This is a genomic window from Clostridium sp. DFI.1.208 (assembly GCF_024463855.1).
GTDB lineage: Bacteria > Bacillota_I > Bacilli_A > Erysipelotrichales > Erysipelotrichaceae > Clostridium_AQ.
The window spans coordinates 1-55,245 of record NZ_JANGCA010000031.1; the positions used below are offsets into that span (position 1 = coordinate 1).

A 55,245-nucleotide genomic window follows, 5' to 3' on the forward strand; every position below is an offset into this window, starting at 1 on the left:
CTTTTCTCGGCATATAAAAACAGATGACTCTAAGGATTTCTAGTCCCTTTATCATCTGTTTTCTTTTTTACCCACTCATTAGTTTAAAGCGCTATTTTACAAAACCACTCTCTAGTTTACATTACCCCTAAAAGGGCAATGTTTGGGAGCTATCCGATTACCGTACGTATACAGTCCGTTTATTTCGTGTTCACAAAGGGCTTCCATTTTCTGGCTTTCAACGCGGCAGTCTCGAAGGAACAGATATAGGAATTTTTCAAATGATCGGTAAATACAATCACCTGTTCGGCTTTCCTTGTATGCTCATCATACAGACAGACCCTGCTTGCATTTGCGGATAACAGGTCAATATCCGATTCCAGAAGGCTGTCCGCTATTCGTTCGCTATTGGCTTGCAGGTCATAACGATATGGTGTTGTTTCCTTCACACCCCAATTTGTGATTGCGGATTCTTTGTCAAGATATTCAAACAAACAATAGCCATAGCGACCGCTACCGTCTGAAAAGACACAGGAATACAGCTGCCTCTGTGCAGAGATATCCTTTGATTCTAAATCCTTTACCATAACAGGCGAAAAACTGGCATAGTCCCAGATGGGTGCTTCAATATCACCGGTTTCCTCCCTGACCCACATCGCAAGAAAACGCTGTATGCTTTTGCGCTTCATAAATGCAAGAACTTTATCATTCTCTGCGGCCTTCCCATAATAAGATGCTGTTGCATTTGCCAGCAGTGCACTTTTTAAGGAAATCGCCCTGTCCCCTGCACAGACTGGTTCCTTCCGTTCTTTATCTGCTGTGTCCCTACAGCCTGCAAGCAGCAGGCACAGAAGCAGAATCGACAGGAAATACCTTTGCTTGCTCATACAACCAGCTCCCTTCCAGTGATGATTCCATTATGATATGCGATACCTCCTGCACCCCACACGCTCTTTTTGCTTTTCATCCGATATAGAAGACAGTCGTCTACAAAGAACTGGGTGAACAGCACATTTTTACTGCTATTGTCGAAAATACGTAGCATGAGATCTGTCTTCCAGATTCCTGCAATCCTCGTTGCCTACACAAAAGATCCGAAAATACTGCAGCTGGGTTTTCTGCCTTCATCACAGAGCCTTCCATTACAGCCTTTGCGAATAACCATTTGATTCCAGAATACAGCCAGCAGGCTAACATGTGCCGCAATCCCTTTACGGGCAGGAATGGATGACATTTCCTTCCGGTTTGGACCTATATGCAATAAATCTGCGAACACCTAATAATCTTTAATTTTTTCTGCGAATGAACTCTACAAAGGCAAACATGATGGAAATCACACTAAGCACTGCTACGATAAGCTCTGACATATTGTTTGCATACTCTGCACGAGCAGGCTCCATGATGCCAAGGATGAGAAAATAGCTGCACCAGATCAGTCCCAGCAGCAATACCAGGCAGGTGATATATTTTAAAACAGCAGCTGCACCGGAAATCATTTTCAAATTTTTTGTAATCTGCTTTTGTGAATACCCCTTATGCCAGAATAGCTGCTTCAGACCACCGCCCAGTATACCGAATACCAATCCCACAGAAAGACTGACACAGATGGAATAATAAAAATTCATGCGTCCGCTTCCTTAGAGATTGCCAGATCAATCTTACGGATGCAGCCAGTTGCGCTGACCTCTGCAGGTATCATGTTGATAAACTCATAGCCCCTTGCGGCATACGCGGCGATGATGCTTCGATGCTTCGTCGTTGCGATCATGACCATATCCTTCATGTGATAGCTCCTGTTTACAAAATCATACTGCTTCATATCCTTCTCCTTCTGCGTTCATCGTACGCACGCACCTGTTTTCTGCCATACAATATGCGTCTATAAATTTCTTTGAGGGCGAATAGATATGCTTGGGCAGCTGATCAATAGGAAACCATTCCCATGCATCCTGCTTTGCAGGCTCATTCACCCTCAGCTCTCCGCTGCATGCTCTCGCAATCACCTGAATGGTGACAAAATGTCTGTCCGGCTGGATGTCGTCTGCTGCACTGAATACAAACAAATCTGCGATATCCAGATTGGTTTCCTCCTTGGTTTCCCGTATGGCACCCTGTAGCACGGTTTCTCCATACTCCTGCTTTCCGCCGGGAAGACACCAGGAATCCGGTTCATAAATCCCACCGGTATCCGCTGCGTTTTGTACACGGTGTCCCAACAGGATTCTGCCATTTTGTACAATCAGAACACCAATTCCCACACGTATGATCTCCTCCATATAGAAACTCCCTTCCACTTCACTATAAAGCACTTTCTCATTTTTTCTTTTGCTGTAGGCCGATAAGAAATCCAGCCAGCATGCCGAAGCTCATCGTATAGCTCAGCCAGCCACCTCCCAGCGCAGCACCCACAGCCGCACCAAGGCACAAGCCGATACTGAGTCCCTCTGCCATATACGTATCCGCAACGATTATTTCATGTCTTCTTTTTTGCTTCAATACCAGCAAAACTACCACAATGGCAGCTCCTGCTGTCATAACCGGCAGGATGATATGAAAGCTATTCAAATTTACCCACTCCCTGTTGTTCATTTTCATTGCATACAGCTGCCATAAGCAAACCGCTTTCTTATGGAATCAAATTTTTAGCCTTACAGTAATGATAGATTCCTTCCTCTTTTACACTGCCGCAAACCTCATCAGCTGCGGCCTTCACATCCTCGCCGGCATTTCCCATCGCTATCCCGGTGCCAACCGCCTGCAGCATTTCTATATCATTGGTGCCATCTCCAAAGGCAATTGCCTCCTCCTTAGACAGCTGGAAATATGCAAGTATCTTTTCCACGCCGCGTCCTTTTCCGCCATCTGCCGGTATGATATCCACAGCTCTGGGCCACCATGCTGTGATAGCAGCACCACGAACCCCCTTCAAAACAGCAGCATATTCCTCTTTTCTGCCACCCAGCATGATCTGATAGATGTCCTCATTTGCAAGCGCATCGAAGTCCTCGATCACATCGACTGTCTGCTTGCTGATAGCAAAATAATCCACAATGTCCCGATCGCGTCCATTCGCACCCTTGCGGTTTTCATTCGCAAGCACAACGGGACGATGAATCGCCTTCGCGTTACCAATGATTTTATGTACATCCTCAGTCGGTATCGGATTTTTGAAAATCACCTCCTGCTTTGTGTAGCAATAGGAGGCATTGAATGTAAGAAAGGCATCGAAGCTCACCTTCTGAAAATGCGGCACACTTTTTGGCGGTCTTCCGGTCGCTATGCAAATGATGATATGGTTTCGCTGCAGCTGCAGAAGTGTTTCCTCCATCTGCTCACTCATAATTTTTTTATCCATATCAATCAAAGTTCCATCAATATCAAAAAACGCTATTTTTATATTTCGCATACCTTCCTCCATACTATTGCCGCTAAAGCTGAACGCATTTCTGCTTTTTATATTGCAGTCCTCTTTGTCTGTCAGTCATATAAATTATAGTAAACAAAAACAGTAATGTACAGGGAATTCTGTAGATTACTGCAATGTATGGCATTTTTATGGTGCAGCTGCAGTACTGTCATTTCTTATCCGTTTCCGGTAATTTTATTTGAATGCACAGCTTTTGATTCAAATATTCTGCTTTGCACTACCCAAACTATTTGCAATCCTGCAGCCATCCTTATCATTTGCCAGAAAAGCAAAAGAAGTGCAGTCATGTCTGTGCACTCCTTCTAAACTCTGATATTTTCACTGTCTGTTTGAAACTTTATGATACTTTAGAGCTACCTCAATCATCATAAATCCCTGCGTTTATTTAAAGACTCTTCTTATTCAAAATACTATCACTTCAGTTTATATTACGGAATTGGTATGCTTGCTTTTTTTCTCAAGCCAGCGCTGCATCGGCAAAGCGCATAACGCCGTCGCAACTGCACCAGCACCACGAGCAAGCCATACATTTATATGCAGATCATATAATCGCTCCATGACAAATGTTCCAACCTTGATTGCTATAAGCAATACCAGAATCCATTTTACGGTTTGCTGCATTGATTCGCCTTTTTTCATCTTCCTATACCCTGTCAACTGGCGGAAATGAAGGCAAGTACCAGCAGAAGGATAATCACAGACAGCAGCACAGTCAGCTTCTTGGATTGCCGCTGTGTCGGGCGTGATTCCATATCCTGTATTTCCGGTGTCTGTACAGGCCGCTCCTCGTTATCCACAAGGGCATCCATACTGATGTTCAGTGCCTGTGATAAAGCCAGCAGCTGCCTCGCATCCGGAACCGTTTCATTTAGTTCCCAATTCGATATGGTCTGTCTGGTGACACCGACGGCTGCCCCAAGCTGTTCCTGCGAAAGTCGCAGCTGTTTTCTTGCTTTCAGAATATTATTTCCTAACTTCATGTTGACTCCTTTCATAGAAAATTATACGGTACTGCGATTTTCAATACCAGCAAAGATATTTGGAACCTTGTCAAAGATTTTTAACATTACCCCCATCACAGGAATTGAATGATGCGAACACTTTTTCCTGTACTATTTTATCACGATAGACAGAACAGATTACGGCTTCTGCAGGAAAGCATTGAACAGCAATTGTCTATATGCCGGTGTCTCTTGCCACAGCATGAAATATGAGAACTGCTTTGAAGCGCCTGCTTCTATAAAAAAGTGGCTTTTTTTCTAAGCCTTTCGTTTCTCCATAACATCATAGCAGAGAAAATCTCCATGCTCTGTGGGAATTACATGCGACTCTATTTCCCTGTAACCGCGCTTTCTATAAATCGCCTTTGCAGGCAGTGATGCATCCAATCTGCAGCTTGCAAAGACTGCGAATATCGTTTCCTCCGCAAATCTCATAAGACTGCTTCCATAGCCCCTTCCTTGATATTCGGGCAGGACAAACAGCCGACAGATTTCATTTTCCTTGCATGTGACAGTACCGACTGCATTGTGTTCATTATGAAACAGAAGATACACACTGCCGTTTTTTATATCCTGACGAATACGGTTTTCTTTGTGATGCGAAAGGAAAAAGGCCACTGCACCCATGGGATAATAATGCGGATAAATTTCCTGTATGGTGTCTCTGGTAATCGTGCTTACAAGCTGGATCGTTTTTTCGTCCATTGATGCCTGCATAATTGTATATTTTTTCATGTTCTTGCTGGTCATAGCTTCACCCCTCATATAGTATGTACTGTAAGCAAATAGTAGTTGCTGAAGAAACTCTTGATTGCAGCATTTAAGTTAATCGTATCGTTTTGAATCAAGATCAATTCTCCCCTTTGTGTATCGTGGCACACCTCTGCATGCTGCTAACAAAGCCAGTCACTATTGAGAAATCACGATACAGTCACTGCTTTTGCGGCTTCAAACGTGAATCCTCTGTAGGAACTGGTGTGCTCTGACATCATCATCCTTCACTATTTCAAGCGCTCCTTGAATTACATTTCCTGCGGGAATCCGGATTTATTGTTTTGGTATGGCTTCTTCCTCCGGCATCTCTTCGTTTTTCTCCAACCAGGCGCTCATGCATTTTCTTTGATCACACGACAGGGATTTCCATAGGCAATGACATGATCCGGTATGCTTTTTGTTACAACACTGCCGGCTCCAATCACAACATCGTTTCCAATGGTTACACCGGGCAGAATAATCACGCCACCGCCAATCCATACGTTGTCGCCAATGACAACCGGAGCAGTCTGGGTTTTACAAAATTCAAAGGATCCGTCTGCTTTTGGTTCTCCAAAGCGTTCCCTGGCACTGGTAGGATGAAATGCCGTATAGATTTGAACATTGGGAGCAATCAGTGCATTATCTCCGATGATAATGTTATTATCATCCAGAAATGTACAGTTCATGTTGACTTCACAATTATTTCCAAAATAAATATTATTTCCATAGTCTGCATAAAAAGGAGCAGTTATCCATAAATGCTCTCCCATGCCGCCAAGCAGCTCTTTTAAAATACGTTTCTTTTCCTGTGCTGCCGCAGAATCTGTACGATTGTAGTCACGTACCAAATCCTTTGCCTTATGCCATTGCTTCAATAGCTCTTCATCTCCGCAGTCATACAGCTCTCCTGCCAGCATTTTTTCTCTCTCTGTCATCGTTTGTCCTCCTTGCAGCAGCTACAGAAATAGCTGCATTCCTCACAGCTGAGGTTTTTCGCTCTCAATCGTTTGCACAAGAATGTCTTTCATATACCAGCATATCACGCAAGAGCAATCTCTGCCATTCATAAGAACTACCGCTATATAGATTATAACAAGAAACAAGACTATGTACAGAATAATCTGATAGATAGTCTTGTTTTCATATATAGGAAGCTTTCGACTTTATACATAACCAACTTACAGCGGCAAATCCTTCGGTGTGGGAATAGCGAAGGTTTCGGAACTGAAGTTAGAATAATATCTGCCCTTTGTCACCGTTATTTTTAAAACACAGTAATCCGGATCGGTTACCCCCTTTGCATAATACATTGTGTCTCCCTCTTTCCATATCATCTCTTTGCTTTGCGCATCCTCCAGCACCTCAACTGTTCCAAGCAGCATCACACCTCGAAAATAGCGCTTATCACAGAAATAAATACACGCATTCGGATTTTCCCGATACTGTGCCACACGCATGGAAGAGGTATTTGTGGTAAAGTAGAACGTCTGAATTCCAATTCTTTTTCTTGGAGGCAGCATCGCCTTCGTATTTGGAAACCCATCCGCATCCACAGAGCTGATAAACGCAACCCCTTGTTTATCAATTAGCTTTCCAATGGTTGCTTCGCAATCTCTCATCATAAAACTCACCCTCCTTTTCCCCCATTATAGCCTTACCGGATGACTTTGTACATTACCCACTTTTTTGTAACTATAAAGGCCCACGCTCCTTTACGTATCTGTGCAAGCATCCTCCTGCATGATTTCGATTCCTATCGATTGCATGATTTCAATCGCCTCCAGCATTTTCCGTCCACGCCTTGTAAGGCTGTAATCTACGTGCAGCGGATATCCATCATAGCTGTGCTTTTCCACCATACCGCATAGTGTCAATTCCTTCAGCTGCTCAATCAGCATTTTCTGTGAAATGCCCCGTATTTCTTTTTTCAAAACAGATAAAGAGTGTGTACCCTTCCCCAGCTGCCACAGGATCATAGGCTTCCATTTTCCCTTTGTAATATCATGTGTAAGCTCCAGTGGACAGGTATATTCCGTACGTATTTTCATGTTGATTGCCTCGCCTCTTATTCAATAATTATATTCCTCGCGCGTCCCTTTCCTATATACATATTGCTTATCGCTGATTGCAGGAGCTGGTCCTTATCATTCCTTGCCTTTCAAGACTATATGGTTATGATTGTTGCCAGTTGATATATTTGCAGCTTACTTCTTATGATCCTGCGTGCTGCTTTCATAGCTCTGATCCTGTCGGCATGTAAGCTTGTGAATATGCAAGTAGCCTACTTTATAACCCTGTACCTCAGGCGAATATAGGAATTTTCTAAAACATCACATGCACTAAGCTGCAGCGGCCCCAGCAAAGCAAGGTCATTCCTCGAAGTGATAGAAGCGCCGTCAATCAGGGTTGCGGTAGATTTCCCTCCGATCAATATGGGAGCGACTACGATATCCACATAATCAATCAGCTTATTCCTTAAAAACATCCCATTCAATGTGCCACCGGATTGAATGGTCAACTGCATACAGCCATACACTTCCTTTAAAATCCGCAATGCTTCTGTCAAATCCAGAGAATCCTGTCGGATGATGTGCAGATTTTCTTTTTTCACAGAATATGCTGGATGCATAGGATTTTGTGTAAGCAATACGAATTCCTTTGCCCACTCACATACATAACGCACGCCATGCTCCGTTACATGATGATTATCCAGTAGAACAAATGATACAGGTGATTTTGCTGGATAAGCCTTTTCATTAACGCCCATCTTTTTCTGAACTCGTCCGGTATTAAATGACCATAGGTCTGTTGTTTGTTCTATTTCATAATATTGATGCAGGCCTTCTTTTACACCGCTAATTTCTGGAAAATCCTTATCAACATCCAGCTCGTCCGATGCTCCGGTACTTATTTTTCCATCAACAGACATCAGCATAAATAAAGTGGTTATTGCTCTGTTCATTGCCATACCTCCATAATGCTTCCTTGTTATGACATGATGTTATCACAGCAGCGTGGTGTTGTCCTGATAAAAAAAGTACAAAGCTGTCCATATTAAATAGTTGCCATATACATAGGATTGTGGCACATAGCTTGAATTTCCGCAAAATCAAAATATCCTGATACAATATTATTTAAGACCTTTAACTCTTCATCATTGAGATAATTTTTTGCAATACTGATATCTTTCAATACAGAAAAATCACCAGAAAAACTTTTTAATCCCATAAAAAGCTGACTGGCATCCGCACGCTCATATATAACTTCTGCAGCTGTATGTCCTTGTGCTGCATAGTGTAATTTATTTTGTACCATTTTGAAAAATGCAATGGATTCACTATTCTTGGAATCATAATCAACACTTGTTGCATACAGATTTTACTCTATATCCAAGAGAAATAATCATATTAAGATCGTAATGTATTGTATTATAGTTTTTTCCATCTGCAGCAGTTGTTCGGAATTTCCGAACAACTGCATTTTCTTCTAACTCTCCTTCTTCAAAGATATGCTTAATATGCTTACTAATATTGGATTTACTCGTTTGGTAAAGTTCACATAATTGAGCTTGTGTAAGCCAAACAGTTTCGCCTTCCAGCTTCACATCAATTTTTGTATGTCCATCTTCCGTTTGATAAATAATAATTTCATTCTCAACAATATTTGAATTATCTTTATTATCCTCCACCTTGCAGCCCTCCTTTTACCGTTCCATTAATTTCCTACTAACTTCTCTTACTGACCCGAGTTGCCTTTCAAACATGATATCCCATAAGTCCAAACATTTACCAGCAATCTGTTTATCTGTTATTCTACTAGAATTAGCTGTTTCATCGTATAACGATATAATCAATTTTGAAATTTCATCTTCTATGCCCCATTGCTCTCTCAAGGTTTCTACCTCCATCTGTAATACATTCTCACATAGCTGTAAAATAATATCTGCATAGTCAACAATAGAATTTGCATTTTCCTCCAAATAATTAACAAATGCATATATTGTTCTTCTGCTTACCTGTGCTTTCATGAACTCACGCAAAAATTCTCTATCACGCTTTGCATCCACATACTTATCATAGAACATCCTAGATAATGGAAATTCTACATCAGTATCAATGTTTTTATAAGTCAGGATTATTTGCTTTGCCGTCTCCCGATAATCATCAATTTCTAAATAGATTACCGCCATATCCAATATAGCTTTTACCTGCTCTTCACTTTTGGCTTCGGCAGACAACATTATTCTTTCAAATTCAGCATGCCTTATATAAAATTCACAAACGGCATTTCCTCCCATTTTTACAAGTTGTTTATCTTCCGACTCAAAACATTTCTCGATGATATTAATAACCCTTTCCTTGTATTTAGGATATAGAAGAAAAAACATATTTTTCGAATCATGAAAACTTGCCATTCGAATATCTGACTCATACAAACATATAATTTTTTCTCCCGCCCACGCTCTATCGATATTATAAGATGGCCATAAAGCATATAATGACGCAAAACGCACCGCAGGATTTTCATCTCTTGTCAATCCATCAATAATATCTTTAAATCGTAAAAACAAATCCCTATCTTTCAATAGCAAATGTCCTATCGTCCTTGCTGCGTTTCCTCTAACACAATTTAATGCATTACTATGTAACATATCACAACTCTTCATTTCTTTGTCTTCTAAGTTTGTTACATTAGGTTTGTCTAATTCTGGATTACGATGTTTTAAAGCAATATTTATTAATTGTTCCATTACCTCTAAAGACCAATGAGCATCATTTACTTTTTCAACTATTCCACAAAAATATGAAGCTCTATGACTATTCATATCACACGAAAACTCACATAATAACTTCTCTAGAACTGAAAAATCAACCTCCGCCAATTTCTCCGATATTTCCACTCCTAAAAATAAAGAATCCACAAACACAGGTAATACCCGTTCCTTATTCTTTAAAACAAGGTTTATCATTTCCTGTGGATGCTGCTTTACTACTGATTGGAAATCACTCGCATATGCTTCATAAGAACTTTCGATAAATCCACCTTTTTCTTCAATCCATCCATGTTGCCCATGATTTTTCAACTTTCTGTTTGTGATGATTTGAAGCCACTGTCCCTCACTAATATTTTTATCTGAAACAGGTGACTTTACCCACCCTGAATGTACATTCTTATTACAATAGCGAGATGAAACTGTATGAAAGCGCCTATCCAGCACATGCAATAATTCCTTTGTTTTTATGCCAATTCGTTCTTCCGGTAAACACTGTAATAATTCATACTGTAAGTCTCCCCAAAAACTCCAGTACACAGGCGGATATACTTTCTGTTTGTTCTGCTCAATCCTACTTTTATACCATTCAGATGCATTGGGAGAAATATAACGACAAACTGCATCTTCTATTAATAATAATTCTTCTTTATCACAGTTGTTTCCATGAATTTTTAAAACCTCTTTTACAAGCCCCAATTCATCCTCTGCTCCACTGGTATAATCAAAAACATTTTTGTCTACATCATTGCTAAGATAACGCATTATCCGATTGCTATATAAGGGAGATAGAGCTGCCAATCCGCTTAGAATTATTTCATTAAATACATGATACCCTCGCCCCATATATGGTTCATAATATTCAAAAAACCGCTCTGGAGATATACAACATAATGCTATAGTCGCTTTTTTTACTAACCCCACGCAGGCTCTTTCAATATTTCTTTTATGCATATACCTTCCTGACCAGTCGCTATACTTTACTTCCAATCCACTCTCTTTTGGTATATATGGAAGAAATTCATTAAATACAATTTCCACATTATCTATAAAAAAAGAATCATCTGAATCTACTAATTCTTCTTCATAACGGTATACATATCTACCCTGACTTTTTATTTTATTTTGTAGCCAAAAAGAAATAAGTCGGATTGTTCTTGTTCCAAATTTTTTCATCATAGACTTAACATCTATATAAACTTCTTTTGCATACTCAGGATAGTGTTCATAAAACAACATTCTAAGTTCAAACATTTCCTCTCTTTCCTGTGTAATATCATGGAGAAAACATCTCATGAACTGTTCGTCCTCATTCTTATCATAAAAAGCATGTTTCTTAATGAAAGAAATATCATCATCATCTAAATCAGGAGTAATACTCTGCAATAAATTGAAAACTAAAACTTTTTTCTTTGGTTCGGAATACCATCGCTCCAAGACACCTTGATTTCTCAGGATGGTTATATATTGCTTTCTTGAAAAAATAACATTATCTAATAAATATTTACCATAAATCTCATTTTCACAATTATCTAAAATAAATTGAATGATATTATCATCTGGTTCTTGAATTTGCCCTAAAGTCTCATAAAAGACATATTTGACATAATATCTGATACCATCTGAACTCAGCATCTTTTCACCAATTAGAAGAAAATCACTACTATCATATTCCAAAAGATTTTGTAAAAACATCTGTACCTGATACCTTTTTCCAGGTGTTTGCTTACATTTTTCCCCTATAATATTTTCTATATCTTGTCCATTAAAATACTTTTCCATCATCCTTTGGGATATAAAATAATCTAAAATTGATTGATGGGCAAACCCAACACTATTATTTTGAATTGTAATAATTTCCGATGAAACTAAATAATCTAAGCTCGCTTCTTCGACATGCAAGATTTGTTTTGGAACATATAACCGCCCTGTTCTATCTAAAGCGTCAACTATATTCTCCTTAGTTTCACAAACAAATTTCTGCTGTAATCCTGCGGTTACACTTTTTCTGCATATTTGCTCATACCATTTATCTATCAGATGACTGGTCGTTAAACAATCTGCATAGACTTCTTCTATATCCAAATGTTGCCAAATATAAAGATTACTTGGTATTCTTAATAATTTGTTTAACCTGGATGACAACTGCTCATAATGTTTACCCACAATTTTTGTTATAACATCTTCACTAAAATCCGCCACTTTTACTATTCCCCAATCATCTTCAGCAGTTTCTTTCTTTTTAAACAATGAATTTATATTATTATCATTTTCTAAATCGTATGTCCTGCAGACAAATATTATAATTATTTTTTTCTTTCTTTCACAATTCAAGTACTCTACCTGTCTGATTAGTTCCATGCAAACTGCAAGTGCTTCACTGGAATTGGCCTGTGTCCATCTTAAAGCATCCAATTGATCTAAAATAATTACCGCATTTTCGTTTCTTGAAATACAATGCATAGAATAAACAATTGACCCGGGAAGTCCCAGTTCTTGTCCCCAAATTTCACAATTCTTATGAGGTATTCTTCGATCAAGTTTTACTGCAATATAAGGAAGTTTCCTTTCATCGCAATAATTTAAAATTGCCTCTGTACACCCACTTTTTCCATAACCAGCACTTCCAGAAATAATAGTCGATTTTTCATTTTCAATAGCTTTTATACAATCATCAAATTCTTCTCTATGAATTAGACCACCTTGTAATGCTCTAAAACTCTCTCTATACTCTCGATTAATTTCATTGATTTTTGGTGCAATTCTTTTATCACCATCTTTTAAACGAAGAACAATTCCCTGTTTTACAAAATAATCACATAATACAGATTGTGTAATTTGTTTTCCTAATATATCTTCTACAACAACAAACGAAAGTAATGCATTGTAAACTACTTTTTGTTCACTACTAAACAAAACTTTTATATTTTGATTTACGCGTTCCTCCAATTCATATTCTGACATCTGCTTATAAAAGATTCTCTTTAAATAGTCAATACTTTTTAAAACCTCAACCTCTTTATCGCAATCCAAGTCCATTTCAGCGCAAAAACTTTTATAAAATTTTTGAAATCCCTTACTGCTTTTCATTATTTGCATGGAGTAAAAATCTTCTGCTTTGCCACTCGTATTACATGCCCGATTATGTAAATCATATAAAAAAGTGCAAGCCATAGGGCTGACTAATGATACTCTTCTACTGTTATCCCTATTCAGTTGGATTTTCCATGTAGATAATATATCTTTTGCTTTTAAATCGGAAATATTCCAATATTCTTTACTTGTATTTCGCGCTTTACATTGCTGGTGTTCTTTCAGTCCATCAAAAGTCGTAACTAATATATCTGTACCAATCTCATCTGTACCAAGTGCCTCAATAATAACACTATAATTCGTTTCATCTAAAACCTTGAGCATCTCATAGATTATACAGTTTATCTCATATTTATTCCCTTGTTTATCTGCTCTTCCACCTATTTCTAATGGCATGATTTCATCCCTCTCACAAATCCCCAAAAACATTCAAGAATACCCTAACATTTAAATTCATTTTAATAATCTGTTATTCTGCCAAGACTATATCATTCTAAAATATTTCAGCGCTGCCATGATAGCCTTTTCTTTCTCTGGCGGACACTTCGGCTGTCTGGAGTTTTCCGATTTCGGCAGGTTATAATTCACCCTCTCAATAATACCGCATTTCTGCTTTACCTGTGCAATATACAAGTTGCTGACTTTCAATCCGCTTTGCTTCAGAACATACTCCTTAATTTCCTCATAAGCTGCTTTACTCTCCGCCGCCGTCAAATCAACTTCATCCATCTCTAATTCCACATTAATATGCTTCAACTTATTTGATTTAAGTTTGGAAAGCAACACGATACTTTCAACGTGCACGGTATGCGGAAACATATCCACAGGAACCAGTTTCCCCTGCACACGATACCCCATACGCTCAAACACCTGTAAATCACGCATCTGCGTCTGCGGATTACATGAGATATACAGTACCTGACTTGGCTTCATCCGCACCAAACTTTTTATGAACTCCTCACTGCTCCCACTCCGCGGGGGATCCATAATCACCACATCCAGCCGCTTCTTCTCAGCCGCAAGCCTTGACATAAAACGCCCTGCATCGTCACATACAAAACGGATATTGTTAATCTGATTGATCTTTGCATTGATTCTGGCATCCTTTACAGCATCGCCGTTAATCTCCACACCGATCACCTGTTTCACAAAGCGTGACACATACATCCCGATTGTCCCGATTCCGCAATAAGCATCCAGCACCGTTTCCCTTCCATTCAGCTTCAGCAGCTCCACCGAACGCTGATACAGCACCTCGGTCTGTTCATGATTGATCTGATAGAAGGACTTTGCAGAAATTCGGAAGGTCATACCACACAAAACATCCTCGATATATCCGGGACCGTACAGCACACGCTCCTCATCCCCTAAAACCACACTTGTTTTTCTGGTATTCACATTCTGCACAATCGTTGTAATCTGAGGATATCGACTTCTTAATTCCTGTATGAAATTCTTTCTTGCTGGAAACACATTGGAATTCAATACAAGAACGATCATAATCTGCCTGCTCACCGCACCATAACGCACGACTACATGCCGCATAAGCCCTCTTCGCTTATCCTCATCATATGGTTCAATCCGCAGCTTTCCCATCAGCTCTACAATGCCCGCAATGATATCATCACAAATCTCAGGATGCAATGGACAACGCTTATAGGGAATAATGCGATGGGAGAATTCTTCATAAAAGCCGGCCTGAATACGGCGCTGCTTATCCCTTTGAAAGCCGATAATCATTTTATTACGATAATGCCACGGCTCCTCCATCGCTACGATTTCCTCTGCTTTAAGCCTTCCGATTTTCGCCTTTGCACATAGCGTCTGGATGCTGCGGTTTTTAAACTCCCGCTGTCCCTGCGCATTCATATGCAGCAGCTGACAGCTTCCACAGCGCTCATAGATCGGACACTTTACCGCAATGCGGTACGGAGATGCTTTTTTTATTTCCATAACCTCTCCGATATATCCCTTCGCTATGCGTCTGACGATTCGGACGCGTACCTCCTCCTGCTGCATGACCTGGCGTACAAGTACGACATCCTTTCCAGAGCGCAGCAAACCATTATGCGCTTCATCCATACCGGATATAACCCCGGTTACCATCTGATTAATCTTTAACATGACATTCCTCTTTCAACAGCCCTTTCGCTTCTTTGATACATGACACATCATGAAACACTATTCCATGAATTCCCAACCTCTCTGCCTGTCTGATGTTTTCCGCATTATCATCCAGATAAAGAAGCTCTCCGGCGTTCAGCTTATAGCGCTGTAGCAGCACCTCAAAAATATGGGGATCCGGCTTGTTGGTTTTCTCCTCATAGGATAATACCGCCCCATCTGCCAGCGGAAAAAAACGCTGGGTTTTCTTCAGAAAATCCGCAGAATCCTGACTGATATTGGATAGGATATATACTCCATAGCCAGCGTCCTTCACCTGCTTCATAAATGCGATGCTTTCCTGCATCGGTTCCATCAGCTGCAGCCAGTTCTGCAATACAATATTTGTTTCCTCAATCATATCCGGATATGCTTTGTGATATACTGCATACAAATCCTCCAGCATCCAGATGCCCTGATCATACTTCTCCCAGGCCTCATGCGTAAAAATGCGGTTGCATATACGATGTGTCCTTTCTTCACTCTGAAACCAGCGGATAAAATAGGCTTCAGGCGCAAAGCTCATCAAAACATTTCCTATATCAAATACAATATGCTTTATCATGTTCCGTACTCCTTGTTCTCCTCTCTATTATACTATAAGAAGCCTCTGCTTCCCAGTCATCTTATTCCGATATTACAAAAAGCGGCCTGGCTGATAGCATGATGATCTGTACATATTCTATATCGCAGCAATACGGCAACTGCATTTCTATTTTATACAGCTGGAAACCAAGAAAAAAGAGATCACAAGCGGATCCCTTTTCAATGTTAATCTACAATTTCTACTGTTTCAGCTTTACCTGCTGTGGTATGCTCCTTAACCTTGGAGAATCCTGCACGAAGCATAACTGTGGATGTATATACCGTTACACATACAACGATCCATTTCAAAACATCCAGCGGCAGTGATTTAATCAGAAGTGATGCAACCAGTGTAGCAATCGATCCGAATATCGCCATGGAGAGTGCTGATTTACGATTGTATGCCCCCTCCTTAATAAACTTCACAGATGCAGGCGGCATCAGAAAGGCACAGGAGCCCATCATGATTGGAAATGCCACATCCGGTGACATTCCCAGCAGATACACCAGTACCATACAAGGGTTGTACAGGCCGACACCTGCTGTCATCAATGCCCCCAGAATGAAGTTGACAATACCGGCAATTACCAGTTTTCCACCTGCCAAACCAATGGCGTCTCCACCGATCGGCATCAAATTCAAGAGGCTTGCCAGCATAATGCATGCTGTACATGCCAGAGCGAAGCCCATCACCAGACGGATTTTTTTCTCTGACATACGGGAAACCACACCAGCCCCAAGAACTGCACCAAGCATTGCGGCAGCCAGCATGACAACCAGCGTCCATGCTTCTACCTTGACAACCGTTGTAAAAATCAGTGCCTGCAGCAACACAGGAATACAGTTGGCAACATTCATTGTCCCCGGAATCAGCTTATCCCGTGTCTGTTTCGTGAATTTCAGCAATGCTGTCTGTGGAGCAAATGCTCCAATTCCCAGTGGATCAAAGAAATTAACCAGGGCACCGATGGCACCGGTCTTCCACCAGGAAGTATCCCCCTCAAACTCATCCTTGTGTTTGATCAGGTCATAAGCGAAAAATGCAGTGTATCCGATCAGCAGTACGATCAGCAATCCAATAATAATAGTTGTAATATCCATAATCTTCTCTTTAACTCCCAATGTACGCTCTTGCGTCTTCTCTGTTATTTAACTCCAATGCTGCCTATGTGATCATCACCGACGCGCTGTTCCAGCATCCCTCTGTAACAGCGCACCGTTTGGGTTTACGCCGGAATTGCTTTCGCAGACATCCCTGCCTTACGCAATTCCTTAGCATAACCACAATGTGAATCTCAGTTTTCATCCAAACATTTGATTTTTATTTTGACATCTCTCTTGATTTATCTGCACATGCCTTCATACCCTGCATAATGCTGGAGCGAAAGCCGCTCTCCTCCAGCTTTGCGACAGCGGCGATGGTCGTTCCTCCCGGTGAACAAACCATATCCTTCAGCTCTCCCGGATGCTTTCCGGTTTCCAGAACCATCTGGGCACTTCCCAATACCGCCTGTGCCGCAAATGTATATGCCTGTGGTCTTGGCATCCCTTCCACAACTGCAGCATCTGCCATTGCTTCAATCATCATATAGACATACGCCGGTGATGAACCGCTGACAGCAGTCACTGCATCCATCAGGTGCTCCGGTACAATTTCACTCTTACCGAAGCTGTTGAAGATGGCCGTAATTTCTTCTGTTTCTTCCTTTGTCACATTTTTAGCAGGTGCAATGGCAGCCATGCCTTCTCCGACAAGCGCCGGTGTGTTCGGCATCGTCTTCACAATTTTGATTTCTCTTCCAAACAGCTGGGCAACAGCCGCAGAGGATTGTCCGGCAGCGATAACGACAATGATGACATCCTCTTTTACAACATCCTTGATCTGGTTGATGACTACCGGATACAGGAACGGCTTAACAGACAGCACGATGATATCGCATACCTTTGCCAGCTCTGCATTATCCGTTGTCGTATTAACACCATAGCTTTCCCTTACGCGTGCAAGGCTATCCTCATTGATGTCGGATACATAAATGCTTTCTCTGGCAGTCAGACCGGCTTTGATGATGCCCCCTATCATCGCACCGCCCATATTTCCGCTGCCAATAAATCCAATGGTCTTGTTCATAAATGTTTTCCTTCTTTCCTAATATTGCTTATGCAAAGCTTTGTTCCGTACGATTGATGATTTCATCCTGCAGCTCCTTGCTCAGATTGCGGAAGTGATCGGAGTATCCTGCGACACGTACAATCAAATCCCGGTATTCCGCAGGGTTCTGCTGTGCCTTGATCAAGGTTTCACGATCAATAACATTGAACTGGATGTGGTGTCCGTCCATATTGAAATATGAGCGGATCAGATTTGCCATATTGTTCAGTCCGTCCTCTCCGGCAACAACGCTTGGTGTAAACTTCTGATTCAGCAGAGTTCCGCCGGTTGACAGATGATCCATTTTACTTGCGGAGCGAATAACAGAGGTCGGTCCGTTCACATCCGCTGCCTTTTCCGGAGAGATTCCCTCACTGACCGGCTTATGTGCCAGACGGCCGTTTGGAGAAGCCAGCATGACCTCACCGAAATATACGTGACAGGTCGTCGGCAGCATATTGATTCTCCACTGACCGTTACGCATATTCGGACGACCGGTAATCGTATTCTTATAGAAGGTGAAGACCTCCTTCATAATCGCATCGGCGTAATCATCATCATTTCCGTACTTCGGCGTCTTGCGGGATACCAGATTGAAAATGCGCACATGCTCTTCTCCTTCAAAGTTATCCTGCAATGCCTTCATCAGCTCACCCATTGTAAAGTTCTTTTTGTCATACACATTGTATTTAATTGCAGATAAGGAGTCGGTTATCGTTCCGATTCCTACTCCCTGCAGATAGTTCGTATTGTAGCGTGCTCCTCCGGCATTGTAATCCTTGCCGTTTGTGATGCAGTCATCCGTGATGATGGAAAGGAATGGTGCCGGCATGTATTTTGCATAGATGCGGGTAATCATATTGCTTCCCTTTACCTTGATATCCGCAAAGTGCTCGATCTGCTTTTTGTAGGCAGCAAACAGCTCCTCATAGCTCTTGAAGTCTTCTGCTTCTCCAAGCTGTAAACCAAGCTGCTTTCCGCCAACTGGATCGAATCCGTTGTGCAGTGTGATTTCCAAAATCTTCGGCAGATTGAAATATCCCTGCAGAATGTATGCCTCACGTCCAAAGGCACCGGTTTCCACACAGCCGGAGGTTCCTCCACGCCGTGCATCTTCAATGGATTTACCGGCATTCAGCAGCTCCTGAATGATAGCCTCCGTATTGTAGAAAGCAGGCTGTCCCCAGCCCTTACGGCTGATTTCACATGCTCTCTTGATGAATTTTGTCGGTGTTTTTTTGGAGATTTGCACGTTGCTGGATGGCTGCAGCAGCTTCATTTCATCCATAACATCCAGAATCAGATAGGATACATCATTCACCCCGTCTTCTCCCTCGGGTGTGATTCCTCCGGTATTGATGTTTGCGAAGTCCGTATAGGTGGAGGATTCCTTCAGCGTAATTCCCACCTTCGGAGGCGCCGGCTGATTATTGAATTTTACCCACAGACATTCCAGAAGCTCCTTTGCCTTGGATTTATCCAGACGTCCCGCCTCGATATCTGCTTCATAGAACGGATTCAGATGCTGATCCAGACGGCCCGGGGAGTAAGCATCCCATGGATTCAGTTCGGTTGTCACCCCGAGGTGAACAAACCAGTACATCTGAATCGCCTGCCAGTAGGTTTGCGGCTTATGTGCCGGAACGATGTCACAGTTTGCGGCAATCTGCAGCAGCTCTTCCTTACGTACAGGATCACTTTCCTTTTCCGCAAGCTCTCTTGCCAGCGCTGCATAGCGTTTTCCCAAAATCATAATGGCATCGCACATAATGCTCATACCGCGTAGCTCATCGCGTTTTTCGATCGCCTCCGGATCGTTTAGGAAATCAATCGCAGCAATCGCTTCTTCGATATCCTGCTGGTAATCCAGGAATCCCTTCGCATAGATTTTCTCGGAACCGACGGTGTGACCTGGACCACGCTGCTCCATAAATTCTGTGAAAATACCTGCTTCATAGCAGTCTCTCCATTCCTGTGACATGGAGTTGATAATCTTATGACGAATGGAGCGTTTTTCCCAGAACGGAATAATCGTTTCCTCCTGCTGCTTCATATCCTCTTCACTGACCTTGAAGCAGATCAGCTCACGGTCATTCATAACCTTCATATCCTCCAGTGTATGACAGCAAAGCTCCGGGAAGGTTGGGGTTGACTGCGGTCCGGCACCCTTATCTCCGACGATCAGTTCCCCGTCTTCGATGGTGATGGTTTTGCGGGAAAAGATTTCCTTCATCGACAGTGCCCGCAGCTCCGGAATCGATACCTCACCCTCATATTTCTTGTAGGCATCTGTCATGAGCATGGCACGCTCCATAAAGATATGCGGTGTTGTTTCCTCGCTCTGCTTCCTTAGCTTCTTGATACGTTCATTCATTCCTCTGAGTTCCATTGTTTATCCTCCTATCTTAACCTGTTGAAAACCATGTTCCTCAAACAGTGATTTCAGCATTTCCATATGCTCCTGTGATGGCACGTCCAAATCCGCTGCGGGATAGACGCGACCAAGCTTTTCATATTTGCTGCTTCCCGTATTATGATACGGCAGCAGATTCACCTTCACGATTCCAATGCGCTTTTTCAAATATGCAATGATATCCAGCATCGTATCTGCATCACTGTTCACTGGAACAACGACCGGTATGCGGATATTGATATTCGCACGGCTGTCTGCCAGAAATTCCAGATTCTCCAGAATGACTGCGTTGGATTTTCCCATATACTTTTTATGTGCTTCATCATCCAGCGTCTTGATATCGTACAGGAAGGTATCTACATACGGCAGTAGTCGTGCATAGCTTTCCTTTGGCGCATAACCGCAGGTATCAATCGCGACATTGTATCCCTTATCCTTCAGCTGTTTGCACAGCTCCTGTAGATAGTCGATATCCTGCGTCATGACCTCTCCCCCGGAAAGGGTCACTCCACCGCCGCTTTCCTCATAGAAATGCGCATCCTTGTTTACGATGGTCATCAGCTCTTTGATACTGTACTGCTTCCCGACGATTTCACGATTGTTGTGCAGACAGTAGTCCAGACAGTCTGCACATAGCACACATTTCTCTGTATCGGTATGTGCTGTACCATCCTCCTCAATCGTAATGGCTCCATGACTGCATGCCTTCCTGCAATAGCCGCAGCCATTGCATTTTTCACGGTTAAACATCAGCTCCGGTGCATACCTCTGACTTTCCGGGTTGTGGCACCACCAGCAGTTCAGCAGACAGCCCTTAAAGAATATCGTTGTACGGATACCGTCTCCGTCATGCACAGAATATTTCTGAATATTGATTACGGTAGGCTCTTTCATAGCTTCTCTCCTGCTTCCTGAAAAAGGTTCGGTGTATTGATGGTGATGAATTTTACGACCTTATTGGTCTGATTGCTCCAGTTATGTGTTCTTGTGGATTTGTAATGTGCACAGTCTCCCGGATACAGATCACAGACATCATCCTCGATCTGCAGGGTCAAAATGCCTTCCAGCACGTAGACGAATTCTTCCCCCTCATGTGGATACGGCAGCGATTCCTCCACTTCCTTTTGGGGCAAAATCTCGACCAGCTTCGGCAGCATTTCCCCACGATCTGCCATATTTGTCATCGCATATTCGATGATTGAGCTTCCCTCAATACGCAGAATTTCCCGCTCATAGCTGCGCAATACCGCTTTTTCCTTGGTTTTCGGCTGTTCCATGAAATACGTCATCTCAACCCCGAGCGCCTTTGCGACCTTTTTCAGCGTATCGTGAGCAATGGAGGTCAGTCCCCGTTCCAGCTGGGACAGATAACCGATGGAAAGCTCCGTTGCTTCACTGATATCCTTCAGTGTCATCTTATTTTCTGTCCGTTTCTGTTTGATTAGTTCACCAATATTTTTATTCATATACAGCAACACCTCTTTACAGGCTTATTATATATTTCACAAGTGAAGCTGTCTATCCTTTTAAGTAAAATTTACCTTAATTTACGTTAATTTTTGAATTATACTGCATATTTTAACCTTTTATACAAGTAATATGCCCTATTTTTTACCTTATTTTTCAAATTCAGCAGGAGCTTTTCAACAAAATTGCTGTAACCGTTATCACTTTTTCACAAACAGACTCTATGCGCTCTTTACCATAAACAAAAAAAGCCGATATTTATCGACTTATCGAGCTTTCCTCTGTTGTTTGCTTTTCACTTTTTTTCACAAGCTGAGACTTCTCCTTCATCAGACAAGGAAGCTTTTATAACAAGCTTGCGTGCTTGTTATATTTCCCCAAAGGAAGAAGCGCTTCTCAAAAAAATAGCTGTAGCAGGCGAATAAGCGGTGCATGCTCATTCAGCTGCATAGGGGCATGAGGGAACACATAGAGCATTCGCCATAAATACACAGCAAGCATGGTTCCTAACAAAAGCACACTCATCACACGAAATACTCTGCTCTTTAAGATACCCTCCCGGTTTCTCACAAAAAGCACTGCGCACATCACTGTGTAAGGAAGCAGAAGGAATACAGCCGGATGGAAATACCATGCGGCAGAAAGATTTCCTTTACATAGCCAGTATATGGCAGAAAACATATTGCAGCCCGGACATGGTATTCCCAATATCCGCTCCATCGGACAGAAGCTTCCGAAAACGAAGAGCACCAGAAACAGGATCACTCCGATTCCCAGTGCTTTTTTTACATCACGGCTCATATCAGTAGGTGCGATCGATCAAATCATTGATACTGCTTTGCATGATACAGAGCGAGATAATCGGCAAGCCAAACACAGATAGCAGAACATTGATCAGACTGTTATCCTCGGCTCCCATCACATACAGCTTTTTGGAATATTTCCAGAAACAGAAAATCCCCCAGATACCGCAGGTCACAAAGGACAGTAGCAGATCGGTGATGGCGGTATCGTTCTCTCTTGCTCCGTAATTGATATCACTGAATATCTGTACCCAGGCAATCAGATAGTAAATACCGCAGGTTATAATGGACAGCACAATAATACCAAATATACTTCTTCGTCTCATACAGGCACCTCCCTCGTCGTATGATATGCTGTATCCGGTAAAACCATACCCGTCTACCGGAAGTGTTCTAATTGTACCATAGAATCAGACCTCTGTGTGATAAAACAGGTGTTTTTATACGGATGCAGCCATACTCCGCATCATTTACATAAATAAGACATGTAGCAGCTCTTCTTGTATTCATCTGCAGAGCGTCTCAGCAGATGAAATAGCAAGACGCTTTCCTATATGCTATGGCTATGCAGCGTGTTCAGCAGCATTTCTGCCAAAGCAGCCGGAAGCAGTCTTTCACGTTTCTAGGTTCCTTTGTACCCAGATTGCTTCGCTTTCATCCGGTACAGTGGCATGGTTTTTCATTGTAAGCAGCTTTTTACGTTTCTATCTTCCTTCGTAATCGTATCGCTTCATTTCCTTTGATACAGTTGCATATGTTTCTTCTGGCAGTATCGAGCACTGATTCCTTCCCATAATGCTTCATTATGCATACAGAAGGATCCTGTTTCTGAGCATATTGCTGATTACAGTTGTCGCTATCCTGCGCTTTTTCTGCCAGTAAAAGCATTATTGCTACATATGGCTTTCATCATTATATTCTGCATTAAATAACGCCTAAACAATAAGAAGAAGAAAACCTGTCACAGTGCATAGCTTCACTGAAACAGGTTGTTTTCTTGTTCTATATACTGTAATGCGCTTTTATTTGCTGGCCTTTACCATGAAATCACAGATCTTCTTAGAGAATTCTGTAGGATTTTCAATCGGGAAGCCCTCAATCAGCAATGCCTGATCATATAGTAAATCTGCATAATCCTTCACTGCATCCTTATCCTGCTCATATACCTTCTGCAAAGCATTGAAGATTTCATGATTCGGATTGATTTCCAAAATACGGGATGCCTTCATACCATACGGATTTCCTTCCGGCATAGCACTTAACACCTTTTCCATCTCAAAGGACATGCCTTCCTCACTGCTCAGGCAAACCGGATCATCCACCAGGCGGGAAGAAATTTTAACATCCTTCACCTTATCCCCCAGCACTTCCTTAATACCGCTTAACAGATCCTTATTTTCCTCAGCCTTTTTCTCCAGCTCCTTCTTTTCCTCTTCACTGTCGAGGTCCAGATCGCCCTGAGAAATATTCTTAAAGGTTTTCTCTTTGTAATTCATCAAAGCCTGAAGCGCAAATTCATCCACATTGTCCGTCAGATACAGGATTTCATATCCCTTTTCCTTCACCTTCTTAACCTGTGGCAGATTGTCAATCAGCTCTACCTTGTCACCGCTCATGAAGTAGATGTGCTCCTGTCCTTCCTCCATGCGGTTGATATATTCATCCAGTGTAACCAGCTTCTGTTCCTTGCTGGAATAGAACATCAGCAGATCCTGCAGGGTTTCCTTGTTTGCGCCAAAATCATTGTAAACACCGAATTTGATCTGCAGACCAAAATTCTTCCAGAACTTCTCATACTCTTCACGATCATTGCGCAGCATCAGCAGCAGCTCGGATTTGATTTTCTTCTCAATACGGTTCGCAATCACCTTCAGCTGACGGTCGTGCTGCAGCATTTCACGGGAGATATTCAAAGATAGATCCTGTGAATCTACCAGTCCCTTTACGAAACGGAAATGCTCAGGAATCAGCTCTTCCGCATTATCCATGATGAAGACACCACGGCTATACAGCTGCAGCCCCTTCTTGTAATCCTGAGAATAATAGTTGAACGGTGCCTTACCTGGGATAAACATCAGCGTTGTAAAGGAAACTGCCCCCTCAACACTTGTATGAATCACCTTCTGCGGCTCTGTATAATCATTGAATTTGCTCTTATAGAATTCATCATATTCTTCTTTTGTTATTTCAGACTTGCTTCTCTTCCACAGTGGAATCATGGAATTCAGCGTTTTCAATTCCTTTACAGTTTCATACTTCGGTTCTGCAGGCTTATCCGCGTCCTCGTTTTCATTTTCCGGCTCGTCCACACGCTTGCTGGTTTCCACCCACATTTCGATTGGGTAACGGATATAGTCGGAATATTTCTTAATCAGACGCTCAATCTCATACTGCTGCAGATAGTCGTCATAATTCTCATCCTCCGTATTATCCTTCAGGTACAGCACGATTTCTGTTCCGTGCTCTTCTTTTTCACATTCATCAATGGAATAGCCGTCAACCGCATTGCTGCTCCACAGATATGCTGTTTCTTCCCCGTATTTCTTCGTCGTTACCTCCACACGGCTGGCAACCATAAATGCGGAATAGAAGCCGACACCAAACTGTCCGATGATATCCACATCATCCTTCTTCTCTGCCTCTTCCATCTCCTGCTTAAACGCCAGAGAGCCACTCTTCGCAATCGTTCCCAGATTGTCCTCCAGCTCATCCTTGTTCATACCCAGACCGTTATCTCGGATTGTCAGGGTGCGGTTTTCCTTATCTGCCTCCAGATAAATTTTAAAGCCGGATGTATCTACATCGCTCAGGTTATCAGACAGTGCCTGATAATACAGCTTGTCAATCGCATCACTTGCATTTGAAATCAGCTCTCTTAAAAAAATTTCCTTATGTGTATAAATAGAGTTGATCATCAGATCTAATAGACGTTTGGACTCAGCCTTGAATTGTTTCTTTCTCGCCATACGTAATTACCTCCTGTTAGCACTCGCTCTTTAAGTCTGCTAATAGTATATGCCAATATTTTAGCACTGTCAACACTTTAGTGCTAAAAACCATAAATTTTTTCATAGAAAAGCAGTTCCTCTTCCCTGATCTGGCATAAAGAAAATCATAAAGCTACAAATTTGTAAGACAAAGCGAGGCAAGGCAAATCAACAGCCATGAAATTTTTCATCGCCTGTCTGGTAAATATCAAAACAAGCCTGCACGACGCCATGACAGCATACCCAAAATACGGCAATGCATATGATAAAAAAGCAGGACAGTATGGCTGCTGTTCCCTCTGCGAAGCAGATTGAAGAGGCAAACAGAAGCATCCTCTACGGATATGCGTACAGCATTCCTCCTGTCAATCGGGACTTTCCAGCATCAATATCTGCTACAACCATAAAATATATAGAAAGCATTTCGTCTTTGTTTCTTCTTGGGTATAATAGAAGAAACAATTTTCAAAGGGGTTGTAAATAAATGAAAGATATGAAACAAATAAAAAGAATCGTTGTCAAAGTCGGCTCCTCCACGCTGACACATCCTGGCGGAGGCTTGAATTTTCAGCGCATAGATGCTTTAGCCATGGTGCTGAGTGATATAAAAAACAGAGGACTGGATGTTGTTTTAGTTAGCAGTGGAGCGGTTGCGGCTGGTGTTGCCAAGATGCAGATGCGCAAGCGTCCGGAGCTGATGCGGGAGAAACAGGCGGCAGCCTCCGTAGGACAATGTGAGCTGATGTTTATCTATGATAAATTTTTTTCCCAATACGGTCAAAGCATTGCACAGCTGTTAATCACCAAAACCGTCACCAAAAACGAAGTATTGCGTGCAAATGCCGTGAATACTCTGGAGACACTGCTGGAATACGGTGTGATTCCCATCGTCAACGAAAATGACAGTGTAGCCGTTGATGAAATCGCCTATGGAGACAACGATACACTGAGTGCAGTCACCGCCTATCTGACCAATGCCGATCTGCTGGTGCTGCTGTCTGATATCGACGGATTGTTTAATGACGATCCTATGAAAAATAAGGATGCCCGCCTGATCCCGGTCGTAAGGGCTATCGATGACGCTGTCTTCAGCATGGCAAAGGGAGCCGGATCCTCCCGCGGTACCGGAGGTATGGTTACCAAAATATCCGCGGCACAGTTCGCGAATGAGCACGGTATTCCAATGATAATCGCAAATGGGCGGCAGCCGTCGATTCTTTATGATATTCTGCGAGATGATTACCGCGGAACGCTGTTTGATATAAGGGAGGCAATGTAAATGAAAACATTGAAAGAGCTGGGAAAAGCTTGTAAACAGGCTTCAAGCCAGATTATGAATGCGGATAGAAAGCAGAAGGATACACTTTTAAACACGATTGCAAAACAGCTGGAGCAGGATATCCCTGCTATTCTGGAGGCTAATGCGCAGGACATAAAAAATGCCAGGGAAAACGGGATGGCAGAAGGGCTGATCGACCGTATGCTGCTGAACGAAGCACGTATGCGCCAAATCATCGAAGGGATTCATCAGGTATGTGCATTACCGGATCCCATCGGTGAAATCACTGATATGCACACCACAGAAAACGGGTTGCAGATAGGTACCATGCGTGTGGCACTGGGCGTCGTCGGCATGATCTATGAAGCAAGACCGAATGTGACTGTTGATGCGGCGGTCCTGTCTTTAAAGGCCGGCAATGCAGTCATGCTGAGAGGCAGCAAGGATATTCTGCAAAGCAATCTGGTGATTGCAAACAGTATGCGAAGGGCTGCTACAGCGTGTGGCTTCTCTGCGGATATCATCACACTCCTGGAGGATACCTCTCGGGAAACGGCAACTGCCTTTATGAAGCTGCATGCATATCTCGATGTGCTGATTCCCCGCGGCGGTGCCGGACTGATTGCCAATACGGTTAAAAATGCAACCGTTCCTGTGCTTGAGACAGGCACCGGTAACTGCCATGTCTACGTCGATAAGGATGCAGATACCGCCAAGGTGATTCCTATTATCATCAATGCCAAGACACAGCGAACAAGCGTATGCAACGCATGTGAAAGTGTTTTGATCCATAAGGATATCAGTGACAGTCTTATTCAGGAGCTACTTGCGGCATTAAAGCAATATCAGGTTAAAATCCATGCCGATTCCCGTATCTGTGATTTGGACGCGGATTGTATTCCAGCTACAGAGGAGGATTACGGACGCGAATATCTCGATTTGGAAATCTCTATCAAAACGATATCTTCTCTGGAGGAAGCAATCTCCCATATCAACACCTATTCCACACATCACAGTGAAACGATCATTTCCGAGAATTACACATCGGTTAAAAGGTTTTTGAAGGAGGTTGACAGCGCCTGTGTATATGCCAACGCATCCACACGCTTTTCGGATGGATTTGAATTCGGTCTGGGAGCGGAAATCGGAATCAGCACACAGAAGCTGCATGCACGCGGACCGATGGGACTGCAGGCTTTAACAACAAAGAAATATATCATATTGGGAGAAGGACAGATACGGCCTTGATTCTTTTACACAATACCACAGAAAGGAACTTTAAAGAAATCGGTTATTACCTGTTATAGCAAATACAAAAATAAAAGAATTCAACGCTACTGTATAGATCAATAGCGGTTGAATTCTCTTTTTTTGTGAACACCCCTACCGATAAGCAACAAATACTGCAAGTTTTCGATGGAGTATGCAGCATGGAAGAACGTGCACTTCACATAGCGTCTGTCGGATATGATCCTATAGCAAAACAGCCGCATCTTACCTGAATACGGCCGTTTTTCATATGTCTTTTTATTTTCATATGTCTTTTAGCTATGATAATTTTGCGATAACAGCATCACGATATTCCTCTGTTGAAGAATTCCCATGCAGATCCGGCGTCAGATACTTCTGCTCCATCAGCACCTCGTCCACTGCTTTCCGAATGTTCGCAGCACATGTTGTTTCCTGTAAATGCTCCAGCATCATACAGGCAGACCACAGCAGTGCTGTCGGGTTTGCGATATGCTTTCCTGCGATATCCGGTGCAGAGCCATGAACCGCTTCAAACATTGCGTATTCCGTTCCGATATTACTGCTAGGAAGAAGCCCCAGACCACCGATCAGACCACTTGTCAGATCACTGACAATATCACCGTACAGATTCGGCATCACCATAACATCGAAGGTTTCCGGGCGCATAACCAGCTGCATACACACATTATCCACGATTTTATCATCTGCTTGGATATCCGGATATTCCTTTGCGATTTCCTGAAAGATGGAAAGGAACATGCCATCGCTCATTTTCAGAATATTTGCCTTATGTACACAGGTAACCCTTTTTCTGTTATTCGCCCGCGCATATGCAAAGGCATCCCGTATGATGCGTGTACTTGCCTTACGTGTGATAATTTTGGTCGCATGCACCGTATCTGCATCAATCTGTTCCTCCACACCGACATATAAATCCTCGGTATTCTCACGGAAGGTCACGATATCCACATTTTCAAATGGTGTCTTGACTGCCGTATTGGATTTTGCAGGTCGAATATTCGCATATAAATCATATTTGTTTCTAAGCGTAACATTCAGGGAACGAAATCCCTTACCGATTGGTGTTGTAATCGGAGCCTTCAACAGGATACGGTTTTTCTCAAAGGATGCAAATGCCGCATCCGGAATCAGCTTCCCATTACGCTCATACTCCGCCTCTCCGACCGCAAAGCATTCATAAGCAAGCGGTACCTTTGCCGCCTCCAGAATACGTACGACCGCATCCACGATTTCCGGTCCGATCCCGTCTCCCTTAAATACTGTAATCGTTCTCATTTCATCTGTCCTCCATCTTTACATATTGCTTCACACTGCCGACATATTTCGTTGCCGGACGCATAATTCTTCCATCATATTCCTTGTTTTCAATATTGTGGGCAAGCCAGCCGATCGTTCTTGCCATAACGAACAACGGCGTAAACAAATCCTCCGGTATCCCCATCATGCCATATACAAAGCCGCTGTAGAAGTCCACATTGCTGGATACATGCACGCCCTTAACATCCAGAATAACATCCTTCGCGCACTGCTCAAAGCGCTGATAGAATTCATACTCCTTGACCTTGCCCTTTTTCTCGGCAAGCTTTTCGATATATTCCTGCAATACCTCACTTCGCGGATCACTCAGTGTATAAATAGCATGTCCCATACCGTATACCAGACCGCTGTAATCGTAAAACTGTTTATGCAGAATACGGTAAATCAGTGCCTTGATTTCAATATCATTTTCACAGTAGCCGATTTCCTCTATAACAGCACGCATCATACCGCTTACCTTCAAATTGGCACCGCCATGTCTTGGTCCCTTCATGCTGCCGATTGCCCCAACCATAGAGGAATAAAAATCCGTCCCGGTGGAGGAGATCACCACATTGGTAAACGTCGAATTGTTTCCCCCTCCATGATCTGCATGCACGATCAGCATCATGTCCAGCAGCTTTGCCTCCAGATTGCTGAATGCATGGTCCTTGCGCAGCATATACAGAATATTTTCTGCTATGGAAAGCTGCTCCTGCGCCGGATGAATGACCAGGCTTTCCTTATTATACCGGTGCATCTTGCTCTGATAGGCATAGCAGATGATCGAAGGCAGCTTGGCAAGAATATTCAGGCCCTGCTCCAGCGTATTTTCTACCGATATGTTATCCGGTGCATCATCATAGTCGTAGAGAGCAAGCACAGCCTGCTGCAGACGGTTCATCAGATTCTTTCCCGGCATATGCAGAAACTTGGATTCCAGAAAATCATCCGGCAGCTCGTAATGCGCACGCAGATATCCGCAGAATTCAGCCAGCTCCTCCTTCTTCGGAAGATAGCCGAAGAGTAATAAAAAGCAGGTTTCCTCGTACCCGCAGATCGTTTCATAATTTCTGCCATGGATTATATCCCGCAGCTCTATGCCTCGATAGTACAGCTTTCCTATATCATCTGTTTTTACTTCCTCAACATATTTATAACCGACAACATCCGCAATCTTAGTAAGACCTACGCGTACACCGGTTCCGTCTTCATTACGCAGTCCCTTTTTGATATCATATTTGCGAAACAGATCATTCGCGATATCATTGTGCTCCCGCGCCTTCTGGTAAAAAGAATTCAAATGCTCGTTCATTTCCTCTACCTCCTTTTACAGTGTTCTTTCACTATTATATCATAATTTTCATAAATTCAATGAAATATTTTCATAAATTCATGCTATAATATTCCATGTATACGAGAAAGGAAGGGAAGTTATGCCAACAATAACCGAGAAAATCATACAGAAGCATCTGGTAGAAGGGGTGATGGAACGAGGAGAACCCATTGCAATCCGCATTGATCAGACACTGACACAGGATGCCACAGGAACCATGGCTTACCTGCAGCTGGAGGCGATGGGTGTGGATCAGGTCAAAACCGACCTGTCTATCAGCTATGTCGACCATAATACATTACAAAGCGGCTTTGAAAATGCCGATGATCACAAGTATCTGCAGACGGTAGCAATGAAGCACGGTGTTCGTTTCTCACGTCCTGGTAACGGAATCTGTCATCAGGTTCATCTGGAACGCTTTGCGAAGCCGGGAGCCACTCTTTTGGGAAGTGATTCCCATACACCGACAGCAGGAGGTATGGGGTCTTTGGCCATTGGAGCCGGTGGTCTGGATGTTGCCTGTGCCATGGCCGGCATGCCGTTTCATCTCAATATGCCGAAAATCATCAATGTCCGTCTGCACGGCTCCCTGACAAAGGGTGTCAGCTCCAAGGATATCATTTTAAAGGTGTTACAGATACTGAGCGTAAAAGGCGGTGTGGGAAATGTTATAGAATACAGCGGAGACGGTGTTCTCAGTCTGAGTATTCCACAGCGTGCCACGATTACCAATATGGGGGCCGAGCTTGGTGCGACGACTTCGATCTTCCCAAGTGATGAGGTCACACGGGAATTTTTAAAGAAGCAGCAGCGTGAGGATGCTTATGAAGAGCTGCAGGCCGATGCCGATGCCGTTTATGATGCAGTCATTGATATTGATTTGACCACACTGGAGCCGATGATTGCCATGCCGCATTCTCCGGACAATGTCCTTCCCATTCATGAAGTGCTTGGTCTGAAGGTAGATCAGGTCGCAATCGGAAGCTGCACGAACTCTTCCTATATGGATATGATGAGTGTTGCCGGTATTTTGAAGGATAAGACGGTGGATCCAAATGTCAGTCTGGTTATATCTCCGGGCTCTCGTCAGGTATTGCATATGATAGCGCAAAACGGCGGCCTTTCCGATATGATTTCTGCCGGTGCCAGAATTCTGGAATCCACCTGTGGACCTTGCATCGGTATGGGGCAGTCGCCGATCACCAATGCGCTCTCCCTTCGTACCTTTAACCGGAATTTCTATGGTAGAAGCGGCACACTGAGTGCCAAGGTATGTCTGGTATCCCCGGAAACTGCTGCCGCAAGTGCATTGCACGGTTATATCGTAGACCCGCGTACTGTAAGCTATGAGCTGCCGCAGGAGCCGCAGTCCTTCACGGTCGATGATTCCATGATCATTATTCCGGATGCAGAAGCAGCTGCGGAAACTGAGGTCGTGCGTGGTCCGAATATCAAGCCGCTGCCTATCAATACACCGCTTGCAGATCGTATTGATAAAAGGGTCATGATTAAGGTTGGTGACAATATCACCACCGATCACATTGCCCCGGCAGGAGCAAAGGTATTGCCTTACCGCTCCAATATCGAAAAAATCAGTGAGTTTATTTTCATGAATGTAAAAGCAAGCTTCCATGACGACTGTTTACACAATGGTGGAGGCTTCATCATCGCAGGTGCCAACTATGGACAGGGAAGCTCCCGTGAGCATGCCGCGCTAGCCCCGATGTATCTGGGAATCAAAGCGGTAATCGCTAAGAGCTTTGCACGTATTCACCGTGCCAATCTCATCAATTTCGGTATCATTCCATTTACCTTCTGCAATGAGGCGGATTATGATTCCATTGATGAAATGGATGAATTATCGATCACGAATCTGCATGCATTGACAGAAAATACACCGGTAGAGGTTATGAATATCACAAAAAACAGCAGCTTTTTGCTCACACACAACCTAACACAGCGTGATATAGAAACAATTCTGGCCGGCGGTACACTGAATCTGATTCGTCAGAATCAAAACTGATCAATCAGGTATTTCAAAACGCACAGATGAAATGGTTGAGATTAACAGGTGCAGGCTCCTAAGCTTGCGCCTTTTTATAGCCTGCTTTAATTGGGCTGCGTACCCTCTTATTTTAGAGCGTTTATTTGCTGATCCCTTGATTTTCATTACAGTTTTTACAGGTTTCATTCGCTGACCCATAATTTCCATTACATTTTTTACAGCTTTTATTTGCTTATCCCATAATTTCCATTACAATAAAGGAAAGGAATGAAATAAATCATACACAGGATTCGTATATAGGATAGAAAGAAGGGATTACTTATGAAAAAAGCTGTACTCGCCCTATGTGTGCTTCTGCTTCTCGCCGGCTGCTCCTCTTCGCAAAAGACAGCACCGCACAAAGCGGAAAAGCCACAGGAACAGGCAAATCCGAAAATCGCGGCCCCCGCTGATATCCGCTATCCGAAAAGTCCTTCCATCGAGGATTATGATGCGCAGATCGCCATAAGTGACAAGAATCCTGTGGATGGTACCGTGCTGAGTGGCTATGCGGATTTCTCACAGGAAAGCTTTTCTGCAATCTTAAAGACTGCTTCTGATAATGTCAGCTATTCCCCGCTGAGTCTGTATTATCCACTGATGCTGACGCTACAGGCAAGTGAGGGGGAAACTGCAAAGCAGCTACAGGTGCTGCTTCATGTAAACCGCAGGGATAATGCGAAAAATATGGGGAATCTGTATCGCCGCCTGTATACAGACAATGAAGGCGGACAGCTGAAAATAGCAAACTCCTTATGGATACAGAATGCATATCCGGTAAAAAACGACTTTATAAAAACCGCCAACAAGCAGTTTTATGCCGCCGCCTATGATGTGGATTTTTCACAGTCAAAAACCGCAGACCTCATGGCTGCATGGATTCGCGAGCATACCAATGGAAACCTGTCTCCCTCGATAGAAACAGATGCTTCCATGCGTATGGCGATTCTCAACGCCATATATTACAAAGCGCGTTTTGCTACTGTATTCGATAAAAAGGATACAACAAAGGATACCTTTTATACTCAGGATGGAAAGGTTGCTACGGATTTCATGCATCAGATAATGGATTCTCATTTCTTTATTGACAATAAGGACTATGCCGCAACCTCTTTGGCATTGAACAATTCCTCCAGCCTGACGCTGGTACTGCCAAAAGAAGGCAAGGATATCCGCCAACTGATGGAACAAAAGGGTTTTCTACAGGAATTGCTGGAGGATGATAGTGAAGGAGCAGCCTTTGGTATCGTGAACCTATCGCTGCCAAAGTTTAAAATCCATTCCAAGCTGCTGCTGGCAGATACCTTAAAAGCGATGGGTGTCACCGCTTTGTTTGATACCGCCGCTGATCTGGAGGGCATAACGGATGAAAAGCCCTTATTTGTTTCTAATATCCAGCAGGAAACAAGCATTGCCTTAGATGAGGAAGGCATCGAGGCAAGCGCATATACCGAGATGGGGATGGTAGGTGCTGCAAATATCAAGAATCCAAAAACCCTTAATCTAAATCTGAACCGCGAGTTTCTTTATGTGATTTCCACACGCTTGGATGGCAGAGAGCTTCCACTGTTCATCGGCGTATGCACCGATCCTGCTTCTTAAAGAACAAAAGGCTGTAAAGTATCGATTCCCTCTGACAAAAGACAGCGGTTTTCCATGCGCTATCGATAGGATAATAAAAGCTATGGCAGACATGCAAATCCTTAGCTTCCATAAAAATATCGCATTGTGGTTCACAGTTCTCTTTGCCATGTACCGCACTCCTGCTCGCTGTAGCTTTTCCCCGTTTAAATATAATCACACAGGAGCTATTTCAGCCCTGTATGCTATAAAGGCTACGTGCACACGATTGGCTCAAATCATGCATAACACATTTTTTGAGCCATATATACAAGCTAACCATACGCTTTCTTTTCGTTCCCATATGCAAATATCGTTTTATTAAAAAAGCTGAAGTCCAATGAGGGTTCAGCTTTTTATATGCCAATGCTTAAACGTTTTTATCCGCCAGCTGTGCTTTTAATGCATCATATGTATGACAATCCAGTATACGGATGAGAGCATCCTCAACCTGCTGCGCAGTTAATGTATCCACCCAGGTATCCTCCACACCATATTTGCGTTGTAACAGTAATTTCAATGAAGTTTTCTTACCTTCTTCCATTCCTTCTCTCCTTCCTTCTTTTATTCCCAATCTTTTCGCTTCTGCTGTCTGTTCCCTCAGATTGGCTTGTACTGCACGTTCGGCAAATTCTGCCGATTCCGCCCAGCTGAATAACTGATTATCTTCTTTCATTTCATTATACTTTTCCACAGCTACATCCACCATCCTTCTCTTCATGTTTAGTATAGCATCATCCGGATTATATGCAAGCACATAACAAAATGTTTCAAACTCTGTCAGATGTTTTATGCCTCCAACCTCCTTGATACGCTGCTTGATCATCGGCAGGAATACGATTGCTCGATTCAGTGTTCCATTGGGCTCCTCCTGATTATCTTCATCCTTCACCTTATAGTGACGAATCATACGTCCTCCTGTTTTGGGCATTGAATTCATGAAAATAATCTGATAAAACGGCTTCAGCTTTGTGTAATCATTGCCCTGCTTCAGCTGTCTGCCGACCAGTCGATAGCCATACTGCTGAAATCGCAGCTGTTCTTCCTGTGTATAACCCGATACCTGCATTTCCAAATCATAAAAATGGCCTGCCTCATCCTCCAACACAACATCCAGAACAACTCGTTTCCCAAAAAAAGCTTCCGGCAGCAGTTCCGGATTCAATACCCTTGTTGTTTGAACCTTCAGCTCGTAAATCTCCTCGATGATTCTGTTTCTCAGCAATTCAGAGCCTGCATCCTCTCCAATCAGCATATACTTGAAAAAAACATCATTGTGAAAGGGAACCGGATATTTCTTTTCGTTCTCTTTTTTCATCTGTAGAATCCTCCTTTTTTTCTTATACACTCTTATATACGTAGGGAAAGGGCAAAACTCCTAAATTATTTTAAAATTCGTTAAAAAAAGGTACACTTTTTTTACATAAACGTTAGGAAGCTCCTGGTAAATAATATTTTCGCTTATATCCTACAGCTTTTATCGCAGGTATATAGCACTGCAGTATTTACTGTTGAATCATCTGAGTGATATGAAAAATACTGTCACATTTGTTTCTTTTTTGCTTGTACAGGATCCTTAATATACTTCATAGCGTAAAGATTTCCCTACCCCCTGCTGGTATATTACAAAGCATAAGCAAATGTAGACAGCTAAAACCTCTGCCCATATATGAAGAATTTTATTTCATTTGTAGCACTACATGAATTTGTGATCGTCAAAATACGAAAAAAGAGCTGCCCTTCCCATAGCATGAGGGCAGCCCTTGCTTATCCTATATGTATTTGTTACTTTTTCTTATGGAATTTCTGTTCGCTTTCCGGATCCTTGACAAATGCCAGAAACAGCATGCCCAGCAGCATCATCGGAATCAGACCGAGAATACCATATTGTGTTTCTCCGGTAATCATTATAATCGTAGATACCGCCATAGGTCCTAAGATTGCCGAGAATTTGGAAAATACAGAGAAAAATCCAAAGAATTCATTGGAATCAGCTTTATCCGGAATCAGCTTGGCAAAATAGGAACGGGAAACGGACTGGATACCGCCCTGAAACATACCGACCAGCAAGGCAACCACCCAGATAAAGGACGGATAGGTCTTAATCAGTGAGCCTGCCAGTACAACGCCTACATAGCCGATGATCCCTGCATAAATCATCTTCTTACTTCCCACATGCTCCACCAGCTTTCCAAACAAAATGGAGAACGGACAGGCAACGATATTGATGACAATTACGACTACCAGACTCATGACATCACTGATTCCCATCTCTGTCGCAAGGGAAACCGCCATCTTGATAACCGTGTTCACACAGTCGATATAGAAGAAGTAGGATATACAGAACAGAAAGATATTTTTATTCTTTTTGATATCCCGGAATGTGTGATATAAATGGGAGAACGATTCCCGTACAACATGCGGTACCGGTTCATGGAAATTTTTCTGTTTTACATTTTTCAGCATAGGGCGTGAATAAACAAGCCACCATAGCACAGCCATTCCCATTGTAAGACCGCATGCCATCCGATAGCTTAACGTAAAGGAGCCCAGCATCAGATCCCCGGTCTTCGGATCACCGAGCAAGGTTACCAGTGCAAAGGGAATTACAAATATCAGAAATGGCAATACGGAGCCGATATAGCCCCATGCATAGCCAGCGGCGCTTACCTTATCCACCCGCTCATCATCGCAGACATCCACGATAAAGGCATCATAGAAAATAATAGAGCCGTTATAGCCGAGCATGGCGATAATGAAAATCACGATAGCTGCACGGTAGTCGATGAATGGCAGCGCAAGACCAAAGCCGCCAAAGATTCCCATAAACAGGAAAAACTTAAACATCTTCATTTTCTTATCCTTGTAATCCGCCATCGTTCCAAGCACCGGTGATATCACCGCAAGAACAATCGCATAGATTGCGTTTGCCCAGCCGACATACACGCTGCTGTCACCCGGTGTGATTTTCGCTATCAGTAAAGGAAAAATGACAGTGCAGGTGGTCAGTACCTGCGCCGAATTTCCCACATCATATAAAATCCAGCTGGTTTCCTCTTTGGTAAAGCCAAGTTTAGTCAGTATTTTTGTGAACATATCATTCGTTCCTTTCTCTTATAAAGACAGTGTATCACAGGGATATTGTCTTGGGGATACGGATAACAAAAGATTAACAATTTTCAATGGCGAGTAGCTCTGCCTGAATACAGCGACCGTGTACCTCCACCATGGCATAGCCGCTATGCGGAGTACCATAGCATACCGAGCCGGGATTGATCAAAACCACACCGTCCACCTCGATAAAGCACTGATGATGCGTATGTCCGAAAAACAGCGTGTCGCAGCCCTTGCGTTTCGCATAGGCCGCCAGCTTTCCATACAGGGTGCGCATGCACAGCTCCATGATGTCATCCTTCGGCTTATGCTTCATTGCCAGAACCTCCTGCACAGTTTCATCATCAAAAATATCTCCATGGAGACAGATTGCCTTGCGTTCCTCCAGCGTCAGCTTTAATTTTTTAGGAAGGCGGTGGGAGCGGTCATGATTTCCCTTCACGATGGAACATTCAGAGATTTCCTGTAACGGAAAGCCGACATCGCCCAAATGGATTTTCAAATCCGCGGCTGCATGCTCCTGCAAAATTCTTCGTGCAGCCTCTTGTTCTCCATGTGTATCGGACATCAATAGTATTTTCATGTTGTACACCTTCATATCTGTTAGCTATATTATAATATGATTCCCGAAGAATAGGAATAGAAACTTTACAATTCAAAGAAAACACCTGCCTCTCTCTCATATTTGTGCAGTTGTCCATAGGCTTGTTTCCTTACCTTGCAAAGCCCTATATATCTTTTCTCTGTGATTGCGCGATCCGCCTAGATAGGCCATGCTTATTCACATATCTTATACTGAGATACAAAGATGATCTCAGAAAATAAAAGGAGGATTTCAATATGTGTAACAACTGTGGATGTAACAGAGAATTTGGATTCAACGATGGCTATGGATATAACCGTTCTGAGTGGAACAGCGGATGCGGATGCAACAACGATTATTACAACGACAACGCTGCGCTGTATGAAGCTGAGTGTGTAGCGCGTGCTGCTCTGCGCCGTAGAAACAGAGAAAACCGCTGTGCTCGTGAATTCGTTCGCTGCATGAAAAACGCTCGCTGCGGATACTAAGCAGAAAGCCTTGAAGGGTCTGTGAATCACAGGCCCTTTTTACATATTTGATAATGCTGCAAAGGATTATTCGGCGTATGGCCTATTTACGAATACAAAGCTCATATTATAAAGCCCATATTATAAGGAAGAATGCAGGCTGCAAGGTGCTTATCACAGCTGGTGTATGAAGGCAACGCAAGTCCTTTGATGTTAAGTGAAACAGGATATGCGACTCTCCTTACTTTACCGCAAGGCTGCTTACAGTCTTTGCAAGTTGAATCCCCTTCTACGACATGCTGGGATTGACAGCTATTCTCATTTTCCTATCGCGTGTACGATGGCTTGCAGTTTTATGCCTGTATGCCGTAATAATGAATCCCTTTCTGCGGCACGCTAGGATAGACAGCTATTCTCATTACCTATCGCGCGAATGATGGCTTGCAGTTTTTGTGTCTGTATGCCATAATGAATTGCAATAGCAAGGGAGGACTTCTAATGGAGCATAAAGGAACAGCTGTTATTGCAGCAAAGCGACTTCTTCTGCGCCGCTTTGTCATAGAGGATGCGGAGGCGATGTTTCATAACTGGGCCAGTGATGAAGAGGTTTGCAGATTTCTGACCTGGCCGCCGCATCAGGATGTCAATGTCACACGGCATATTCTGCAGAATTGGATCACAAGCTATGCACAGCCGAATTTCTATCAATGGGCCATTACCTGGAAGGATCGTCCGCAGGAAGTGATTGGCTGTATTAGCGTCGTCGATCAGAATGAGGAGCTGGATATGGTGCATATCGGCTATTGTATAGGAAAAGCATGGTGGCATCAGCATGTCACCAGTGAAGCATTTACAGCCATCATCCCGTTTCTGTTTGAAAAGGTAAAAGCAAACCGCATAGAGACGAAACACGATCCAGATAATCCAAATTCCGGAAGGGTAATGCTGTCCTGCGGCCTTACCTATGAAGGAACGGCAAGAGAGGCAGACCGCAGCAACCGCGGTATTGCGGATGCCTGCTACTACAGCCTTCTGAAAAAGGAATATCCGCAATGGCTTCGCAAAAGAGGCATGAAACCCAGCGAGATCAGGTAGCTGTCTGACAGTGCCTGCATCCTGTCACGTTTGTATAGTTACGGATATCTGTGACATGGCAAAACACAGTGCCTGCTTTTGGTGAGGAAGCTAGCTGGCAAGGATGGATACATTTCTGACAAAAGAGCTGCACAACATCATAATGCCTGCCTTGAGGTATTGATGCAGCTGCAAAAAGAAAAGCTCCTGCAATGAAATAGTGGAGGGGCTTTTTGGTTGTGAATTTTAATCAGGTAAGCAGTAAAAGAAGATGACTTGTGGGGTAAGCATTCATCATCTTCATATAATCCTTCCTATTTCATTTTCTTACTATCTGACATTTGTCCCTGTCCTGAAAACACCTTACTCCTGCAGTTTTACCTCTTCTGTTTCTACGTATCTCCTACTGCAGGTAATTGCCATCATAAAGGCAGCTCCTTTTCAATGCCATATAGGTGTTAAATCATAGCGTCCAAAATATCCTGCAAAGCCTGCTTTCCATTCATTTTCCCAAAGGTTTTCATGTCAATGATATGAATGGGAATATCAAAGCAATTCAGCTTTTTTTTCATGGAATCCTTCAGATACCGCATCTGCGGTGCAAGCCAGATGGCCTGCATGTGATATTCAAAGTGATAACGGCGAATGAATTTTTCATCAATGATTTCCGCAGAGCCATAAGCAAGAACAAGATCATTCTCCCGCAGAGCATCCTCCAGGTGCGTGCCCAGCTCATGGATTTCCTCCACATAAATCTGTTCCCTGCTGCTCGCCTTTTGAATCTGCTTGCAAAACATACTGCTGGTATTTCCGGTAGCACAGCATATATAAACTAACATACGGGTTCCTCCTTTAGAAAAGCTCGTATCTCCTTCAGAAATGCAGCCCTTTGATCTGTGAACACCTCATGTCCGCAATGCTCATAGAAGCGGGTAATGATCGTTTTCCTATCGCAGGATGCAAGCTCATCATACAGCTGCTGCCAGCTGCAGACAGCATCCTCCTTTCCCTGCAAAATCAAAAGCGGCACCTCGCAGCCTTCAAACAAGCCGTGAAAGCTGTGCTGGAAAAACCAGAAGGACATCGCACAGATATGGCGAAGAGATTTTGACGGATTGTGTTCACTGTAAATGAAAGTGCGGAATTCCTCGCTTGCAAACAATTCCTCCGGTGTCGGGGAGATCACTGCCTCCTGAGGCAGCTTTGGCATACGGACACGAAACGCTGCGGACATGCGTTCAAACTGATCCAGCAGCTGTGATCGACAAAAGCCGATTGCTGGTGAGCTCAGAATACAGCCTGTCAGCTCCTGCGCAAATTTCTCCAGACACAGGGCAGCCAGACAGCCGCCAAAGGAGCCGCCCCATAAATACAGGCGCTTTACACCCCAGCGCTTTTTGGTATCCTGTATCACACGCAGCACATCCTCCGTAAGTGTATCTATGCTTAACCCTTTTTTCAAATCATATGTCGATGCACCGCTTCCTCGCTGATCAAAATGGATACACAGGGCATCCTCCTCCAATGAACGAAACGCCGGCAGCTCCATAATTGCCTGTGCACCGCTGCCGGGACCGCCATGCAGAAAAACGATTGCTGTATCGCTGGCAAAGCTTGCGCAGGCATACACCTGCAAAAGACAGTCCGTGCTTTGTATTTGATAACGTTCCATAGTTCCCTCCCACTCGTATAAATTCATCATAGCATGCCGCAATCGCTTATGCAAGATGGAATGCACACATTCGGTTAAGCGGTTACGTAAATACACAGCTGTATGCTTTTGCAGCGACAAGCCTTGACAGAATTCGACAAGGGATGTAAGATAACAGTGTTATGTGCAGGAGGTGAGAGGATGCAGCAGGAAACAACACGCGATAAGCTGCTGGAAAGCGCAAGCCGTGAATTTTTAACCAGTGGCTATCAAAAAGCATCGCTTAGAACCATTTGCCGCAATGCTGGTGTTACCACCGGTGCCCTGTACTTTTTCTTCAAGGATAAATCCGCACTGTTTGATGCTCTGGTAAAGGATGCCGCAGAAGCGATCATGCAGATGCTTACCCGGCATACCTGTTATGAGGAAGAGGTTTACAGCAATACCGTTGAGCTGATGGATATGGAGCATGATATTCGCTTTGCACAGGAGCTGATTTCCTTTTACTATGCACATGAGACGGCTGTCGAGCTGCTGTTCAACTGTGCCTGGGGCTCCGCATATCAGGGCTTCATTGATCAGATCACTGATTATCTGGTGAAACGTAATACGAAAATCATCTCCGGGATGGTAAAGGATGATGATACGGTATTCAATGCGTGCACATTGCACTGGCTTTCCCAGATACAGGTTGAAGCGTTTCTGCACATATTGTCTCATCACTACGCGCAGGAACAGGCATTGCATCAGATCCGCATTGTCGTTACCTTTCTTAGAAGTGGATTTGAAGGTCTGTATCAACAAGCTGTCAAGCAATAGATCAGGGGGAATACTCCCCTTTTCTTTTACCGCATAACATAACACCGTTATGTTATGGTGAACCATACCGATAAAGGAGGAAGTTGTATGTATCTGCAAGCAAACAGCATCGAAAAGTATTATGGTGACAAGGAAGCACGTGTTCAGGTTTTGAAAGGAATCAGCTGTGAGATAGCACAGGGAGAAATCTGTGTACTGCTGGGTCCCTCCGGCTCCGGAAAATCCACCCTTTTAAATCTGATCGGTGGTATCGAGCACATTGACAAGGGGGAGCTGCTGGTCGGTGGCAAAGACCTGGCAAAGCTGCCGGATAAGGAGCTTGCGCTCTATCGGCGAAGCACGCTTGGCTTTATCTTTCAATCCTATCATCTCGTTGACAATCTGAGCGTAAAGGAAAACATAGAGTCCGGAGCCTATCTTGGACGACATCCCAAATCCGTCGATGAGCTGCTAAAGCGTCTGGGTCTGTCACAGCATCAAAACAAATATCCGAATCAGTTATCCGGTGGTCAGCAGCAGCGTTGTGCCATCGGAAGGGCACTGGCAAAAAATCCGGAGCTGCTCCTGTGCGATGAGCCGACGGGAGCCTTGGATTATCATACCTCCAAGGATATTTTGCGGCTGCTGGAGGAAATCAACCGGGATTACAAAACAACCGTAATCCTCGTTACCCACAACGCGGCAATCGCCGCGATGGCACACCGCGTCATGTGGCTAAAGGACGGCCGAGTCATCGAGGTACGCTGCAATGCACAGCATGTAACGGCAGAAGCCCTGGAATGGTAGGTGAGCATGATGCGAAATCCATTGCATAAGACCATAAAAAAAGAATTCCTCACCAACCGCTCCCGCTATATCTCCCTTTCCCTTGTTTTAATTCTCATGATCGCTGCTGTATCCGGCTTCCTCAGTGTTGCCTACAGTGCCAAAGAGCTGCTGATAGAGGATCAGATCATAAGTAGGGTGGAGGACGGACAGTTTACCCTGCAGGAAACGCTCGAGCCAAAGACCAAAGAGAAGCTGGAAGCACTCGGCGTAAGGATATACGAGCAATTCTATACGGAGCAGAACATCGACAGGGATACCATGGTGCGTGTATACCGAAAACGCTCCAACATCAATCGTGTCACCCTGCATGCGGGACGGATGCCGAAAAGCCCTACGGAAATCGCACTGGACCGCCTCTTTGCCGAGAAAAACGACTTCAGACGCAGGGATACCATACGCATGGCAGGCAGAGATTTTACGATTACCGGGTTAATCTCTGTCCCCGATTATACCTCTCTGATTAAGAAAAACAGCGATATGATGATGGATCCCATCCATTTCGGCATCGCCATCACTACAGATTCCGGGTTTCAGGCACTGTCGGCTGATCGCATTTTTTACAGCTACAGCTATGCTTTGAATGACAGAAAGCTGAATGATTTTCAAAAGCAAAAGCTCGCCGATGATATACAGGAAATTTGCGTCAAAGAAAATGCCGTGCTGCAAAATCTGATGACTGCACAGATGAATCAGGCCATATCCTTTCTGCCCAATGATATGGGGAGCGATATACCGATGATACAAACGCTGCTGTACCTGATCCTGTTCATTCTGGCCTTCATTTTTGTTGTCATATCACAGACGATGATGGAGGAGCAGGCTCCCGTCATCGGTACACTGCTTGCCAGCGGCTATACCCGGCGGGAGCTGATCCACCATTATATGATGCTTCCGACAATTCTTATCATCGTATCAGCGGGCATTGGTAATCTACTTGGCTACACGCTGTTTCCACGACTGTTTACGGACATGTATTACAGCAACTACTGTCTGCCGCCGCTCACCATACAGCTGATTCCAGAAGCGCTGCTGTCCACCACCCTTGTGCCGTTTATCTTCATGATGCTGGTTCTGTATGTGATGCTGAAGCGCAGGCTGCGCCTTTCCCCGCTGCGCTTTCTGCGAAGGGATCTGCGCAGGCAGCAATCCCGCCGCTATATCCCCCTGCACGGCTTTTTTCTTCAGCGCTTCCGCATACGGATCATCCTGCAGAATAAGGGCAGCTATCTCGTTTTGTTTCTCGGTATCATCTTTGCCAGCTTTCTCTTTATGTTCGGCCTCATCCTGACCCCGTCCATGGAGCATTATATCCAAGCATCAAAGGCAAGCATCCGCTGTAATTACCAGTATCTTTTAAAAGCCCCTGTACCGGCGGATGGTGAAAAGGTGACGCTGAGCTCACTGGAAGCTGATTTTACGGCAGGAAATCTCAAGCTGGACGTAACGCTGTACGGATTGGAGCCACAGTCCGACTATTACACGGATATGACGCTTTCAACGGACCCGAAAGGCCTTGTGATTTCTTCCGACTTCGCTGCCAAACTGTCACTGCAAACGGGGGATTCCATCATCCTGCGCAATCCCTACCGTGATAAAAGCTATGCCTTTACGGTTCAGGATATCTATCCATACAGCGCCGGCTTTTCTGCTTATATGCCAAGAGAACAGCTGAATCAGCTGCTGGATGAGGAACGAACCTATTTCAACGGATATCTGTCCAATCAGCCGCTGGATATTGAGGAGACGTATATACAAAGCACACTGACGCGCAGTGATGTCGTAAAGATCGGAGAACAGCTGACCCAGACCTTTTCTCAGCTGATTCCCATCCTGACCTTTATATCCATTGTAATTTATCTGGTGGTTCTCTATATCCTCATCCGGCTGGGCATCGACCGCAATGCCATTTCTATGTCCTTTCTGAAGGTTATGGGCTATACGGCAAAAGAAATTCGCAGCCTGTACCTGCATGCCACCACCTATATTGTCATCATTTCCCTGCTGGCAGCCCTTCCCCTATGCAGCATCGCTTTGCATTATCTGATGAAATTTGCATTTATGAAATTTACAGGCTATCTGACGGTCTATATCCCCGTATACGTGTATGCTCTGGTATTTGCCACCGGACTGATTGCGTATCTGTTCATCAAAGCTATACTGACACGACGCATAGAGCAGCTGGAGCTGGGCAGTGCTTTAAAGGAGGATGCATAATGCAACAGCAGCAGTAAGCCATAAAAACCTTCGCATGCCGTGAACAGCTTATGCGTGCTGCAAATGATTCCTGTTTACAAGCAATCATGCGGCGTATACCACTATTCTGTAAGCAAAAAAACGGATTCCTCGATTCACAGCAAGGCTGTTGGAAAGGAGGAATCCTTTTTCATCGGTAGATGCAAGCGTGCACAAGCTGACAGTAAAAACGGTTACCTTTTGTTTCTATATGGAAGTCCGACATGTACAGACAACGACGAATATGTAGATGAAAAAGCGTTTCGATCCATTGCCCCCGCAGCTCACTGCATCAATTCGTCATAGCTTTCAAAAAAGCACACAAGAGGCAGCAATTCACATAGCTTTTCTACTTTATGGAAAAATCAGATATGGCAAAGCAACTGTCAGGATATCCCTAAGACTTTGTGCAGGCTCTTTCAGAATTCAGCCAAGAATCGTAACAAAAAAAAGCCGGAACTATGCGATCCTTCCTGCCTGCGTAATTGCTTTCGATACTATTCTATGGTACAATTTTCATACGGAATACAGTACATACTATGCTTCAAATATCATCGTGTAACAGCAATATACAGCATCTGAATTCAGATTGTGGATTCAGAAAGTGAGGAACGGAAGATGAAAAGGAAACACTTGGGAATCGGTATTCTGATGACTGCACTGCTACTGAGCGGCTGCAGCAGACAGAACGTTACGACATATGAGCCGGAAACAACACAGGCATCATCAACGGAAACAAAGCTGACATTTTTTGGTTATAAATATGAAGCAATCAATGTCGCAGCCATTGAAGACAGCCTGCGTTCCTTCATGCAGAAGAACGAGCGTATCTCCATTACCTATGAAGGCATCAAGGGTGTCGATTACTATGATGTGCTTAATAAGCGAATCGACACCAAAAACGGGGATGACATCTTTATGGTCGATCAGGCCTCTGTGCTTGCACTGGAAAAAAAGGGCACACTTGCAGATCTCTCTGATCTTTCAACGATCAATAATTTCAGTGATCTTGTGAGAAATCAAATGGACGCAAACAACAGCTTGAATTATGTTCCAACCTCTATATCGGCCTTTGGTCTGTATTGCAATGAGGACCTGCTGAAGAAGCATGGGCAGAAGATACCGGAAAATCTGCAGGAATTCATGGATGTCTGTGCGTATTTCAAGCAGAAAGGAATAACCCCCATCGTAGCGAACAATGATATTTCCTTAAAAACCATCGTACTGGCAAAGGGGCTGTTCCCCATCTATCAAAAGCAGGATAAGGATGCCATGATAAAGCAGTTCAATACCGGTGAACGCGATTTGGCAAAGACACTGGAGCCCGGCTTTGCACTGGTAGAGAAAATGATTGCGCGCGGCTATGTCAATGCACAGGAGGCGCTCAAAACTGAAAAGACAAAGGATGATCTGACGCTGTTTGCCAAGGGGGAACAGCCATTTATGCTGACGGGTGCATGGGCTGCTCCACGCCTGCGCAACTTGCATCCGGATTTCACCTTTTCCATACATCCCTACCCCATTCTGGAGGATGGCTGTGCGCTGGTTATCAATATCGATACCCGCATCAGCGTCAATGCAGACAGTCCGCATGTGGAGGAAGCAAAGCAATTTGTGGAGTATCTGACACAGAAGGATGTCCTGTTGGATTTTGTAAACAGCCAAAGCTCCTTCAGTCCTCTGAAGGATAAGCAAATCGCACAGGACAGTGCCATACAGCCGATGGAGTCTTATCTCACCAACGGCAGAAGTGTGATAGGCGCCGATGACAATCTGATTTATCCCATCTGGAATCTCACCCGCGAGAGTACACAAAGGCTGTTAAAAAAAGAGAGCAGTGCCTCCGTCGTCGCAGACCTCAGCAGACAGCTTGCACAGATACGAAAGGAAAACAGCTATGAAGACAATAACTAAGCGCTCTTTCTTTATCCTGTTCTCCATTGCCTCTGCCATTGGAATCGCGCTGGCATCCATCGCCTTTGTAACGAATGTGAAATCCCTGCTCTGGGAAAAATCCGTAACCGATATTATCGAGGTTACACAGCAGGGCTCTCATGCACTGGATACCTATATAGAAAAAGATTATGATACCCTGCATCTGTTCGTCCGGGAGCTGCAGGAAACCAGCGCGACGGATAAGAAATCCATCCAGAAAATCATCAACATATTCAATAAAGACGGAACCTCCTTTTACTGCAGCGATCTTTCCAGCGGTGATACCTATTCCACTCTGCCGGAAAAGATACCGCGCATGAGCAAGGAGCAGAGAAACACCTATACGGCAATGAGCGGAAGCAGTATCCGCGATCCGTTTCTTGACGGCTACACCGGGGTGAAAACAATCGGTGTATATGAACGCTTTACCTTTCAGGATGGTACGCAGGGACTCGCCCAGAAAACAAGGCCGCTGGCATCCATGACGGAACGCTTTTCACTTTCCTTTTTCAATCAGACCGGATTTTCCTATGTTGTAAATCAAAATGGCGATGTACTGATACGCTCGCTGCATAAGGACAGCAACCGCACCTTTCAGAACCTGTTTGATATCATCGATCTGCAGGGAAACGATGAAGCACGGCTGAATTCCTTCAAGCAGCGATTAAAGGAAGCAAAGAGCGGGGCGGTACAGTTCCGCTATCAGGATGAGGAATATATATTCTGTTATGTCCCGTTGATTAACGGGGATCACTGGAATATCGTTTCCATAATACCCAATCGTATTATCATGCAGCAGGCAAACAGTATTATCAGACAGACGATTGCATTGTGTCTGTCCATCCTGCTGCTTCTGGCTGCATTTGGTTATCTGTATCACAGAAATCGGAAAAAGCATCAGAAGGAAATTGAAAAGCTGGCCTTTTATGATAATCTTACCGGCCTATACCGCTACGAGAAATTTCTGCTCGACGGACAACAGCTTCTGGAAAAAAGGGAGCAGCCGGCTGCCGTACTGTATCTGGATATCATGGGCTTTAAGCTGTTGAATGATATGGAGGGCTATGGCTACGGGGATCGTGTGCTGCTGTTTGTTGCGGATATTCTGCGCTCAGTCGCAAAGCAGCAGGATATCTGCTGCCGTATTTCCGGAGATGATTTTATCCTGCTTACCCCCTACAAGCTTAAAGAGGAGGTCATCGAAAAGTGCAGACAGCTTCTTTCACTTTCCGCCGCAGGCATTGACAACAAGCACAACATATCAATCCGGATCGGTATCTGTCTGCAGGAGGATGCCGATGTCGACAGCACCATCAGTACGCTTGTGGACCGAGCCCGTATGGCACAAACAGGGATTCACGATGACTCCACAGCTGCATGGCAGTTTTATAATCAGGAAATGCGTGAAATACTGCTGCGGGATGCTGAGATGGAACAGCATATGGAGCAGGCCCTAAGAGACGGAGAATTTCTGCATGTCATTCAGCCGAAGTATGCATTGGATGGCAGTCAGATTCTGGGAGGTGAAGCACTGCTTCGCTGGCAGCGTAAGGGACACGGCTTTACAAGTCCCGGTGAATTTATACCATTATTTGAACGAAACGGCTTCATTCGAAAGCTGGACACCTATGTGTTTATATCCGTATGTCAGACCATTCAGAATCGTCTTGCGCAAGGAAAGCCAGTCGTTCCTATCTCTGTTAATGTATCCCGTATCCATTTATATCAGGAGGATTTCGCGGATACCTATATTGCTATCAAGGATCAATATCACATTCCGGATGGCATCATAGAGCTGGAGCTTACAGAGAACATCCTGTTAAAGAATATGAGAGAGATATTCGCCATTCTGGAGAAGCTTCGCTCTCACGGCTTCTGTTGCTCCATCGACGATTTCGGTTCTGGCTATTCCTCTTTGAATGCGTTAAAGGACCTTCCGGTAGATGTAGTAAAGCTTGACAGAGTATTCTTTGACCAAAGCAGTCATGTGGAGCGCAATAAAACAATTTTGAAAAGTATGATCAGTATGGCCAAGGAACTGGACATGAAGGTTGTTGCGGAAGGCATTGAATGCACGCAGCAGCTGGATATGCTGCAGGATACCGGCTGCGATATGGTACAGGGTTTCATCTATGCAAGACCATGCAGTGAGGATGACTTCTATCATCGTCTGGAAGAAGACTAAAGTTCTGCCTGCAAGGCATCCGTCATGTTGAAAATAAAACAAAAACAAAAAGAGATTTCTATCAAATGGAACAGCTGTAAACTGATTGCTGATCTCCGCAGATCAGATGCACGGAAAACCATTGATTTGAAGTCTCTTTTTTTATGTGTGAAAGCCTTGTAGGAAATATACCTGTTCCATAAGCAGCCACGAAAACGTCCGTATCCAAACGTGATCCCTTATGATTTATCTGTAATTCTGCATAGTGCTGCAGCTTCACAGTTGAATGTAGCAGGTTACAGCTCTTCACCCCTGCCGTACGGTGATGTCCTTCCAAATGAAAGCCTGCATTCCCTTTTCCTATAGTTCAACCTGCCCTACCTCACGACAAGTATGAAACTGCTGCAGCCATGTGGTAAACGCTGCTGCCGGAAGTGGACGGGCGTAATAATAGCCCTGTACCATGTCACAGGTTGTCGTGCGCAAAAACGCCAGCTGTTCCTTTGTTTCAATCCCCTCTGCAACGACCTGAATATGCAATCGATGTGCCAGCTCAATCAGACAGTGCAGGATGTCCTGTGTCTTTTTTTGTTCTATGTCCTCGAAAAAGACACGATCCAGCTTGATTGCATCTACATCAAAGCTTTTCAATAATCCTAAAGAAGAAAATCCGGAGCCAAAATCATCCAGTGAACAACGAAAGCCCAGCTGATGCATCTCATGCACTGCCTGCTTTACCAAAGCAATCTGTTCCTCATTGAAAAAGATAGACTCAGTCAGCTCCAGCTCAATCTGTCCGTCCGCTATGCCATAGCGTTCTTTGATTTCTGCATATTCAGCAAGGAATGCAGGATTTTGAAAATGCCGACGGGATACATTGATGGAAATCATCTGCTGTTCTTTATTCGCTGCGTTGCATGCGTGCAAATATCTGCATACCTCCTCAAACATGTAACGATCCAATTCCAGAATATTTCCGTTTTTCTCAAAGACAGGGATAAACGATGATGGATAGATGGTTCCCATGCGGGGATGCTGCCAGCGAACGAGTGCCTCTGCATGCCTGCATCGGTTTGTTTTCAGCGTAACCTTAGGCTGCAAATACAGCTGAAATTCATGCTGGCGCAAGGAGCTTTCAAACAGGCTGCTCAGCAATTCCTCATACTGCATAGCCTCCAGTAAGGCAGAGCTATAGAATACGCAGCCCTTTCCGCTTACATACTGACGAAGTGCAAGCTTTGCACGATCCAGCAATACGGCAACATCCCGTTGTGTGCCGTCAATGAGACAGGCCCCCTGACGCAAGCGGATGATTGGCTGCCGATGGGCTGTCTGTATGGTCAGCGTCTTCTGCATTTCATCGATCCGATTCTGAAGCTGCTTCTCATCCCGTGTGCGAAGGAAGAGAAAGAAAGAGTCGCCCTCTCCTCTTGCCAGAAATTCCCCGCTTCCAAGATGCTGGTGCAATACCTTATATACCAGACGCAGCACCGCATCCCCCTGCTGCATTCCATAGCGGTGATTGATTCGCTGGAAATGATCGATATTCAACAGTACCAGAGTAGCCGCAATGGCCGGCTTCTTATCCAGCAGCCGCTTTACTCTATTCTGAAAGTGAACCAGCTTCATTCCCTTTGTTAACGGATCATGCAGGAATTTGCCATGCCAGCTTGCGCGATTCGCCAGATACGCTCCCGCCAGAAATGCCAGAATAAGCAGCAGGAGTATGAGCAGCAGGGCAAAAGCACACTGCAGATCATCCGGTATGATTTCCATGTGACGCATAGCGTAGCCTCCCTCATTCATTTCAGCAAAATTTTATCATGCCCCTTCAAAAAGACAACGAGAAATTTGTGTACATATACATATAGTATGACCAAAAAAACCATGTTAAAATAAGAATGAGGTGTCATATATGCAAAGAAAGGAAACCCTTTTTGAATATTTGTATCACAGTCTGCGGGAGGAAATCATCAGTGGAAGAATGCCCTTCGGCTCCACACTGCCCTCCATCATGCGCCTATGTGAACTGTATCATGTTGGAATTCGCACCGTGCGGGATGTATTGAAGCGACTGAAGCAGGAGGGCTACATAAAAACTGAAGAACGAAAGCCAATGCTTGTCATATATCGGCAGGATCAAAGGGAACAGAAATCTGCAGCCGTTACTTATATCGTGAAGTACCAGCATTCCTTACGGGATGTTTATGCCACAATGACGCTGATCATGCCGCGTATTCTTTCCTTCGCTGTTCAGGTATGCAGTGATTATACGCTGCACCAGATGGAAGAAACGGTAAAGGAGGCAGCAGTGAAAAATACAGACATACGCTGGAAAACCAACCTGAAGTTCTTCTATGCACTGCTGGATCAGACACACAATATGTTTTTTCGGGATTTGTTTTCCAGCCTTGAGCTGTACGCAAGACCGATCTTCTTCTTTCAGGAAAAGCAGGTTTCAAGTCTTTTCCGGGAAAGCTTCCAATTTCAGAATATTTTATGGGTACAGGAAGCCATGTACAGCCGACAGCTTACAGAGAGCATGGACAGACTTACACAGCTGTATACAGCTATACAAAAAACAGTCGAGCTGCAGATACAGCGGCTGTGTGACCAGTATCCGCAAATCGAACAGTCAAAAAAGCCCTTCCTATGGCATTCCGATCGCGGACGTGACCATCTGCATGTCCAGATCACACGCGATTTGGTTGACAAAATCGGTACCGGAAGCCTTCCGGTAGGAACACGGCTTCCATCAGAGGCAAGACTCGCTGCACAATACAAGGTAAGCGTAGCAACGATTCGCAAGGCTCTCGCCTCACTGAATGAGCTGGGCTATGCAAGAACACAGAATGTCAAAGGAACAACCGTCCGCATGCAGGATGAGGATACTGCCGCAAAATGCATGCAGGTAAAGGTTTATCGCAAGGATACCCTGCGCTATCTCAGTGGTCTGCAGCTTATGATTCTCCTTATAAAGCCGGCAGCCCGCGCAGCGTTCCCTTTTATTACGCCACAGGCTTTGTCTAAGCTGCAGTATGATATACAGCACGAAGACCGGATTCCATTGGATTGTCTGACGGCGCTCATTCTACAATATGTACCGCTGGAAACCCTGCGTACCCTTTTGACAGAGCTTGGCCGGATACTGTGCTGGGGGTATTATTATTCCTTTTATCCCAAAAAGCAGCATGGCTCTACCGTATTAAACCGCAAAAGCATGGAGGCTGTGCACTATCTGCAGGCAGGAAATCAGGAGGCATTTTCCCGTCAGCTGTGCTTATGCTATGCTCATATTCTGGATGTTGTACGCTCAAATATGATCGATTTACAGCTCTTTGAGGCATCCTATATGAAAACGCCAAAGGAGGTCTTCTTATAGAAAACAGCTGACTATGAGCCGTCAGCCGTTTTTAGTATCCGTGAATTTCAAACACTGTGTATTCTCTGTCAAAATGGTAACCGAGCTTCTCTGCCAGATGTACAGAATCCATATTGTGAGCATCCCAGCTTGGATACCAGCCACGCTGCAGACATTCCAGTATCAGCTTTGCGCAGGCTGCCGCTGCCAGCCCCTGTCTTCTGTATTCCTTTTTTGTGTCTACCTGAATTTCAATTCCCTCACGATAAGAGCTGTAGGAGGAGGCACCGGCAACCGGAAGCTTATCCTTCAGGACCGCAACCCCAAGACCTGTTGTGCGGTATGTCTCGTAATCCTTGTATAACGATGTCCATTCCTTGCACCAAGGCTGCTGCCGCGACCAGTTGAAAATTGTCTCATCAATCAGCTGCAGCTCATATTCTGGGCTGAGCGTCTCCACGATATGCTGAAGGTATTGCTGAGAGAAGCTGTCTGTCTCCTTTTTTATGGCATATCGCGTAACCTTCTTGGCGCGTTCCCCATACTGTGCCTGAATGGCAGCTTTTAAGGAGGGCGTGTCTGCACGCATAATGATAAAGGGAATGGTATAGGTGTCCGGCTTATATGCAATCAGCTCAGCATTGACCTCTCCTGCGAAAAAGCAGAAGACCCCCAATACCGCCATAGCTGCTTTCGGATTTTCAGGATCATCTGCGTACATATCCCCCATCACGTTTTGCAGACAGGAAAGAATCATCGTATCCTGTACAGGCGCAAAAAGAGCCTGTGCCCGTTCGGGATGCTTCAATTTATATATCATAACAGCGTTCCTCCGGATCGATACAGCAAAGCACTTCCTGCTGTGAAAGCTGCCGCAGGATTTCATCTACAAGAAAGCAGCAGAGGACGCTTTGCTCGGCACGCAGAATCGGACTTTCCAGCAGACCGGCTTTTAGACATGCATGAATATGTGCTGCTTCATATTCCATTTCATATACACAAGGGTGCTGTATTCTTTGCTCTACACCGTCTACTACGAGAATGTATTCCCGTGCCTTCCAGTAATTCGGAATGCGGATATAGCCCTGATCGAAATAAAACAGTGCTTGCTGCAAGGTTTCCCCGTTCATGGAAATCCTGCTGTTGACAAGGATATCATCGAACAGAAAATTCATGCTTACCCTGTCAACTGCCCCTTTCGCTTCTCTGGTTCCCATGGCAGAAGCATGAATTCTATGCGGCTGTAGCAAATACTGCAAATATTCAATCGTATAGCTGGCACTGCCATACACCACACCACCCTGCAAAGGGTCGTGCATCCATGCGGCGCTCGGATTGGGAAAGCTTGCACTCATCGCAACCTGATGCAGCTTCCCCAGTGTCTGCTTCTGCAGGATATCACGGATATCCTGTGTGACAGGAAGAAACAGGCTTTTTTGTGCCTCCATCAAAAACAGCTGCTTCTGCTTTGCTAAGGCAAACAGCTCCTTTGCTTCCTCACAGGACAAAGCGATTGGCTTTTCGCATACCACATGCTTGCCATGATGAAGGGCTGCTTTGATTTCTTTTCCATGATTTGCATTATTTACCGCAATATAAACAATATCCACATCCGGATCCGTATATACCTGTTCATATGCTCCATAAGCCTTACGCACCCCATACGCCACTGCCTTTGCCTGTGCCTTTTCCAGAGAACGCGAAGCAATGGCTTCTATCGTATCTCCGGCTTCGATAACAGCATGAAGAAACCGATCTGTTATTGCAGCTACCGCTATAATTCCATAATGCAGCACCATATCATCAACCTCTTTTCGCAAACGATTAAACAGCAAGCATTCAACGTCTTTCTTATGTCCATCTTATCCTTTTCCTTCTCTTATGTCAACACGCTTTCCCTTCGATAGCTTCGGCAATATGTACCCCATTTTGAGAAGCATAACAGATTCAGGCATAGCAATTTATCCCTAGAATTCTTTTTGTTCATGATTCGCCTTATAAAGTGATTGCCGGACCTGGAAGACGTTTGTATAAAGAAGCTTGAACGATACAGTGTGTCCTAATAGGGACAACACATTTTCAGGGTTCTTCCTTGATTATGATGCATGGGGAAGCTGAAAAAATGAAGAAAGCTATACAGCATCTGAAGTGAAATTGCACCCTCTTTTCAACTTTCCATAACGGATACCCTAATGTAGTTATTTCAAGCAATCCGCTTATTTATGAAGCAAGGCTGAAAAAAAACACGTTTCCTTTACATAAAATATAATATTTGTGGAAAGCCTTTTCATTTTCTGATATTTCATTCAAAAATATAGCTTTTTCAGCTGTTTTTGAATTGCTTTTTTTAGAAAACACGGTATACTAATAGTGTAATCCTCAGATTACATTACCTCACAAGTTCTGTATACCGACAAAAATCGTGAGGGAAGGGCTGGACATGAACAGCCCAATGGCATCAACCTAAGGAAATGTGGTTGATGCCATTTTTAAATATTGTGTCTTAACTACAAAATAACTGAAGGAATCATATTTTTTGGTACACAAAAACTCATTGATTATGCGTTAGAATTTTT

The 55,245-nt window shown here is 43.9% G+C and carries 50 protein-coding genes; 13 read left to right on the forward strand and 37 right to left on the reverse strand.

The genetic code is table 11. The annotated features are described in order from the left end of the window. Positions 1 to 179 precede the first annotated feature (179 nt). The 27 genes from NE665_RS15185 to htpG form a co-directional block, all read right to left on the reverse strand. Complete coding sequence (locus NE665_RS15185; RefSeq protein ID WP_117444234.1) at positions 180 to 866, reverse strand: hypothetical protein; 687 nt, start codon at positions 864 to 866, stop codon at positions 180 to 182. Continuing rightward, positions 863 to 1,024 (reverse strand): hypothetical protein, encoded by a 162-nt coding sequence (locus NE665_RS15190; protein WP_181968926.1) that lies wholly within the window; start codon positions 1,022 to 1,024, stop codon positions 863 to 865. The genes NE665_RS15185 and NE665_RS15190 overlap by 4 nt, the downstream gene beginning before the upstream one ends. Before the next feature lie 241 nt (positions 1,025 to 1,265). Beyond that, positions 1,266 to 1,604, reverse strand: a complete 339-nt coding sequence (locus NE665_RS15195; protein ID WP_117444233.1) for a transporter — start codon at positions 1,602 to 1,604, stop codon at positions 1,266 to 1,268. After that, positions 1,601 to 1,798 carry a DUF4177 domain-containing protein gene (locus NE665_RS15200; RefSeq protein ID WP_117444232.1) on the reverse strand — a complete coding sequence of 66 codons (198 nt, stop codon included), beginning with the start codon at positions 1,796 to 1,798 and terminating at the stop codon, positions 1,601 to 1,603. The genes NE665_RS15195 and NE665_RS15200 overlap by 4 nt, the downstream gene beginning before the upstream one ends. Next, on the reverse strand, positions 1,785 to 2,255 hold the full coding sequence (locus tag NE665_RS15205; protein WP_117444231.1) for an NUDIX domain-containing protein: 471 nt from the start codon (positions 2,253 to 2,255) through the stop codon (positions 1,785 to 1,787). Before NE665_RS15205 ends, NE665_RS15200 begins: the two co-directional genes overlap by 14 nt. 37 nt (positions 2,256 to 2,292) lie before the next feature. Continuing rightward, positions 2,293 to 2,544: a DUF2700 domain-containing protein gene (locus NE665_RS15210; protein WP_117444230.1), complete on the reverse strand. Its 252-nt coding sequence runs from the start codon at positions 2,542 to 2,544 to the stop codon at positions 2,293 to 2,295. A gap of 61 nt (positions 2,545 to 2,605) precedes the next feature. Next, complete coding sequence (locus NE665_RS15215; protein ID WP_117444229.1) at positions 2,606 to 3,385, reverse strand: Cof-type HAD-IIB family hydrolase; 780 nt, start codon at positions 3,383 to 3,385, stop codon at positions 2,606 to 2,608. Positions 3,386 to 3,829: 444 nt separating this feature from the next. Next, positions 3,830 to 4,027 (reverse strand): hypothetical protein, encoded by a 198-nt coding sequence (locus NE665_RS15220; protein WP_147324025.1) that lies wholly within the window; start codon positions 4,025 to 4,027, stop codon positions 3,830 to 3,832. Positions 4,028 to 4,059: 32 nt separating this feature from the next. Continuing rightward, on the reverse strand, positions 4,060 to 4,386 hold the full coding sequence (locus NE665_RS15225; RefSeq protein WP_181968925.1) for a helix-turn-helix transcriptional regulator: 327 nt from the start codon (positions 4,384 to 4,386) through the stop codon (positions 4,060 to 4,062). A gap of 279 nt (positions 4,387 to 4,665) precedes the next feature. Beyond that, entirely contained in the window at positions 4,666 to 5,157 is a 492-nt protein-coding gene (locus tag NE665_RS15230) for a GNAT family N-acetyltransferase (protein WP_117444226.1), read from the reverse strand. A gap of 356 nt (positions 5,158 to 5,513) precedes the next feature. Then, positions 5,514 to 6,098 carry a sugar O-acetyltransferase gene (locus NE665_RS15235; RefSeq protein ID WP_117444225.1) on the reverse strand — a complete coding sequence of 195 codons (585 nt, stop codon included), beginning with the start codon at positions 6,096 to 6,098 and terminating at the stop codon, positions 5,514 to 5,516. A gap of 243 nt (positions 6,099 to 6,341) precedes the next feature. After that, on the reverse strand, positions 6,342 to 6,785 hold the full coding sequence (locus tag NE665_RS15240; protein WP_181968924.1) for a pyridoxamine 5'-phosphate oxidase family protein: 444 nt from the start codon (positions 6,783 to 6,785) through the stop codon (positions 6,342 to 6,344). A gap of 90 nt (positions 6,786 to 6,875) precedes the next feature. Next, complete coding sequence (locus tag NE665_RS15245) at positions 6,876 to 7,211, reverse strand: helix-turn-helix domain-containing protein (protein ID WP_117444223.1); 336 nt, start codon at positions 7,209 to 7,211, stop codon at positions 6,876 to 6,878. Positions 7,212 to 7,444: 233 nt separating this feature from the next. Beyond that, on the reverse strand, positions 7,445 to 8,125 hold the full coding sequence (locus NE665_RS15250) for a dihydrofolate reductase family protein (RefSeq protein ID WP_117444222.1): 681 nt from the start codon (positions 8,123 to 8,125) through the stop codon (positions 7,445 to 7,447). 92 nt (positions 8,126 to 8,217) lie between these two features. Beyond that, entirely contained in the window at positions 8,218 to 8,538 is a 321-nt protein-coding gene (gene rhuM, locus NE665_RS24770; RefSeq protein WP_336245893.1) for a RhuM family protein, read from the reverse strand. Further along, the gene (locus NE665_RS24775) at positions 8,519 to 8,851 is read right to left on the reverse strand and encodes a hypothetical protein (RefSeq protein WP_233104711.1); all 333 of its coding nucleotides are present in this window, start codon (positions 8,849 to 8,851) and stop codon (positions 8,519 to 8,521) included. Before NE665_RS24775 ends, rhuM begins: the two co-directional genes overlap by 20 nt. A gap of 15 nt (positions 8,852 to 8,866) precedes the next feature. Further along, positions 8,867 to 13,423 (reverse strand): hypothetical protein, encoded by a 4,557-nt coding sequence (locus NE665_RS15260; protein WP_233104710.1) that lies wholly within the window; start codon positions 13,421 to 13,423, stop codon positions 8,867 to 8,869. Between the two features lie 87 nt (positions 13,424 to 13,510). Then, entirely contained in the window at positions 13,511 to 15,151 is a 1,641-nt protein-coding gene (gene rlmD / locus NE665_RS15265) for a 23S rRNA (uracil(1939)-C(5))-methyltransferase RlmD (protein ID WP_256302567.1), read from the reverse strand. Continuing rightward, complete coding sequence (locus tag NE665_RS15270; protein WP_117444220.1) at positions 15,138 to 15,755, reverse strand: HAD family phosphatase; 618 nt, start codon at positions 15,753 to 15,755, stop codon at positions 15,138 to 15,140. Before NE665_RS15270 ends, rlmD begins: the two co-directional genes overlap by 14 nt. A 206-nt stretch (positions 15,756 to 15,961) precedes the next feature. Continuing rightward, on the reverse strand, positions 15,962 to 16,876 hold the full coding sequence (locus NE665_RS15275; protein WP_117444219.1) for a sulfite exporter TauE/SafE family protein: 915 nt from the start codon (positions 16,874 to 16,876) through the stop codon (positions 15,962 to 15,964). A gap of 220 nt (positions 16,877 to 17,096) precedes the next feature. Then, the gene (gene proC / locus NE665_RS15280) at positions 17,097 to 17,903 is read right to left on the reverse strand and encodes a pyrroline-5-carboxylate reductase (RefSeq protein ID WP_117444218.1); all 807 of its coding nucleotides are present in this window, start codon (positions 17,901 to 17,903) and stop codon (positions 17,097 to 17,099) included. A 28-nt stretch (positions 17,904 to 17,931) separates the two neighbouring features. After that, entirely contained in the window at positions 17,932 to 20,313 is a 2,382-nt protein-coding gene (gene hypD, locus NE665_RS15285; RefSeq protein WP_117444217.1) for a trans-4-hydroxy-L-proline dehydratase, read from the reverse strand. Positions 20,314 to 20,316: 3 nt separating this feature from the next. Beyond that, positions 20,317 to 21,231: a trans-4-hydroxy-L-proline dehydratase activase gene (locus tag NE665_RS15290; RefSeq protein ID WP_117444216.1), complete on the reverse strand. Its 915-nt coding sequence runs from the start codon at positions 21,229 to 21,231 to the stop codon at positions 20,317 to 20,319. Continuing rightward, a complete protein-coding gene (locus NE665_RS15295; protein ID WP_117444215.1) occupies positions 21,228 to 21,803 on the reverse strand; it encodes an XRE family transcriptional regulator in 576 nt (191 codons plus the stop codon). Before NE665_RS15295 ends, NE665_RS15290 begins: the two co-directional genes overlap by 4 nt. A 397-nt stretch (positions 21,804 to 22,200) precedes the next feature. Continuing rightward, positions 22,201 to 22,605, reverse strand: coding sequence for a DUF2752 domain-containing protein (locus NE665_RS15300; RefSeq protein WP_117444214.1), 405 nt, complete (start codon positions 22,603 to 22,605; stop codon positions 22,201 to 22,203). Position 22,606: 1 nt separating this feature from the next. Next, positions 22,607 to 22,933 carry a DUF4234 domain-containing protein gene (locus NE665_RS15305; RefSeq protein WP_117444213.1) on the reverse strand — a complete coding sequence of 109 codons (327 nt, stop codon included), beginning with the start codon at positions 22,931 to 22,933 and terminating at the stop codon, positions 22,607 to 22,609. A 696-nt stretch (positions 22,934 to 23,629) separates the two neighbouring features. Next, positions 23,630 to 25,573, reverse strand: coding sequence for a molecular chaperone HtpG (gene htpG, locus NE665_RS15310; protein WP_117444211.1), 1,944 nt, complete (start codon positions 25,571 to 25,573; stop codon positions 23,630 to 23,632). A gap of 198 nt (positions 25,574 to 25,771) precedes the next feature. On the opposite strand from htpG, the gene NE665_RS15315 reads away from it, so the two are divergent. From NE665_RS15315 to NE665_RS15325, 3 genes are all read left to right on the forward strand, one after another. Further along, entirely contained in the window at positions 25,772 to 25,909 is a 138-nt protein-coding gene (locus tag NE665_RS15315) for a hypothetical protein (RefSeq protein WP_178760013.1), read from the forward strand. Between the two features lie 169 nt (positions 25,910 to 26,078). Continuing rightward, the gene (proB, locus tag NE665_RS15320) at positions 26,079 to 26,873 is read left to right on the forward strand and encodes a glutamate 5-kinase (protein ID WP_117444210.1); all 795 of its coding nucleotides are present in this window, start codon (positions 26,079 to 26,081) and stop codon (positions 26,871 to 26,873) included. Beyond that, entirely contained in the window at positions 26,874 to 28,121 is a 1,248-nt protein-coding gene (locus NE665_RS15325) for a glutamate-5-semialdehyde dehydrogenase (protein WP_117444209.1), read from the forward strand. It abuts the gene before it with no gap. Positions 28,122 to 28,421: 300 nt separating this feature from the next. On the opposite strand, the gene NE665_RS15330 is transcribed toward NE665_RS15325, so the two are convergent. Together NE665_RS15330 and NE665_RS15335 are read right to left on the reverse strand one after the other, a co-directional pair. Further along, complete coding sequence (locus tag NE665_RS15330) at positions 28,422 to 29,420, reverse strand: isocitrate/isopropylmalate family dehydrogenase (RefSeq protein WP_117444208.1); 999 nt, start codon at positions 29,418 to 29,420, stop codon at positions 28,422 to 28,424. Between the two features lies 1 nt (position 29,421). Next, positions 29,422 to 30,756 (reverse strand): citrate synthase, encoded by a 1,335-nt coding sequence (locus tag NE665_RS15335; RefSeq protein ID WP_117444207.1) that lies wholly within the window; start codon positions 30,754 to 30,756, stop codon positions 29,422 to 29,424. A 121-nt stretch (positions 30,757 to 30,877) separates the two neighbouring features. Here NE665_RS15335 and NE665_RS15340 point away from each other — a divergent pair, with 121 nt between their 5' ends. After that, a complete protein-coding gene (locus tag NE665_RS15340) occupies positions 30,878 to 32,800 on the forward strand; it encodes an aconitate hydratase (protein WP_117444206.1) in 1,923 nt (640 codons plus the stop codon). A 303-nt stretch (positions 32,801 to 33,103) separates the two neighbouring features. Beyond that, complete coding sequence (locus NE665_RS15345) at positions 33,104 to 34,423, forward strand: serpin family protein (protein WP_117444205.1); 1,320 nt, start codon at positions 33,104 to 33,106, stop codon at positions 34,421 to 34,423. 388 nt (positions 34,424 to 34,811) lie between these two features. Here NE665_RS15345 and NE665_RS15350 read toward each other — a convergent pair whose 3' ends face one another. The 3 genes from NE665_RS15350 to NE665_RS15360 all read right to left on the reverse strand — a co-directional run bounded on the left by NE665_RS15350 (position 34,812) and on the right by NE665_RS15360 (position 38,138). Further along, a complete protein-coding gene (locus tag NE665_RS15350; RefSeq protein ID WP_117444204.1) occupies positions 34,812 to 35,759 on the reverse strand; it encodes a PD-(D/E)XK nuclease family transposase in 948 nt (315 codons plus the stop codon). Between the two features lie 467 nt (positions 35,760 to 36,226). Further along, positions 36,227 to 37,537, reverse strand: a complete 1,311-nt coding sequence (locus tag NE665_RS15355; protein WP_233104709.1) for an MFS transporter — start codon at positions 37,535 to 37,537, stop codon at positions 36,227 to 36,229. A 73-nt stretch (positions 37,538 to 37,610) separates the two neighbouring features. Next, positions 37,611 to 38,138, reverse strand: a complete 528-nt coding sequence (locus tag NE665_RS15360; protein ID WP_233104708.1) for a YfcE family phosphodiesterase — start codon at positions 38,136 to 38,138, stop codon at positions 37,611 to 37,613. A gap of 257 nt (positions 38,139 to 38,395) precedes the next feature. Here NE665_RS15360 and NE665_RS15365 point away from each other — a divergent pair, with 257 nt between their 5' ends. After that, positions 38,396 to 38,626 carry a hypothetical protein gene (locus tag NE665_RS15365; protein WP_117444201.1) on the forward strand — a complete coding sequence of 77 codons (231 nt, stop codon included), beginning with the start codon at positions 38,396 to 38,398 and terminating at the stop codon, positions 38,624 to 38,626. Positions 38,627 to 39,103: 477 nt separating this feature from the next. Further along, positions 39,104 to 39,700 carry a GNAT family N-acetyltransferase gene (locus NE665_RS15370; protein ID WP_117444200.1) on the forward strand — a complete coding sequence of 199 codons (597 nt, stop codon included), beginning with the start codon at positions 39,104 to 39,106 and terminating at the stop codon, positions 39,698 to 39,700. Positions 39,701 to 40,137: 437 nt separating this feature from the next. Here the strand turns inward: NE665_RS15370 and NE665_RS15375 are convergent, their stop codons facing one another. Further along, the gene (locus NE665_RS15375; RefSeq protein WP_109771029.1) at positions 40,138 to 40,518 is read right to left on the reverse strand and encodes a PTS beta-glucoside transporter subunit IIB; all 381 of its coding nucleotides are present in this window, start codon (positions 40,516 to 40,518) and stop codon (positions 40,138 to 40,140) included. Continuing rightward, positions 40,512 to 41,351 (reverse strand): alpha/beta hydrolase, encoded by an 840-nt coding sequence (locus tag NE665_RS15380; RefSeq protein ID WP_117444199.1) that lies wholly within the window; start codon positions 41,349 to 41,351, stop codon positions 40,512 to 40,514. Before NE665_RS15380 ends, NE665_RS15375 begins: the two co-directional genes overlap by 7 nt. A gap of 180 nt (positions 41,352 to 41,531) precedes the next feature. On the opposite strand from NE665_RS15380, the gene NE665_RS15385 reads away from it, so the two are divergent. The 5 genes from NE665_RS15385 to NE665_RS15405 all read left to right on the forward strand — a co-directional run bounded on the left by NE665_RS15385 (position 41,532) and on the right by NE665_RS15405 (position 49,329). Continuing rightward, positions 41,532 to 42,149: a TetR/AcrR family transcriptional regulator gene (locus NE665_RS15385; RefSeq protein WP_117444198.1), complete on the forward strand. Its 618-nt coding sequence runs from the start codon at positions 41,532 to 41,534 to the stop codon at positions 42,147 to 42,149. Between the two features lie 87 nt (positions 42,150 to 42,236). Beyond that, on the forward strand, positions 42,237 to 42,935 hold the full coding sequence (locus tag NE665_RS15390; RefSeq protein ID WP_117444197.1) for an ABC transporter ATP-binding protein: 699 nt from the start codon (positions 42,237 to 42,239) through the stop codon (positions 42,933 to 42,935). 9 nt (positions 42,936 to 42,944) lie between these two features. Continuing rightward, positions 42,945 to 45,191, forward strand: a complete 2,247-nt coding sequence (locus tag NE665_RS15395) for an ABC transporter permease (RefSeq protein ID WP_117444196.1) — start codon at positions 42,945 to 42,947, stop codon at positions 45,189 to 45,191. 636 nt (positions 45,192 to 45,827) lie between these two features. Next, a complete protein-coding gene (locus tag NE665_RS15400; RefSeq protein WP_117444195.1) occupies positions 45,828 to 47,123 on the forward strand; it encodes an ABC transporter substrate-binding protein in 1,296 nt (431 codons plus the stop codon). Further along, positions 47,107 to 49,329, forward strand: a complete 2,223-nt coding sequence (locus NE665_RS15405; RefSeq protein WP_117444194.1) for an EAL domain-containing protein — start codon at positions 47,107 to 47,109, stop codon at positions 49,327 to 49,329. Before NE665_RS15400 ends, NE665_RS15405 begins: the two co-directional genes overlap by 17 nt. Before the next feature lie 339 nt (positions 49,330 to 49,668). Here the strand turns inward: NE665_RS15405 and NE665_RS15410 are convergent, their stop codons facing one another. Then, positions 49,669 to 51,093 carry a bifunctional diguanylate cyclase/phosphodiesterase gene (locus tag NE665_RS15410; RefSeq protein ID WP_117444192.1) on the reverse strand — a complete coding sequence of 475 codons (1,425 nt, stop codon included), beginning with the start codon at positions 51,091 to 51,093 and terminating at the stop codon, positions 49,669 to 49,671. A 130-nt stretch (positions 51,094 to 51,223) separates the two neighbouring features. On the opposite strand from NE665_RS15410, the gene NE665_RS15415 reads away from it, so the two are divergent. After that, positions 51,224 to 52,690 (forward strand): GntR family transcriptional regulator, encoded by a 1,467-nt coding sequence (locus NE665_RS15415; protein WP_117444191.1) that lies wholly within the window; start codon positions 51,224 to 51,226, stop codon positions 52,688 to 52,690. A gap of 31 nt (positions 52,691 to 52,721) precedes the next feature. On the opposite strand, the gene NE665_RS15420 is transcribed toward NE665_RS15415, so the two are convergent. Further along, a complete protein-coding gene (locus tag NE665_RS15420; protein WP_117444190.1) occupies positions 52,722 to 53,489 on the reverse strand; it encodes a GNAT family N-acetyltransferase in 768 nt (255 codons plus the stop codon). Beyond that, on the reverse strand, positions 53,479 to 54,468 hold the full coding sequence (locus tag NE665_RS15425) for a Gfo/Idh/MocA family oxidoreductase (protein WP_117444189.1): 990 nt from the start codon (positions 54,466 to 54,468) through the stop codon (positions 53,479 to 53,481). Before NE665_RS15425 ends, NE665_RS15420 begins: the two co-directional genes overlap by 11 nt. Positions 54,469 to 55,245 lie beyond the last annotated feature (777 nt).

What these genes read in the sequence shown, in the direction of transcription:
- NE665_RS15185 (WP_117444234.1), bottom strand. Translation starts at nt 866, where the DNA reads ATGAGCAAGCAAAGGTATTTCCTGTCGATTCTGCTTCTGTGCCTGCTG.
- NE665_RS15190 (WP_181968926.1), bottom strand. Translation starts at nt 1,024, where the DNA reads ATGCTACGTATTTTCGACAATAGCAGTAAAAATGTGCTGTTCACCCAG.
- NE665_RS15195 (WP_117444233.1), bottom strand. Translation starts at nt 1,604, where the DNA reads ATGAATTTTTATTATTCCATCTGTGTCAGTCTTTCTGTGGGATTGGTA.
- NE665_RS15200 (WP_117444232.1), bottom strand. Translation starts at nt 1,798, where the DNA reads ATGAAGCAGTATGATTTTGTAAACAGGAGCTATCACATGAAGGATATG.
- NE665_RS15205 (WP_117444231.1), bottom strand. Translation starts at nt 2,255, where the DNA reads ATGGAGGAGATCATACGTGTGGGAATTGGTGTTCTGATTGTACAAAAT.
- NE665_RS15215 (WP_117444229.1), bottom strand. Translation starts at nt 3,385, where the DNA reads ATGCGAAATATAAAAATAGCGTTTTTTGATATTGATGGAACTTTGATT.
- NE665_RS15220 (WP_147324025.1), bottom strand. Translation starts at nt 4,027, where the DNA reads ATGCAGCAAACCGTAAAATGGATTCTGGTATTGCTTATAGCAATCAAG.
- NE665_RS15225 (WP_181968925.1), bottom strand. Translation starts at nt 4,386, where the DNA reads ATGAAGTTAGGAAATAATATTCTGAAAGCAAGAAAACAGCTGCGACTT.
- NE665_RS15230 (WP_117444226.1), bottom strand. Translation starts at nt 5,157, where the DNA reads ATGACCAGCAAGAACATGAAAAAATATACAATTATGCAGGCATCAATG.
- NE665_RS15235 (WP_117444225.1), bottom strand. Translation starts at nt 6,098, where the DNA reads ATGACAGAGAGAGAAAAAATGCTGGCAGGAGAGCTGTATGACTGCGGA.
- NE665_RS15240 (WP_181968924.1), bottom strand. Translation starts at nt 6,785, where the DNA reads ATGATGAGAGATTGCGAAGCAACCATTGGAAAGCTAATTGATAAACAA.
- NE665_RS15245 (WP_117444223.1), bottom strand. Translation starts at nt 7,211, where the DNA reads ATGAAAATACGTACGGAATATACCTGTCCACTGGAGCTTACACATGAT.
- NE665_RS15250 (WP_117444222.1), bottom strand. Translation starts at nt 8,125, where the DNA reads ATGAACAGAGCAATAACCACTTTATTTATGCTGATGTCTGTTGATGGA.
- NE665_RS15260 (WP_233104710.1), bottom strand. Translation starts at nt 13,423, where the DNA reads ATGCCATTAGAAATAGGTGGAAGAGCAGATAAACAAGGGAATAAATAT.
- rlmD (WP_256302567.1), bottom strand. Translation starts at nt 15,151, where the DNA reads ATGTTAAAGATTAATCAGATGGTAACCGGGGTTATATCCGGTATGGAT.
- NE665_RS15270 (WP_117444220.1), bottom strand. Translation starts at nt 15,755, where the DNA reads ATGATAAAGCATATTGTATTTGATATAGGAAATGTTTTGATGAGCTTT.
- NE665_RS15275 (WP_117444219.1), bottom strand. Translation starts at nt 16,876, where the DNA reads ATGGATATTACAACTATTATTATTGGATTGCTGATCGTACTGCTGATC.
- proC (WP_117444218.1), bottom strand. Translation starts at nt 17,903, where the DNA reads ATGAACAAGACCATTGGATTTATTGGCAGCGGAAATATGGGCGGTGCG.
- hypD (WP_117444217.1), bottom strand. Translation starts at nt 20,313, where the DNA reads ATGGAACTCAGAGGAATGAATGAACGTATCAAGAAGCTAAGGAAGCAG.
- NE665_RS15290 (WP_117444216.1), bottom strand. Translation starts at nt 21,231, where the DNA reads ATGAAAGAGCCTACCGTAATCAATATTCAGAAATATTCTGTGCATGAC.
- NE665_RS15295 (WP_117444215.1), bottom strand. Translation starts at nt 21,803, where the DNA reads ATGAATAAAAATATTGGTGAACTAATCAAACAGAAACGGACAGAAAAT.
- NE665_RS15300 (WP_117444214.1), bottom strand. Translation starts at nt 22,605, where the DNA reads ATGAGCCGTGATGTAAAAAAAGCACTGGGAATCGGAGTGATCCTGTTT.
- NE665_RS15305 (WP_117444213.1), bottom strand. Translation starts at nt 22,933, where the DNA reads ATGAGACGAAGAAGTATATTTGGTATTATTGTGCTGTCCATTATAACC.
- htpG (WP_117444211.1), bottom strand. Translation starts at nt 25,573, where the DNA reads ATGGCGAGAAAGAAACAATTCAAGGCTGAGTCCAAACGTCTATTAGAT.
- NE665_RS15315 (WP_178760013.1), top strand. Translation starts at nt 25,772, where the DNA reads ATGAAATTTTTCATCGCCTGTCTGGTAAATATCAAAACAAGCCTGCAC.
- proB (WP_117444210.1), top strand. Translation starts at nt 26,079, where the DNA reads ATGAAAGATATGAAACAAATAAAAAGAATCGTTGTCAAAGTCGGCTCC.
- NE665_RS15325 (WP_117444209.1), top strand. Translation starts at nt 26,874, where the DNA reads ATGAAAACATTGAAAGAGCTGGGAAAAGCTTGTAAACAGGCTTCAAGC.
- NE665_RS15330 (WP_117444208.1), bottom strand. Translation starts at nt 29,420, where the DNA reads ATGAGAACGATTACAGTATTTAAGGGAGACGGGATCGGACCGGAAATC.
- NE665_RS15335 (WP_117444207.1), bottom strand. Translation starts at nt 30,756, where the DNA reads ATGAACGAGCATTTGAATTCTTTTTACCAGAAGGCGCGGGAGCACAAT.
- NE665_RS15340 (WP_117444206.1), top strand. Translation starts at nt 30,878, where the DNA reads ATGCCAACAATAACCGAGAAAATCATACAGAAGCATCTGGTAGAAGGG.
- NE665_RS15345 (WP_117444205.1), top strand. Translation starts at nt 33,104, where the DNA reads ATGAAAAAAGCTGTACTCGCCCTATGTGTGCTTCTGCTTCTCGCCGGC.
- NE665_RS15350 (WP_117444204.1), bottom strand. Translation starts at nt 35,759, where the DNA reads ATGAAAAAAGAGAACGAAAAGAAATATCCGGTTCCCTTTCACAATGAT.
- NE665_RS15355 (WP_233104709.1), bottom strand. Translation starts at nt 37,537, where the DNA reads ATGTTCACAAAAATACTGACTAAACTTGGCTTTACCAAAGAGGAAACC.
- NE665_RS15360 (WP_233104708.1), bottom strand. Translation starts at nt 38,138, where the DNA reads ATGAAAATACTATTGATGTCCGATACACATGGAGAACAAGAGGCTGCA.
- NE665_RS15365 (WP_117444201.1), top strand. Translation starts at nt 38,396, where the DNA reads ATGTGTAACAACTGTGGATGTAACAGAGAATTTGGATTCAACGATGGC.
- NE665_RS15370 (WP_117444200.1), top strand. Translation starts at nt 39,104, where the DNA reads ATGGAGCATAAAGGAACAGCTGTTATTGCAGCAAAGCGACTTCTTCTG.
- NE665_RS15375 (WP_109771029.1), bottom strand. Translation starts at nt 40,518, where the DNA reads ATGTTAGTTTATATATGCTGTGCTACCGGAAATACCAGCAGTATGTTT.
- NE665_RS15380 (WP_117444199.1), bottom strand. Translation starts at nt 41,351, where the DNA reads ATGGAACGTTATCAAATACAAAGCACGGACTGTCTTTTGCAGGTGTAT.
- NE665_RS15385 (WP_117444198.1), top strand. Translation starts at nt 41,532, where the DNA reads ATGCAGCAGGAAACAACACGCGATAAGCTGCTGGAAAGCGCAAGCCGT.
- NE665_RS15390 (WP_117444197.1), top strand. Translation starts at nt 42,237, where the DNA reads ATGTATCTGCAAGCAAACAGCATCGAAAAGTATTATGGTGACAAGGAA.
- NE665_RS15395 (WP_117444196.1), top strand. Translation starts at nt 42,945, where the DNA reads ATGCGAAATCCATTGCATAAGACCATAAAAAAAGAATTCCTCACCAAC.
- NE665_RS15400 (WP_117444195.1), top strand. Translation starts at nt 45,828, where the DNA reads ATGAAAAGGAAACACTTGGGAATCGGTATTCTGATGACTGCACTGCTA.
- NE665_RS15405 (WP_117444194.1), top strand. Translation starts at nt 47,107, where the DNA reads ATGAAGACAATAACTAAGCGCTCTTTCTTTATCCTGTTCTCCATTGCC.
- NE665_RS15410 (WP_117444192.1), bottom strand. Translation starts at nt 51,093, where the DNA reads ATGCGTCACATGGAAATCATACCGGATGATCTGCAGTGTGCTTTTGCC.
- NE665_RS15415 (WP_117444191.1), top strand. Translation starts at nt 51,224, where the DNA reads ATGCAAAGAAAGGAAACCCTTTTTGAATATTTGTATCACAGTCTGCGG.
- NE665_RS15420 (WP_117444190.1), bottom strand. Translation starts at nt 53,489, where the DNA reads ATGATATATAAATTGAAGCATCCCGAACGGGCACAGGCTCTTTTTGCG.
- NE665_RS15425 (WP_117444189.1), bottom strand. Translation starts at nt 54,468, where the DNA reads ATGGTGCTGCATTATGGAATTATAGCGGTAGCTGCAATAACAGATCGG.